The following is a 45629-nucleotide window of genomic DNA, read 5'->3' on the forward strand; positions in this document are numbered from 1 at the left end:
CCTCGAAAACCCGCAACAGTGGAGTTGACGCCAATGAGTCTGACTTTTATTACTACTACAGGTTCTCTCGGGAACTTTGCGAGGATAACGGTGTTCCTATCGAAGAGCTCAACATACTCGGTTGCTGAAGCAACCAAGTGCCCCTAGGTGAAATCTCTTCAACACTTCCTGTCCTGCCAGCTCCCTCCTGGTGAGGAGCTCCAGATCCTTTGTTCTTCTGCATAGGGTATACCTTCCAAGGGACTCTCAGCGGCATTTGCCGAGAGAAGTCTCTATTCTGAGGCAAAGGCAAGACCCTCGACCTCCGTGTACCGTGGAAAGGTACCCACTGAAGAGTTGTGAGATAATTCAGCTATAATAATGTTATGTGATTAATTGCTCGAATCCATCTTTGATTATGTCGTCATTTGTTCGTTGCTGCGGTTTAGCAAACAATATTATTCAAACTCGCGTAGTAAAATCTGATTGAACAAGATGCGGACCAGCGTGAATGAAAGAATCGAATACATGAAATCGAGGAATGCCAAGTACCTCATTGGCGACTCGACTATCAGAGAATCAAGAATTTCTCCTGTTGTTGATGATAGATTCTCTTCAACAAGCACGGAAAATGGTTGTTCACAAGATTCAGAACTTCGGGTACCGCTTTCGTATCGTATCTGGTCTTGGCTGAAAACACATCTTCACCCTATACTATTGGATGAATAGGCCCTCCATCATCTTCCCGAATTGAGACTCTTCCAATATGGGATTGATGGAATTGTTAATTAGTATCCCGACTAACAGATTTTCAAGGAGCCTGCTAGAAGATGCCTCACGAATACGAGCTTGATGTCGTGCATGCCGATGCGTTTACGGATGTACCGTATGGTGGTAATCCAGCAACAGTCATTCTGGGTGCTGATAAACTGAGTCGGGACACGATGCATAAGATATCAACTGAGTTCAACGTGCGGGAGACTGTATTTGTATCAGACTCTGATGTTGCAGACTATCGTTTCAGATACATGACACCAGACCGGGAAATCAATTTCTCAGGGCACGCTACGGTGGCTGCCTTTCATGCACTGCTGAGTGAAGGTGTCGCGGAGACAACCAATCAAATCACTATGTTCACGCTTGAGACAAATACAGGCGTGTTTGAGGTAGAAGCCGTACGGGATGAACGCTCTCAAGTATACGAAATCCAGATTACACATCAACCACCGCAGTTCCTGACCACCTATGATCCAAAGGATTACGCTAATGCACTCGGTCTGACTCTGGCCGATATCATGGCTCCAAAACCAGTTCAAACCGTCTCTACGGGAACACCGCACCTGATGATTCCTGTCAGCACATATAGATCTCTTGAACGAATTCGCCCAGATTGGAATGCTCTTGAGGAAATGCGAAGAGATTCCGACTATGTATCTATCCAAGTCTTCAGTCGTGATACACGGGAGGAAACCTCTGATGCCCATGCTCGGCATTTTGCGCCTGGCTTGGGAGTTCCTGAAGACCCAGTAAGTGGTTCCGCAGCAGGCGGCATGGCCTCGTACATGGTACGGTATGGGATGATGGATTCATCAAACCCCGTCACAAGCATAGTTATCGAACAAGGTGACTTCTTGGGCCGTCCTGGAAAAATCTATGTAGAAATCAGAGGAAACGAAGACAAAATCGAACAGGTCAAGGTAAGTGGTAAGGCTGTAACCGTCTTACGGGGCAAACTGTATATCTAGTTGCATGGCTTAGGGCTTGCTGGCGTCTAACTAGCTCATTCTAATCTAACTACTCGCTACGCCCACGGAATTTGAGGAGACCTAACTGATTAGCGATCACAACTATTCCAATGAGAGTTACTACTGCTACTGCTCCGGGAATCAAAGGCGAAATAGCTGGCGAGGTTGGTATCGGTGACTCATAGAAGCTATAATCATACGCCTCTGTCTTGATGCATTCTCCACTTCTATCGGTGAGAGCAAATCTCACTTGCATGGATTCATTCTCTCCGGTTCCCGGCGCGGGAATCTTGGTTACAGCAGTAAATGACCCCATAGCACTTTCCTCCATAGCTACTTCATGCCAATCTGTGGGATCATTTCGCCAAAGCAAGTGGCAATTTTCGACGAATTCAGCATTCTCAATATTGGCTATCAGTTCTAGCCCGTCATCTGTATGAGTTATGTTAATCTCTTCAAGGGATGGCTTGTCAAGTGTAGATATATTGACTGTTTCGGAGGCACAGATGATATCTTCGTATGAATCATACGAATTGGTCTCTCCGCCTACAAATGCACTGGCAGTTACTGTGATATTATCAAATGCACTTTGATTCTCTTGAGTTACACTCCACTGAGCTGAGGCAATCCCGTGCTGATCAAATTCAATGGACACCTCCTTTGTTCCTGAAGTTAGTTCCCATCCATTTGGGAGACTTAATTTGGTTGAGCAGTCCCGAAGAATTGATTGGGCTTGTCTCAGGTCATTGTCAATTCCAGTCGTGATTGTGGTATTAACCGCATACTGGGACGGATTCAACGCACTCTCTTCCACATCTATACTGATTTCCCAGTCTGATACCACTTGCAGCCAGTATCCGCTGTAAGACCACCATTCGTTGATGAAATCATCATAAGGAAGTGTCCAGTTCACTCCGAGAGTAGCATTGTAACCCATGGGGTCTGCGAAATAAAGTGTCTCCGATACATCATCATATCCCCGTAGAACTCTATAATGCCCGTAACTATGTGCAACAGTATACCACATCAGCAATATGGGAGTTTGGTCCTGAATCAGTAAACATCTGAGCAAATCCATTTCATCTTCTTCGTATTGGCGCGTACCAACTGAATCGCTCCCACAAGGCTTGAGCGAATAGCCCTGAAGACTTGCGTTATCAAGCGCTGTGCTCATATTGCTGAAGTGCGCTGCTCTGACCATGTCTCCTGTCCATGTGCCACCATGTGATGCTTTCATATTTGCTGCCTGCTGAATCTCTCTCTCATCGATTGTCCATCCATGCTTTGCAAAAACCATTTTTAGGCAAGCAGGTCCGCATGATAGGCTGTGTTCTTGATGAAACCAGGGCACCTCAACTGCATAATAGTCTGGTATATGACAACTGGGATCGATTTTCTCTAGTTTGAACTCTCCAGTAGATTCTGTTGGAACAGAGGAAATACTAGGTGTTAGGACAACGAGAATCACTACTGCCAATAGAAATAGGGAGGAATTCCTTCTCATACTAGGTTATGGTTGCCTAAACAGCAAAATAAACCTAATCTTGAATACTTGTTCGTTGGTATTAATCAGGTTTCGACGACTCTAATCTCTGAAAGGGGACTAAGCTTAGTGTTGTAATGTAGTTCGACAGATTGAGAAATGCTAAAAAGGAGGAGTTATCAGAACCCAGAGTAGCAAGTCCGGAGGAGTGACCTTGACAGGATATCAAGAAATTGTGGATGCCGAATATGAACTGGTTAACGAAGCCCTTGAAGAGTATCTAGACTCACGAATCGAAGAGGTTAGTAGGCTTGGTGACGTTCACCGGAAGTACTACGGTCACGTGAAGGAATACATGATGCGGGGCGGTAAGCGGCTACGACCAATTCTAGTTTCTACCGGTTACAAGGCGATCAAGGAACGAAACGAGGTAGAGAATCTCTACCTTGCGGCCTGCTCTGTAGAGTTTCTACACAACGGTTCCCTTCTCCATGATGATCTCATCGATAATGACGAAACTCGGCGAGGCGGTCCCACCTTTCATTCCCTCTATCGTGATTGGTACAAGAACAAGGTAAAGGATATCGAGAAGAAGGCTCAGCATTTTGGTATGACAATGGCAATAATAGGTGGTGATTCCCTGCTCAACATAGGCGCCCAGACAATAACCGCAGCGAATCTCCCTTCTGAAGTAAGTACGAAATGTTTGCATTATTATCAGACAGCGTATCAAGGATTGGTTGATGGGGTACTTCTGGAAATGCATATGGTCGGAAGTCATAATCCTTCACCCGAAACGTATCTTGAAATGATTCGTCTGAAGACTGCCATTCTTTTCGAGAATTCCCTTCTTATAGGTGCAGCAATTGCAGGAGCCACGGATTCACAGATGAACGCCCTTAGTGAATTTGGGGTGAGGGTTGGCCAAGCTTTTCAAATTCAAGATGATATCTTGGGTTCGTTTGGAGATGAAGAAGTAACAGGCAAACCAACAGAAGGCGATATACGTGAAGGTAAGCGGACCATGCTCGTGCTAGAGGCGTTTCGAAGAGCAGAACCAGATACAAGAGAACGTTTAGAGGAGCTTCTAGGAACACCCGACATGTCTTCAGAAGAAGTTCAGGAAGTCAAAGACATATTCGTTGATACCGGCGCTCTGGAAGCAGCAAAAGTACGAATGAATGAGCTTCTGGATTCAGGACAGGATGCGCTTGATAGTGCGACTCCAGCTTTTGATAAAGACTACAAGAATTTCTTTATCGAGCTATCAGAGTTTCTGGTTCAACGAAGATACTAGCCACTTACCTCTCAGCCAACATACATTCGGCTATTCGAAAAGCTGGTAGCATGACGTCCTCTCCTTTCGACATAAGTAACTCCTTCATTGGTTCATAGAGCGTCGGCAAATGAATTCTCACATAATCAAGAAAAGCCCTGGGTGAGTTGGCAAGCGCCCGACGCATTTTCTCCGTCTCTTGCCGCAATGTGGTTTTCTTGTCAAGTCGAAATTTACCCCCCGAACTAAGCTTCTCTTGTAGCTGGGACAGTATCTGGTCGGCAATTTCGCGTGATTCACTGACAACCTTTTCCTCCCCGCTAGGTGTAGTCCTTGCTTTTGATTGATAGCTCTTACCCCTAGAAATCGTCTCTCTAACTTCTCTCGGGGTTAAATCTTGCTGAATTTCGTCAAGTACGACCATTTTCCTCCAACATTTTCTACCGTGAAAAATTACCGGTTTGACATATCCTTTGGCATGCATTTCCTGAAGATGTTTTCTGAACATATCCATGGTCATGAGGGACTGCTTTCCTGATATGAGCAGAACTTTCTGGAACAACGTTTCTTCGAATTCAATAATGGCTGAGCCAAACGACAATATGATAGCTTCTTCGATTTCGCCATTATGAAGTTCGGAATGACCACTCACTGACAAGTAAGGCACCCTGTCCAACTATATCTCATATATACTCCTCCGGAAAGCATATGAACATTTGGAGAGGGGTAAAAAATTGAAAAAAGCGCTAGATGTATCGGTTTTTACGTAGATCTAGCGCTTTCTTTTGTCAATGCACTACCTTACTTCTTGTAGATGACAAATGCTACGCCAACGATTACAACAACAGCCAAAATCCCCAAGTAAACGTAGGTTGGAATGCCAACCTCTGGCGCATCTGGTTGAGGGACATCTAACCATTCTATTGTGAAACCAGTTCTAATGGCTCGATTATCTGCCATGTCATAGGCCATTATAGTAACGGTAACATTACCTTGGTTTGGCGCAGAAATCGTGGTAGAGTATTCATTGCCATCTGCGGTGACCGATAATGACTCACCGTCAATTACGAGCGAGACGTTCTCTATACCGCTTGGATCAGATACAGTGAAGCTGAATGTTACGTTCTCATCATCTTGGGGGGACTCAGGTGACCATGATATATCACTAATTCTTGGTCCGATTTCATCTTCATTCGAAATCTCTCCGGCTGCCTCTCCTATTCCCCAAGACAGGAAGTTCTCAAGCAACTGGATATTGCTAAACAAAGCCGTTTTTCCGTAATCAAAGTCACTGAAGAATGTAGTACCTGCCACTAGTAGCTTTGATGAACCGATTTCTTCCACTGCTGCTAACGGAATCTGATTTCCGTTTTCACCATCTTGTGTCATATCATACGCAACAGAGATACTGGGAGGATGCTGGTTTGTCTGATATGCTGTAGAATCAGCATATACTATGGGGAGTGGAGGCCCATCTTCAAGGAAGTACAGACTTGCAGGAGAAAACATCGTAATGGCGCCAACAGAGCGAGTTAGATTGGCCGTTTCGCTTGGTGGTGGGATGTCATAGATATCATTGTACCATGCTTGATACGTTCCTTCCATGTAGACATTGTCGTCGTTGATTCTGATAGATGATCCAATGGCTTCCAAGATTTGATTGGGTCTGGCATTGTCAACATCCTCGTCGAAATCACCTCTGCCAGTCAACAGAATTGACTTATTTCCAGTTTCTGTCCAGTTGGAAATCGCCGAAAGCTCTTCGCTTGTATAGGCATCAAGACCGCATGTGGCTATGAGCAAATCTACGTCTGCCAAGGCACTTGTTGTGAATGCATCTTCTTGAATTCTCATTTCGAATCCGTTTCGCGCTAGGGTTTGATTCACAGATGTGAGCTCGGATTCATCACCAGCTCCAGTGTAGTCGTTTGAATGCGCGAAGTCAATCATAGCTACATGTTCGAGAGTATATGTTACTTCAGGTGCATCACAATACATGCTAAGTGTGTAGAACAGTGAAAGACACCCATTTATGGCCATAGACAAACATTCCTCTGTCAAGCTCTTGATTTCGGGGTTATCAAGAGCCCTCGAATCATTATTGTCATAAGCATCTCGGATGGTATCGTAGTACTGATGCGAGAACGTAGCGCAGTCGACAACTAGCTGAGAAACGTTCGAGATTTCATATTCTCCAGGTTGTTCAATCTCAAGATCTCCGAGGTTCTCATTGATATCTCGTTCGTAACCAACATGCCCTGGCCAATATTCATCGGTATGCACAGGAATACAGGGGTCACTGAAGTAGTGAGTCATAACTCCAACGGCGAAGAAACCGTCCTCCCAATTGCCTGAAGTGAAATTGTTCTTGGCAAATTCGAACCATGTTTGGGCAGCTTCTGGGGCATCGTATTCGCCTGTTTCTGGATAGTATAGATGATTGTCCCAGTCTTGCCAAGCTTGATCTGGGGTTGTAGAACCAGACAGAACTTCCGGTGCATAGTATTCGTATGCCTCGGCCCAGCTATCGTTACTGATTCCGTTCATTGCTTCTGAGACCATGAACATGTGTGTTGTTATTCCCCATGCATCAGCCTTCTTTGGTGGTGTGAAAGTCATGACTGATAACATCGGTAACATCAATATGATTAGTAGAGCAACACCCTTTCGCATAACTGTACGAGTAAGTCTTGGCTATTAAAAACTACTCAAAATCATTATGCGGTGCTTGAAATAACAAAGCTCCACATACGAATGTTGATGAAACTGCAAAAAAAATTAGTACAAGAAGCAGCATTGGCAAAGCCAAAGCTACCTCTTGATTATTGTTCTATCTTCTCTTCATTACGACGGCAATGATGATTACGACAACTGCAACGACACCAATAATACCGCCAATCAGAAGCCAGTCCATTTGTGCTGGAGGCGTCCAACCGATGGCATTTAGGATGAGATTGTATCCGTCCATGGTGATGTCGTAGTACTCTGCAGTGTACATTGGCTGATAGTCGCCGTACATTGATGCCCCACTTACTATGAGGATTCCGTTACCGGCTTCACCTGCATTGACTTCCAATGCTGTGGCAACAAGGGGACCTTCGTCACCGTTTTCGTGGCCATAAGGTGCAATCAAGTCAGCATCGGTTATGTAGGCTGCATCTCCGTAGTAGCTAAGTGGATAGACGTTCTCTATGTCGGTCTCTTCAAGTGCAACTGCATCTTCGCCCGCTGTAGCTGAGGTGCTTCCATAAAGGCAGGTAGGACCATGCATCATTACCTTTGAGACACCATCTACGATGTCAGCAACATAGGGATCATCGCTGGTCTCGTTGGCAACAACACGATAGGAAGCTTCACAGTTGGATTCAGGATCTTCAACTGAAGTTGGCTCTGGATAGATGTGAGAGCCGACAGCCTCAAGCATCGCGCTCATGTTGGCGTTGATGTAGCTAGCACCACCGTAGTCTGAGTCTGATCCAACCCAAAGGAACTTGTTGCCAGCGTTGAACCAATCTGCAACCGCATTAATCTCTGACTGAGCGAATCCTTCTTGCTCACCGTAAATGCCGGCTACCATAAGGGCATCCGCATCAGATAAGACTGAATCATTCAGTCCTCCGAAGGCCCAGACGACTTCCCAGCCCATGTCGGTCAGATTGTTCCGAAGGTGCCAATCTTGACCCGGGTGGGTTTCATTTCCAGCTATGTAGTCACTGTACTGTCCATGACTATAGTCAAAGACGATTTTGCCAGCATCCTGTGCTTTCACTTTTGCAGGCATGAAACCTACAGCAAGATAAGGCACAAAAATGGCGGCGATGAACAATACCGTAACCATCTTTCTAGTATTCTGTCCAAGTATCATACTTGTGTTCTCCTCCTTCTGTACTTCAATTACTGTTGAAGCTCAGAACGGGCATATCGTTTCTTGCCCGTCCATGTATTTAGGCTTTTAGTAGCTTTGCCTAATATTCAGGTAATATCGTATTTCCCTCCAATATATATTCTATCCCCATTCAATTGTTCTCCTTGCCAAAGACTTAATATCCTCATTCAGTGACTTGAAGCTAGAAGCATACTCAGTAGAGCTTCTCATGCATGAATGATAGAGAGAAGCCAAAAAATGCTCAATGGTGAATTCCGATGGCCTCTGGAGCAGAACTAGAAAAAGGACGGAACATGAAGACGATTGCGCTCGCGGTTATTGTGATTGCTATCGTAGGGGCAGGAGCGGTGTTCTTTATCTTAAATCAAGGAGCACCTGAAGAACAAGGTATAGCTCTTACGATACTTACACGACATGATACAGCAATACATACCGCTTATGAAGAAGCCTTTCTTGCTTCTGACATTGCCGAAGAATATGGTATCACCGATTTGAAGTGGAAAACACAAGCACCTCAATTTTGGGACGATGTGGTAGAAGCAGGTGGTGTTGATGTGTTATGGGGCGGTGGACCTACACTCTTCGATCAAATGCAGAGAGACGAGTATCTCAAGCCGCTTACAAGTGACTACATGCAGGAAGTACTTGACAGAGTTCCTGACACTATTGCTGGCGCTGCGATGAAGCGGAAAAACGATGAAAATGAAACAATTTGGGTTGCAGCAGCGATTTCCTCATTTGGGTTCACAGTAAATCATAATTTCCTAGATGAGTACGAGTTGCCCACACCAAACAACTGGACTCACCTTTCCAAGCCTATATGGGGGAGTCTTCTTCCCACCGCTACAATCGCAATGGGTAACGCACCAAAGACCACATCCAATACCAGGATCTACGAGATTATCACTCAAGGTATGGGTTGGGATGAGGGTTGGACTACTATGGCTCGAATGGCAGGTAGCGCTAGGCTCTATCAAGGATCTGTAGAGACTCAGGCCGCCGCTGAAAACGGAGATGTTGGTGTATCCATGTCTATCGACTTCTATGGTTATACAACACAGGCCAACAACCCCGACTGTGAGTACATCCTCCCTGAAGGCGAATCGATTGTGAACGGTGACCCAATTGCTATATCGCACAATACCGAGCATCTGAATGCCTCTCGAGCATTCTTGGATTACGTTCTCTCAGCAGAAGGACAATCACTCTGGTTGAGTGAAGGAATCCGGAGAATGCCTGTACTTGAGTCAGCTTTTCAAACCGAGCTCGGGCAAGAAAACACCGGCTTGTACACGTTATTCAATCAGACCCTAGAAAATGAAGGCATTGAGTTCAACGAGACTCTGTCGGTCAATATAAACACGGCTTTCACCGCCTATTTCGAGGCCGTATTCAACGACCCTCATGACGAGCTTGTGGACACATGGAAAGCGATTGTTGATGCCTACTACGCTGAGGATATCACTCTAGAACAGCTCAATCAACTGGCAGCTCAGATGGGTGAGCCGGTTACGGTGAACGTAGATGGCGATGACCACAAGTTCACTACCGATTACGCCGAAGAGATAAACGAACAGATGATCTACGATTCTGAGTTCTACGACTCTATGCAACAGTTGTGGAGAGACGCAGCAATAGACCAGTATTCACAGGTCCTGTCCGATTTGAACTCTATGATTGGTTCCTAGAAACAAGTATCAAGCATGAAGGAAGTGAACGAGTGACAGAAACGGATGAGATACAGAGAGAAGCTGATGTGTCTGAGCTAAAGGAACCACGACATCCACTCGTTAACTTCCTTTACTCATTTTTTGGGGGGATAGCAGGATTTTTTGTTTCAATAGGTACCAGAATCAAGGGCTTCTTTGTTTCCCTTCGAAATGGAATTGTTCGAATTGGTCGATTTCTAAAGAATCCACGCGAAAATGCAAGCTCTTTGAAAGAAGGGCTTTCAGAGACAATTAGTAGTGGCTGGAGTAGATTCCGAAGAGAGATGGATCCACTTTCGATAGTCCAGCTCGTTGCTATTGTAGCTGTATTTGGTATTTTTCTCGTGGCACCTCTGCTGAGTGTTGTCTGGGGTACATTCTTCACTGAGGATGGTTTCACACTCGATATAATCCTCAATTTGTTTACAAATGCCTCATTTGTCCCTCAATGGCGACCAGAGGATTTCAACATCATTCAATACAATCCCGAAGCTGGTATTCGGTATATCTACGGGATTGAAATGGGCGTCATTTTGAATTCTGTATACTCCGCCGTTATAGTCACTGGAATAGCTGTTATTCTAGGGACTGGTTTTGCGTTCCTTGTGGCACGCTACGATTTCACAGGCAAGGGCATCCTTCGAACTATCCTCCTATTTCCAATGCTTTCAACCCCCTTTATTGGCGCTATAGGAATCAAGTGGTTCCTTGGAGCAAATGGTGTTCTCAACAATACGGCATATCAACTGTTCTCTTTCTTTGGGCTGACTTGGACCAGACTCGAATTCAGAGGAATAGCCGCCATTATTATTGTACAGGGGCTCTCATTCTTTTCGCTTGTTTATCTCAATGCATATTCCTCTTTCATGGGGATTGATCCATCCCTTGAGGAACAGGCTGAGAATCTGGGGGCATCAGGTTTTCAACTCTTTAGAACAGTAACTCTTCCTTTAGCAATGCCCGGTATTCAGGCTGGAGCCATACTTACCTTCATCCTCAGCATCGAAGACTTAGGAACCCCCATTGTATATGCGGAAGATCCTCAAGCTCAAAGAGTTTTAGCCTATCAAGTTTTTGACAGTATAGCCGCTGAATCGGGATCTATCAATCCCCTCGGCCCCGCTATTGGCATGTTACTCCTAGTTTTTGCTTTGGTTGGTTTCCTAGCGATTCGGAAATATGCTAGTCTGCGCAGCTATACCTCTGCAAGCAAGGGTGGTCAGTGGAATCCTCGAACACGAACTTTGAGCAAGAAGACTACCGCCTTATTGTACATAATTCTAATACCCGTTCTCTTCTATGCGTTGATTCCACAAATCAGTGTCATACTTCTTTCCGTATCCAAGTATCAATCAGCCTCTATCATTCCTGTTTTCACATTGTCTCACTATAACGTCTTGGGGGATCCAAGTATTCAAAATGCAATACTTAGGACTCTTGGATACGCCGGTCTTGCGACAATCTTTATCGTATTACTTGGTGTTTCTGCGGCCTATATCATCTCCAGACGGGATATTCCTGGGCGTACCGCACTAGATTTATTGGTTACCTCACCAATTGCTTTACCAGGTATTGTTATTGCGACTGGCTACTTCACGTTGTTCTACAACACTCCCATTTTCCCCATGGACTATCCCATGATTCTGATTATTATTGCGTATACTGTTCGGAAATTTCCGTTTACAGTACGAGCTGCATATGCTGGGTTACAACAGACTCCAGAACGACTGGAAGAAGCTTCCATGAGTGTGGGAGCAAACAAAAACCAAACCTTTGCAAAAATCGTCATTCCTCTAATCGGCGTGAGTGTACTGGCTGGTTCATTGTTATCCTTCGTATATTCGGTTAGTGAAGTAAGTACAAGTATTCTTCTAGGTTCAGCAAATTACTATCAGGCACCTTTGACATATTGGGTCAAAGATGTTAGGGCCGGTTTACCTCCCTTATATGGTCGAGGGCCGGCTGCTGTGTTAGGTGTACTTATGATGGCACTACAAATGGCAGTAATAGCTATTACCAACGCGGTTCTCAAGACAAGAGCATCCGCAATGACAGGCATCTAGGTGTAACAAGATGGTATCAATCAGACTCGACAATCTTCGCAAAACCTTTGGAAACGTTATTGCGACTGATGACGTGAATATTACGCTTGAAGACGGGAAACTTTCTACTCTCTTAGGTCCATCTGGCTGTGGAAAGACCACTCTACTTCGACTCATCGCTGGCTTTCTAGAGCCTGACCGAGGAGAAATCTACTTCGATAACGAAGAAATGACAGATATCCCTCCGTATGAGCGCAAAACCGGCATGGTTTTCCAGAACTACGCGCTTTGGCCCCATATGTCAGTTTTTGATAACATTGCATATGGCCTCAAAATGAAGCGGATTGATGGAATGCGATACACAAAGGATGCGATAAAGGATCGAGTAGAAGCAGCCTTGGAGCTTGTACATATGGAAGGCCTAGGTGATAGAAACCCTCACCAACTCAGTGGAGGTCAACAGCAACGAGTAGCTCTGGCACGAGCATTGGTTATAGAACCTGACGTACTTCTTCTTGATGAGCCACTATCAAATCTTGATGCAAAATTGAGAAATGAGATGCGACAAGAGATTATTAGAATCCAGCGAGAGCTTGGCATAACAACGGTTTACGTAACCCATGATCAGGTAGAAGCGTTGAGCATCTCAGATATGGTGGCCGTCATTAGCGAAGGGTATATCCAGCAATACGGAACACCTCGTGAAATCTACCATCATCCCCAGACCGTATTTGTTGCCGACTTTATTGGCAAGTGTACCTTCCTTGATGGAACGATTGAATCAATGAACGAGTACATACGGGTTAAACTTCCTGATGGCCAAATTGTATCCGGCGAAACAACAATCCCTGAGTATCCGTTTGAAATCGGTGAGAAGGTTAGATGTGCGGTTCGACCTGAGGATCTTATTCTCGAACAATCTGATCCCCGGGATAACAAGGTAGAAGGGAAAGTAAGTGAAGTCATATACATTGGCAGCGATGTCGAGGTGCATTTCGAAGTTGGAGATATATCGGCTGTTGCCTTGCTACCCCCCGAAACAAGCCGAGACCGTGGAGAACGCATAACACTCTATGCTCCTCGACCGGATGTGATGGTTCTGCCATTGGGTGGAGTTGAGGCTTTGAGAAAGGTTCCTGATCATCCACTCATTGCACGTCATCAGAGTGCTGAAGCGAGTGCCTGATATCTACAGCAACCCCTCTGCTAAAATCAAGCATTCCCTTTCCTGTAAGATTGGATTTTCCAGTTCCAACCAGCCTTCCAGATGTATTTGTTACTACAACTTCTTCACCAGCTCCTAGTTTATCATTCGCATTCTCAACGAACTTCGCTAGAGCTGAACGACCCTTTGCCACAAATTCCGCAGCTTCATCCTCCATTACAACAATGTACTTCTCATCTAACCCATGTTCAAGGAGCCATTTCCCCCCCTCGAATGTGGGAGCCAGTAGTCCAGTTGTTGGAACCACGGTAAACATAATCGTATTCGATTTGTAAGCGTGTCTGATTTTTCCTGTGCTTCCTGAGAAGGAGAAATGCCAATCTTTTCCTTCTATTAGGAAATCAAATCCAATATTCCATTGGAACTTTGATAGGGCGTTTAATTTTCGTTTGGCCCAATCTGTATCCTTCTGTTTTTCTCGGAGGATTTCTACAGCTTCGGCAATATTTTCGATTATCCGAATTGATTCTTGATGTGGTATCGCTTCCTTGAGATTGGATGTAGGTGCGTCTCGATCTAACCAGAATACATTCCTCCTCTTGATTTGTCCCAAAAAGTGTGTGAGCCTTATTCTGGCTGCTGAAAGAACAGTGTCGATTTCTTTTGTCGGAAATACGCTCTGTTGAGCTGGGTAGACATGTTCAAGCTCCCAAGGAATGACTCCAATCGGAGTCACAAATGCGAGAATTGAGGCCGTAGGTAGTGCCTCCTTGATTGCTTCAGTTAAATCTGGAAATGATTCTGAAAATGGTCTCTCCCCAAGAGATGGGACCAACATAAGAGAATCAGTATTGCGATACGGATAGGAGGAAACAAGCTGATTATGGAACTTCACGAATGCAGGATGGCGAGCAGATTCAGCCCCTGTGAAGAACACGGAGCTTGAGGCACCAAGAGGATAATGAGGAAGGAATTGACTCTGATAATCTAACATAATCTGAAGTCCTTGATACAATTCTGGATGCCCCCGCGCGCGAATAGCTGCAAGTTCGAAAAGTTTTCCATCAGCTATGGCCTGTCGAACCCTTCGCATCTCAGCTGCAGCGACATAGAGATTGTGTTTTGAAAGCATAATCTCTCTCTCTTCATCTGGTAGGGATTCAAGTTCCTGCTGTGTGGTTTGAGAACAAATAGGACACGAACAGGGCAGTTCTCTAAGTTGATGAAGATGTACCGTTCCTGTGGGAAGCATCATTCTATCTGACTGGGCGAATTTCGCGTAAGAAGCGGAGTCAAATAGGTCACACCCCAATAATGCCGCAAGAGCAAAGAACATCGGGTGTCCACATCCAAAAAGATGCACGGGTCTATTAAGAGGGAGAACACTCTTTGCTGCCAAGGTGGCTCTAACTATATCCGCATACCGGTATGATTCCATAAGTGGAACAACACCACCAACCGGGTGAATATCTAGGTCTAGTGAGCCCATCTGCTTAGCGGACCGTTTCCTAAGGTCGCTATAGATACCCCCTTGTATTGTGCCCGCCAGTAGCATGTCTCCCTTCTCTCCAACTGATTTCTTAGCTCTTTCAAAGGATATCTCTGCGTTCTTTTCGACTTTTGATTTACCTACATCGGGCTCTGAAAACACATCGAGTATGGTTCCCATGTCGGCACCAATGTCTCTTTGAAATCTGACAATTTCGAGCGGTTCTATATGGTCTTCAGGTAACTTATGGAAATACATCTGAAAAGTACCTGAATCAGTCATGATTGGGCCATCGAAGTCCAGCAGCGAATGTACGCCATCTCGTAGAGCGCCCTCGCGAAGATTATCCTTGGAATGAATGATAAACGAATTAGTGATTACCATTTGGAATCCATATTTGTCGACAAGATCCTGAACAGGAATCGCTTTCCGGTCTGGGTGAACTACTGGCATTAGCAGGGGTGTTCTCACATCACCATGTTCTGTACTAAGTACACCAAGCCTTGCAAGACCTTCTTTTGATCTGACTTCAAATATGTTCATGACTCTTCTTGTCTTCTGAGCGTTTGTTCCCCATGAAGGTTTTGTTTGAACGAATATGGGAGCTTGCGTGATGAAACTGTTTAAGAAATCAAACTGAACCTGAACACATAATGAAACCCCTTTCAGCACTACTCGTCCAACGCCGAGAATATGGTGAACCTAGTCTCTTAGATGAATTTGAATCAATAGCCACATCTGCAGGTTATGACGTAGTTGGAGAATTTGACATAATTGGTGCTGAACATGGTAGATTTGGTATTAGCATAGGAAAAGCAGACGAGATAGACGAATGGATTCGAGTTCACGAACCAGCTTTCGTGCTATTTTCACCCCATCTCAAATCAACTCAGATGTTTCGTCTCATGGAAAAATGGGATGTTGAAGTACGAGATCGTCCACAGGTCATTTTAGAGATATTTTCAAGACATGCTCAGACAAGACAAGCAAAGCTCCAGATTGAACAGGCCCGACTGGAATACGAACTCCCTTTCATGAAGCACCAAGCACGAATGCGTCTTCAACGTGAACACACAGGAGATAGACCTACGGCGCAACAAATTGGTGCTGGGGAGGATATTCTGAATCTGAGGTTGAATCAGATACAGAATCGTTTGGCGAAAATACGCGAGAAACTCGATAAGATTTCTGATGTCCAAAAACTCAAGAAAAAACGGAGAAATGACTTGGGCTTTGCAGAGGTGACCTTGGCAGGCTACACTAATGCTGGCAAGAGCACATTGCATGCCAAGCTAACGGATTCTAATGCGGAAATTGCTGATGAACTTTTCACTACGCTTTCCACGAAAGCATCAAGAATCTCTATACCTGGCAGAGATGTTGTCCTGACAGATTCAGTCGGTTTCATAAGTGACCTTCCCCCCAAGTTGTTTCAGGCATTCGATACTACACTCATGGAAATAACGGATGCTGATGTGATTGTGCTTGTGGTCGATGCTTCAGATTCGCTTGCTGAGATGGAAAGAAAAATTCGAACCTGCATGGAAACCTTTGGCAGGATTGGAGTAAATTCGATACCTATTGTGGCGGCGCTCAATAAGATTGACTTGGTTCCCGATAAAATACGCAATCATAGGAAGGCAGTCCTTGAATCAAGTTTTGAGCAAGTCATCCCAATATCTGCTAAGAACGAGAAACATCTTGATGTTCTACTGAGGGCAGTTCAAAATGCATTGCCTGAACTGCACAAGTATAGCCTTTCTGTTCCAAATAACGACAAATCTATGTCATTTATCAGTTGGCTCCACGATGTTGGCGAAGTCGAGAACCAATCATTTGAGGGTGACACCATAAGACTACAGGCAAGCATTACACCGAAGAATGCAAAACAGATGATGAACAACCTCCCCGGTGGCAAGGCTGAACGTCTCAACTAGTTTTGTGTTATGCATCCAAGGTCATCTTTTTAGCATCAGATTATTCATGGAGATTATTCTTGGACTTGGTAGAATGATAGTAATGGAGCTCAAAAGCAAAGAAGACATCCTCGAGATGCTCGAGGGGTATGAAAAGATAGTCCTCTTTGGCGATTCTGGCTGTGCGCAGATGTGTGATGTGGGTGGTATACTACAGCTGGAGGACATGACTGATTTTCTTGCGGATCATGGGAAAGACGTGCTTGGATATGTGTTTGTAGAAGGTGGTCTTTGTGACGAGTTCGCAACCAAGCAAGAACTTGAAAAACACAAGAACATGCTGGAAGAAGCCGACGCTTTTCTTGTTCAGGCCTGCGGCGTCGCAACTCAGAATTTGACAGAGATGGTGCCTGAGAAAATATCGTTGCCTGCTGTTGATTCTGATTTCTTAGGAACTATGCCTGAACGATTCCATCACGATGAGCGGTGCTCGATGTGTGGTGAGTGCGTTCTTGATCTTACTGGCGGAATCTGTCCAATTACTCGCTGTGCAAAAGGGCTCCTCAATGGTCCCTGTGGCGGCTCAATGGATGGTATGTGTGAGCGCGATGAAGATACTGAATGTGCGTGGCAGTTGATTTATGATAGACTTAGAGAGATAGATAAACTCGACAACATTAAGCGGATTTGGGAAATGAAGGATTGGTCCAAGAAACATGGTCCTAAAACCATTGTTCATGAAGCCAAGGACGCTCTATTCCAGTAATCCCTTTTTTTCGAGACAACCAAAGCAAATATCTATCTCCCTTGTTCGTTTGCCTTACACCTGTACAGAGGAGATTCAAATTCTAGTGCAAACGCATCTCAGTAGATTGCTTGAAGACAATAGGTTTGTCGTCACAGCTGAAGTTGGACCACCGCATGGTGCAGATGAACAGCTTTTGATAGACCGGGTGCTACACGTGAAAGACTACTGTGATGCCCTGAATCTTACTGACAATGTTCGCGGTATTCCAACCATGAGCAGTATGGTGTGCAGTCATTTCGTTCGAGATTGTGGCATTGAGCCTGTTATGCAGATGTCAGCACGAGATAGAAATCGCATTCTCTTTGAGAGTGAACTTTATGGTGCATATGCCCTTGGCATTAGAAATGTCTGCTTCATGACCGGTGATCATTCTTTGCTTGGATCTCATCCTGAAGCCAAGATGGTTTATGATTTAGATTCAATTCAGGCACTACAGCTAGCGAGTCATCTCATGAGCGGAAACGACCTTGCCGGTGATACACTAGAGGGCACACCTCATTTCTATCTTGGTGCAACTTTCAATCCTTATGCTGATCCTATCGAATTACAATCTTGGCGGGTCAATAAGAAGCATAAAGCAGGAGCTCGTTTCTTCCAGACACAAGCCATATACGGTGTATCTCGTTTTGAGAGATTCATGAACAGATTGGATGTTGATGCCATTAAGACACTTGCAGGGATTATTCCGTTGAAGGGCCCAAGGATGGCCCGATTCATGAATCGTAAGATACCAGGTATCAAAATTCCTGAAACCATGATTCGGCGACTGGTTGATGCTGGGGATGGGTTAAGCGGAAACGAAAAACGAGGGGTGGTCAGATCAGAAGGTATCAGAATCGCACTAGAGACCATAGAGAAGGTTCGAGCTATCGATGGTGTTGATGGTATTCATATCATGGGTGTGGGATGGGAAGAAAGCATACCTACCCTAGTAAAAGAAGCTGGTCTCTATCCGAGGCCAAAGAAAGGTGAGTAACCATGTTTGTTTTCAAAAAGGAGCAGAAGGCATTCGATTTCGGAGGAATTCACATTGGTGGTAATCCCGGCGAGAATCCAACGGTCGCAATTGGTGGCCTTTTCTTTCGAGGTCAGAGAGTTGTAAAGAGTAGCAAAAAGGGCCGTTTCGATGAGGTTCTGGCGAAAGAATGGATTGAGAGAGCCAAGGATATGGAGCAGAAGACCGGTCATCCATTTCTGATTCAGATTTACGGGCGAACTGCTACTGCCATGGAGAATCATCTTTCATGGCTTGTTGAGAACTACGATGGTCCTTTCATGTTCGAGTCAACCAGTTCTAAGGCACGAAAGCGAGGGATTGAATATTGTGATGGACAGGACCTTGAGAATCGAGCGATTTACAATAGCATCAATCTCTCAATGAAGGATGATGAAAAGAAACTACTAGAAGATAGTTCTCTCCATATGGCCGTTGTTTTGGGTTGGTCCCCCCGAGCAACCACCTTGAAAGAACGAATGGAAGTCATTGAAACGATGCTTGATGAAGCAACTGACATGGGCATCGATAAAATGGTGGTGGATCCCGCAACGATGCCGGTAGGTGCTGGGTACGGTCTCGATTACAGAACCATAATTGCAATCAAATCAGAGTTAGGTTTGCCTACCTGTCTTGGCCCCCACAATGCACCTTCAGCATGGAAATTCCTTCGACGTCCAGAGCTGGACAACCCGGAAACTCACCTTGCAGCAATAGTCGCTTCAACAACCGCAGCTCAGGTGTTAGCAACGGACTGTATCATGTATGGTTCAATGGCTCGAACAGAAGCGGTCTATACGGCTTTTGCACTTATCGGTAATGCAATTGCATCTGCTGCCGCTGAATCACATCGTGCTCTTGGCCTAGATTCTGATATTTTCGAACCAACTTCATTTGAATAGGTTGTGAAAACTGTGCCTGATGAAAAACAAAACAAATCTTGGCCTCCTATTCCAGGCGATTACACTGTTGACAATCCCGATTTGTCTGTGGCTATTTGTACACTTGGCAAGAAAATTGCGGTACCGCCGCCCTACGCGATAGCTGGAACATGCAAGACAGAGAATATCGGAATCGAACGCATGATTGCAAATGTAGTTTCGAATCCCAATATTCGCTTTTTCATTATGGTTGGGCCGGAGGTTCCAGGACACCGTACCGGCTCTACCCTTCGTTGTCTGTGCGAGAATGGCCTGGATGAGACTACGCACAAAATTCTGGGAGCCCCAGGTGCTATTCCCTATATTGAGAATGTACCCTCGGAAGCTGTTGAGCGTTTCAGGAATCAGGTAGAGCTTATTGATATGATGGGAAACTCGAATGTCAACGATATTGCTACCAAGATCCAGAACCTGTTATCACAATCCCACGAATCCTATCAGGCGGAACCGCTGTGGATTGATTTTGAAGTGCGTGATAGTGGTACGAAAGCAATAGGTCCAACTGCATCAGTTGGAGTTCTACCGGAGTTTGGAGTATCTCTAGATCCTTCGACTTCTCTTGTTACTCATCAACATTCCCAAGCCAAGATTTCGTTACACCCGATTGAAGTCAGCATTGAAATTCAAGATAGTGATACTGGAACTGTTCTCGTTGGAAAGGAGATTGAGTGAAAATGTTCATTTTTGAAAAAGAGCAATACGTCTATGACATCGCAAATGTCCGCATCGGTGGGATGCCAGGTGAGAACCCCACGGTTCTGGCTGGAACAATCTTCTACAGTGGGGACCAGATTGTTGAGAATCCACACAAGGGGATCTTCGATCGATCAGAGGCGGAAACTCGCATCAAGACACAAGAAGAAATGTCTGACAAAACTGGGAATCCAGCCCTAGTGCATATCTTTTCGGAATCTTCCGATGCGGCAGAGGAATACATCGATTTTGTATCCTCCGTTACAGATTCTCCATTTCTCATAGATTCTACAGAATCAGATGTGCGCATACGAGGTCTTCGCCATGCGCAGGAAGTCGGGTTACTGGACAAAGTGGTCTATAATTCACTCAATATCTCTGTAACAAGTGAGGAAATCGAATCTCTCAAGAAAATTGGCCCTGACTCCGCTATCATACTTGCTTTCAATCCACAGGATTCTTCAATTGCTGGGCGTCGAGCCGTCTTGGAGGAGGGAGCAGGAGACTTGGAGAACGGATTACTTACCTTGAGCCGGGAAATTGGCATTGACAAACCTCTTATCGATACTGCAACTACCACCATGGGTTCTGGGGCGGGTTCAGCTGCTGCTTTTACTTTTGTCTCCAAAGCAACTTTCGGTCACCCTACTGGCTCCGGAATGCATAATGCTCCATCATCATGGCACTGGATAAAGGAACAGGATGAGGAGATTTACAGAACATGTGATGCTGCATCCAATCTAATCGGCCAAATCCTAGGTGCTGATTATCTGCTATATGGACCAATCGAGAATGCTGAAAGCGTGTTTCCAGTGGTTGCAATGGGTGATATTTTCGCAGCTGAAGCTTTGAGTAATGAATTTGGAATAGAAGCTACTGAAAACCACCCGTTCAGGAAGCTACTGTGATTAGAAGGTACTTGTGATGTCCGGTAAGTTCCGACGAGTTACACCGCGATCTCTTACTGTTTCTTCCATCCGCATGGGCGACTTCTATACCGTAGCATCCGTAGAACTCGGAAATACCACCTCCAAGTGCATATTAGTGAGCACAAACTTGAACACCGCTGAAATATTTGAAATCGAAAAGGAAGTTGCATTCACGCGTACCGTTCGTTCTCCCCAAGATGATGAAGAGACCTTTGGGCGAACGCTTGTAGGTGTGGACTTGACTCATGAATCTGTTAAGGAATTCATCTCCGATTTGCTTAAGGGAGTCATCAAAAAAGCCAGAATCAGACTTCAAGAGGACCTACATTTCGTCGTTCGTTCTACTGGGGTAACTGCTGGTTTTGCAAAACCTGAAGACGTCGGGAAAATGGTCAAGGCACTTGCGGAGGGGTGTATTGAAGCCGGTGTTCCAACCAATAGAATGACTGCTGCACTCTCTCCTGACAACCTTCCGCCTGGGATACGTGATTTCACATGGTTGAAGAAGGTCTATTTTGATGGTGCTGTTGCAAGCTGTCTTCCACCTGCGGAAGCATCTATCGTGGCAAATGAGATGGAAGGGGAGCTCGTAACAGCCGGTCTCAAAGGTGCAGCAAAGAGTACCGATGTTGATTTTAGGAATCCTGTGTTGACGCTAGATTTCGGAACAACCTTGGCAGGAAGAGCGACGGATGACCGATATCCATATGCAAGAACCATTGGTTCTTTCGCTGGTCTAGCCGGAGCCATTCCCGATGCCTTGGCAAGAACTGTCCCATCTGTTGATTCTCTGAGTGGTTGTGTCCTCGATTTGCCTGTAGTTAGATCTGAGAATTATGGTACTATACATGACCATGTAGAAGAAGCTCACAAGCTAATCAAAGTTGAACGTGTGCCCGAAGGTGTCAAACGATATGGTACTGTTCCTGTGAATCCAGCTGCAGCCAAAGATGGAGACGTGATCCTCATAGGGGTTGATGTGGGTGTGAATGCGTCACAACTACACAAGCTTAGCGGCATTGGTCAAGAAGCCTTCCAAGAGAATGGAGTCTCAGGGCTCTTAGCGCTGATTGATGCTGTCCAAGTTCATTTGGTTCAACGACTCCTGACTGTAGCAGAAACCAAAGGTCTGATTCTGCCGTCGACCTCATTGGGCCTGACTGGAAGAGCTGTTGTTACAGGAAGAAAACCGGAGATTCTTGCAGAGAACCTGAAGCTGGCAGATGGTACACTTTGGACCGAAAATCACGATCTACTCGTTGTGGATGACGGACTTGCTCTTGGAGCTGCTGTCGCAGCGAGATGCATGAATTCAATGGGTACACGAAGCAATCCTATGGGTGGTAGAAAAGGAGATGCTTGTATAATGGGTGCCAGAATGAAATTACAGAGTAACAACAAGAACTCACACGAGAATCCTACAAAGGATAGCGAATAGGTCTGCTTTCAGCAGACTTTATTTTGTTCATTCTCACCTCGCTTAAATGGTGGCTCTCTTGCTGGTACTCCCAATACGAACGAAAATTATCTCTGAAGATGATCATCTTCTTGATGTGCTGCTGGATGGCCTAGAAAAACAAGGTCTGGAATTAAGGGATAATGACATTCTCGGCATAGCAGAAACACCCTTGGGAACCACTGAAGGGCAGGTGGTCTCTTTGGAAGATATCGATGTTTCTCAGCAGGCACAAGAGTTGGCTGGTCGTCACAACATCGTGCCAGAAGTGGCAGAGCTTGTTGTTAGAGAAGCCGATGAAATACTTGGCGGTATTCCTCATGTTCTGTTGACTATCAAGAACAACACACTCATGGCAAACGCTGGGGTTGACAAATCAAATGTACCTGACGGATATGCATCTCTGCTTCCTGCAAATCCTCGCCATAGCTCCGAGCTTCTCAGGAACGAGATTCGAAAGCGGTTTGGTGTTACAGTTGGGGTCATGGTAATTGACAGCAGAACACAGCCCCTACGTCTAGGCAACATAGGTATGGCCTTGGCAGTTGCAGGGTTTGAACCAGTTGCTGATGATAGGGGACGACAAGATTTGTTTGGAAATGTATTGAGAATCACACGTAGAGGTGTAGCAGATAACCTTGCTTCTGCTTGCACTGCAGTTATGGGAGAATCTGACGAGTCAACGCCGGCCGCTCTTATCCGCGATGCACCTGTTACCTTTGTAGACAGATCATTTGACTCATCAGAAATGTGGATTTCGCCAAAGGAGTGCATGTACATGGCGATTTTCGAGCAATGGCGGGCCAGAAGCGATACTGACTCCTAAGGTAGATTAAGGAGCTATACTGACTGCTTCTATGTTGTCCTAGAAGCTTATTTAAGAGAGACAGAACCATTACGTCAATTGTGCTTCCCGCGAAGCTCCTAATCTAAAGAGCCAAAAGGTAATCCACATGCATGCCACACAAACAGATTCAGGGGCTCGGAGGCTAGAACAAGATGGCAAAGAGAGACGTTCTATTTGACGGTGCAACCGCTGGCGCATCTGGTGATATGATACTATCCGCTCTTATTGATTTACTGGGGGATAAACAAGCACTTGATCCAGTTGCAGCGGGACTTCTGATTTACGATCCAACTCTCCGCGTTACTTTCAACGAACGGCAATTTGAAGATGCATCCGGGTTGGAAATGGATGTATTGCTGGATGAGGACATGACATTAGAGCCACAGGCCCTGAGAAACGTACTAGCAACTATGTCCAGAGAGGTCGAGCTTTCAGACAAAGCTGCAGAACTGGCTCGAAACTCCTTAGAGGCTCTTTTCAGAGCGGAAAGTCGGGCACATGATGAAGACATCTCGGATATACATCTACATGAGCTTGGATCTGTTGATACTATTCTTGATATTGTAGGTACAGCCTATCTTTTGGACAAGGCCGACCTTCTTGAGGATTCGAGACTACTGGTAACGAATTTAGCAGTTGGTTCTGGAACAATCACCACTGCTCATGGGGAACTCGACGTACCTGTTCCAGCAGTTTCAGAAATAATCGAGGAATTTGACATACCCTTCCACGCTGGACCTGCCAAAACTGAAGTTTTGACTCCAACAGCCGCCGCCATCTTGGGCACGATTGCTGACCAATTTGTTGAATCTGCGCAAGGTTTTGAGGTTGAGGAGGAGGCATTTGGTTTTGGCTCCCGGGATCTGGGTGAGATACCCAATGTTTTGCGGGTTGCAGTTGGAAATGCCTCAGGAATAGAGCCAGAAGTGAAAAAAGAAGAGCCTGCGGAACCCGAAGAAGTCGCTGAAGCAGAGCCTGTTGAAGAAGTTGTGACACCTGCACCAAAACCGGAAGCTCAACCAACTAAGGAAGAAGTGGATTTGGATGTAGATGAGGGCTGGGGGCGTGACGAAGTGATTGTTATAGAGACTAATGTAGATGACACCGATGGGGAATCTATAGGAACGCTTTTCGAGTTTCTTTTAGATGAGAATCTTGCCTATGACGCGGTCATAATTCCTGCTTATGGTAAGAAAAACCGACCATGTTTTGTTGTCAAGGTGATTACAACTCAGGAAAACATGAAAGAGGCTGCACGAGTCATAATACGTCACCTAGGAACTCTGGGCATTCGCTACACTTCATGGAATAGAATCAAGGCAGCCCGTGAGACTATTGTTTGTCAACTACAAATCGAGGACAAAGAATACATGGTTCGTGTTAAGGTATCGCGTGCAGCAAATGGAACTGTAGTCAATATCAAACCTGAAGCCGATGATGTGTTGAAGGTTTCGAGAGAAACAGGTATCCCGATTCGAGAGCTAAAACCCAGAATAGCCATGCAAGCTCATGCCATTACTGAATGATGGCATGTTTCTTTGAAAACAAACGATCCTCGGGCACCTGCTCACTTGAATTGATGTATTTGGCAGGAATGAGGCTTTCGAATGACCTTAGGCAAAGTTTGGCATACGCATCGGAATCATATTGCATGGAATCATCAATAAGCTCTACCGCCTTAACCCGTCTCAGGGGATTTTTTGTATCAGATTCTATCAGTACGTATCTTACCTTTTGCCCGGCATGCAAATCCTTTCCCATTTCTACTAACTGTTTTGCTGCTACTGCTGCTCTTGATGTTGTTTGATATTCATCTGGTTCGCGGCTCAGGCGAGAATTGAGCACCAAATCGCGCATGTCTACATCTCCTGCTTTTAGTTCTGTAATGTAATCTTGGCAAACCCCAAAAGCTTCAGGAATCAATTCTAGAAACTCGTTCTTGTTCTGTGCTTGTGCGAGAACTCGAATCATTGCATTCTGACAGTCTCCTACATAGAGACAGGTGTCACGACGTCTTACTTCGATTCCTCTTGTTTTGATACTCCCATTTCTGAAAAGGCCATAATACCGATTCAATGGGGCGATGGATGGGTTTACGTGTGAAGATGGAATAACAAACCACCTGTAAACCCCCTTCGGTGACATGGAGATATCCACAGTATCTGTCACCCCTTTACAGAATTCTTGGATTTTTTCGAATTCCATCTCCTTTTCTGAAGTGAGCCAGAGTGAGTCAACAATTCCATGGATTATTTCGAAATCATATGCCTCCCCAATCTCCTGTGTCCTCAGCAACAACTCTCGTGCGAAAGCTGTAACAGCAGTATGAGCCTCCACTCTTCCGAAGCGAGCATTCTTGAAACCAAGGTATCCAAAACAGGACACAAGTATACCTTTCAATGTGTTCTGCATTAGTCTGTATTTGTTTGCTTCTTCCCCCTCTTTGATGAGCTTCTTGAACGCATTTCGTTTTTGAATAACAAGTTCCAGAGACTCTGCTACCAAACCTCTTCTTCGTTCACATATACGGAAACTTACCCCTGGTATATCTAAGCAGTATTTCTGATTGTATGGGCATTCGTTTCGCATACATATAGTCTCGGGACTGATATTTCGAGTAACCATAAGTGTCGGGTACATCGATGAAAAATCACACTCAGCTACGTTTTCATAGATACCCGGTTTGGGTTGGAACACCAATCCCCCTCGATCAATAGCTGCTAGGTCATTAACCGATTTAAGAAACTCAGGATTCTTCTTTATGGGTGGTATCAGTAGCCCCCTCTTATAGGCGTTATAATATTGGACGGCTGCATTCACACTCCCAATTGACATTCGTGCAACCCTCTGAGGTCGTGCAAAGGCCAGCCTACACCCCTCAGCAACTCCTTCTATTCCGGTTGGTGAGTAGTACATGCTTTCGTTCCGGTCGATGTGGATTCTACCATTGAACATCACTGGCCTTCCGGACCTGTAGACGACTCTGTTGTATTGCCAAAACGATTCCGGATTCCGCTCCTTCACTCTCAAAGGGGTTCCGTCTCTTGAAAAAACAAGTTCCACATCGTGAATTCGCGCCCTGAGACTCAAGTATCTGAAGAGATCCTCATCGCCCCCTCTTGTGATAATCACATCGGGATTTATTTCATCGATTGTTCGTTGCAGCTCCAGCAGTGCTTCTTTTTCATTTGTCCCTTCAATCACCTTGGAATTTCCTTGGTTCATGATTTTGATGTGATGGATAGGGTCTTCCATTCGTGGAAAAAGGCGCTTCGTACTAACAGATACTTCGATTCCAATTTCCTCTAGTTCAGGAGTATGGTAGTGAATTGCTTCTCGGTCGTCCCTGTTCTTCAGTTCGATAATTTCGCCGTTCTTGAGTTCATACCCTACTCGTCCAAACGGAAACACTTCCCGGGCGATGAAACACTGCTGAACTGGATCGATATCAGCATGGAATACGGTAGCTCCTGGAAGCTTCTCCAAGTCATTTGCCACCTTCCAGTGTGAACCCGGCTTGGTAAATACTTGCACTACTTCTTCTTTCGTCTCATCGTACACGCTGAGGCACCGTTTGACGAGCTTCGTGTCTACTACTTCTGGATGCTCAGCTGTTGCTTGGAGAACTTCACAATCTTCCCACTCATGATTTTCTAGCAAATCTGTATCGACAAATAATGATGACTTGAAACTGGGATACGGATACCCTCGTGTTTCTCCATTGGACTTGATCCAGAGGACAAGCTCCTTGCTTTCCCTGTCAATGCTACCATCGAGAAGCCACCCCAGCTCCATTATGCCCTCTCCTATCCATCTTTCAGTGCTTGGATTTTATCACGGAGTGTATCAATTTCTTTCATAGCTTCCATCATGGTCGCCATGAACACAACTTCAGTGACCCTAGGAACTGGAACCATTGTTCCCGCATCTGCGTATTCCCTGGCATAGTTGAATATACGATCTAGATACTCCCTATGCGCCGGCTTGAGGGTGCGTCTGAAATTCTTCCATCTTGCTTGTTCAGAATCCACAGCGTCTCGAAAGGTCTTGACCGTTCTGCCACACATAATGATCTTCTCAATCTATCAGCTTGATTACAGCAAGTGGTACCGCGGAGCCTAAACTGGGTGCCGTAGAAACTTTATGATCCGGACATTGTGGTGTTTGTGGAACCTATTGTTCCGTTATTTCGGATACCCGATGGGTGGACTGGTTCCCGAAAGTAAAACCCGCTTTCATCAACACAAAGATCACCCAGTATCCCTTTTGACTGATACCAACAAAAATAGCGCTGCGGGACTGACGGAAAAACTAAATGCTTGTTTCCGATGATACGTCTGTGATTGGAACATGACTTTTGCTGGAGATAGAACCAATAATGAAGAGGAGATGCTACATAATCTGAGAAAAATCAGTAATCACCTAGAAAACATCGAGCGAGGTATCTTCTTGTTTTTCTCGGTCAATCTGATTGGGTTTACTCTCGTTCTCATTGGACTCCTCCGGCTTTTCTGACATATTTATTCGGGTTACACTAAAATAGCCGAAGGTTATGAGAGCATATAGCAAAACAACCGATTATGCCCCAGATAATTCCTCAGAAGGCGGTGTTCAAGTATATGGTCAAAGCGGTATTCAAAGTTGTTTTAATGGGTGATGGCTCAGTGGGCAAGACAAGTCTCCGGCGCACCTACATGGGAGAAGGCTTCAAAGCAAACTACAATATAACCATAGGTGCAGACTTCGCGGTAAAGAAGATGCAACTCGAGGGTGGCCATGATGTGCGTATACAAATATGGGATCTTGCTGGGCAGGAGCACTTCAGAAATGTCCGTTCAACATTCTATCGAGGAGCCATGGGGGCACTTGCAGTCTATTCGGTTGTAGAACGGCTATCCTTCGATCATATTCCTGAATGGGTGGACGAATGCTTCGAGAACGCCGGCAAGAAGATTCCTATCGTGCTTATTGGTAACAAGATTGACCTGCGAGAGAAATTTGAGGGGAACCCCTCCATGCAGGAAGCCATGGTCACGACTGATGAAGGTGAATCACTTGCTGAGAGAATTTCAGACAACAATGGTATTCATACATCTTTCATAGAGACATCCGCGAAGACGGGTGCCAATGTAGATGCTGCTTTTCTTGAGCTTGCAATCAAAATTCTTGAAAGCGGCGATATGATGTAATTCAACAGGAATCTTGCTGTTACGAAGCGGATTCAACTTGTTGATGTACCGCTTCGTAGATTCTACTGGCTGCGATGTGGAGGAGTTCCTCCTCGTCAGAGTGCACTTCTATTCTCACTTTGGTCTTTGACTCATCTGTTTTCCCAACTAGTGTTAAGTGAATGACTACTCGTGTTTGATTGAAGATGCTCTCCGCTGCTCCAATCAACAATGCTCTCATCATACCGTCTCTCTCTGAAGATTCTTCCCTAACTAGATGTAGATTCTTCTCTTTGAATATCCGTTTTAGTAATCTGAAGAGACTTCTTGGATTGAACCTAAGGACATGTTCTCTGCTCCATGGTTTCATCTCCATTCTGGCGACGCTGAATTCCCTTGAGGTCAAATCCAAGGGTTTCATCTGGGAATAGAGCGATCTGACAAGGCAATTTCCCGACTTGGCGGACACCTCCTGACCGAGATGGTTTTTCATGACAACGGCGATTACCATTTCCCCTTCTACGTAGTTCGCCACCTTCTTGAAATCGAATCTGATTCTAGCTTCTTCTGAAGGGGATAAGTCTCCTACTTGAGCCGCCCTATCGCTTTCGAGTTTGAGACCATCTGATGGATATGTCAGGAGTGAAACGTTCGTATCCTCTACTCTTTGTTTCCCCTCGTTCGTAAGCCTGACAAGGAGAGATATTCCCTCATCCTCTTCTTGGCATTTGCTTTGAACATCAATATAGCTGACCGTCCTAACTGGCAACTCATTTGTGAATAGGTCCGGTCTCCTTGCTGCCGCATAGAGTACATCTTGTGTCTCTTTCTCTCCGCTTACGGTTTCGGCTTGATTCACGTATTCTAGTATTGACTTGACCCTTTCATCCGTTAGTTTCTCTTCGGGTATTTCGCTCCGTGAGACTTCTACCCCGATAGCATGTAACATTCCTACAGCTGCCGTACAAACAACTGGTGTGATATCATACAATGCAATCTCTAGTGCTTCTTGTGCTTCTTGACCAAACTCGGCAAGTTTACAAACCGACAGCAATCTGAGTTCATCATCGCCCACAAGAGCTGCATCCTTACAAGCTTGTAGTGTTTGAAGCTCTGCAAGCGCATTGTTCAATTCCTCTCCTCTGGGCCGGAGGAATCTCTTGACATTGTCCTTCACATACCGGAGAGCCTCTATTCCTTTCAGCTTTTGCAGCAATGACTCCCCTTCTTGACTCTCCATGGTATAGTCCCCATAGTAAAGAATGTGATGCATTCGATTTAACGCTTACTGATTTCCTATGATACTGATGTGAAAGCTAGGAAATATGCGAATATACCTTGGCTTGGTTTTGGCTGGCTTCAGAACACTTTAGTACACCTCTAATGCATTCCCGTAATGTCTCCTCAATGAGGTGAATACACTGCCCCGGGACAAAAAGCCACTTTTCCTTCAACAGCAGACCCTGAAACCAAGAGCTGAAGAATCTTCTGAAATAACTCGACGGTTTGCAATGAATGATGTTGGACGGTTGCTTGCTGCTGGAATGCAAGATCGCACCATACGAATTATGTCTGCTGATGATTGTGAAGAGGTTCAATGTCTGCAAGACGACTACCTATGTACTTCTCTTGCTTTCAGTCCGCGAGGTGATATCATTGCTTCTGGATCGGTTGAACGTATCGTTAAAATCTGGGATATCAAGACAGGGGAGTGTCTAAAGACATTCGAAGGTCACGAGTATCCTGTGCTTTCTCTTTCATTCTCGCCGAGTGGAGATCGGCTTGTTTCGAGCAGTGGCGATACAACGCTTATCATATGGGATATTGATAACCGCGAGAAAATTCATCAGATGGAAGGTCATACTCTCTACGTGCTTTCATGTGATTGGGATCCTGGTGGCAACAGAATCGCCTCGGGAAGTGTTGATGCACTCATATGCTTATGGGATGCAAACAGTGGTAAGAAAATCCAGACGATTGAACAACATAGGACTGCAGTGCATAAAGTTCGTTTCTCACCTAGTGGGGAAACTCTGGCTTCTGGTAGTTCCGATTTAACAATCAAGCTTTGGAACGGGAATCCCAAAATAGAGCTTGATGAAACTCTTCGAGGGCATTCGGCTGAAGTTCGAGCTTTAGCGTTCAGCTCGGACGGTGAGTATCTGGCTTCTGGTTCAAGCGATAAGGAAATTGTTGTTTGGTCTATGGACGATCGTACTATCAAAGGTAATACTTCAACCGACGGAGAAATTGACGGGCTTGAGTGGTATCCAAATGAGAAGACCTTTGTGAGTTCAGATGGTACCGGGGCTATTATTCGATGGAATCTCAAATTGCTACGCGCGGTTATTAGTCCCTTTGAGGAGTTGCTAGAAGAAATCAAGGCCGATGAGGATGGAAGTAGAAGGGATGAACTGATTGAGAAGTTTCGGAATCTACAGTCCCGCTATGATGAAGAAACATTGAAGGCTAAGCGTGTTTTCTACGCTGTTTGGAAATGTAAGAGAGCTCTGGGTCTCTTAAAAGGGAAACCCCGGAAACGCTGAGAATGAGCCCGTCCTATACTACATCACTTCGTCGTCTTTCTTCCTCACACTGTCAATCATAAGCCTGCAAAGTTCAGTATAGGCCTTTTCCACATTCTCGCCTGTCAAGGCACTGGATTCAACATACAGAAAGCCTAACTCATCGGCGTATTCTTTCCCTTCCTCAGTACCGACGACTCTGCTTTCTTCAAGATCTACTTTGTTTGCAACAACAATCATCGGTATTGGATTTCCTATAGCCTTGAAGCATTCGTTTTTCCAGTTCTCAATATTCAAGAAAGTACGGCGGCGAGTGACATCATAAACCAATAGGCCTCCTCTCGCCCCTCTATAGAATCCTTCTCGCACGACCGAGTATCGTGGCTGACCAGCCAAATCCCAAATTTGAAGCGTTACATTGCTATCTCTTTCCGGAAGTCTGGTTCTTTTGATAGCGAAATCACTGCCGATGGTGTGCTTATAATCTGATTCAAAGCGTTCCTGGGTGTAACGGATAGTAAGTGCCGTTTTGCCCACCGCACCATCTCCTAGCATGACGGTTTTGAATCTGTATTCTGCAGGCATGTGACTCATTCCCTAGCGTACTCTTAAGAACTACATCAGACCTTAAAATCTATCCTCTTGCTACTCCAGTTACTTGCCGTAATGAATCTTGATATTTTCTGTCTTCTGTACGTCCTTGTTCGAAAATATATATAGGGATGAGTTGCAATCAGAGATTTAGCATGCTGGCTGGTGCAAACTATGGAACGGCCCGATTACTCTGCTCTAGAGGAAATTCTTGAAGACATGAATCGTGAAGGCGGATTTTATGCCAGTATACTGGCCAGAGACGATGGTCTCTTGATCGCCTCCGCAACCGCCCCGAATATCGATAACAATGTAATAGCTGCTATGTCCGGATATGTGGCTTCCACAGTCGAACGCATGCGGAAAGAGCTTTCTCTTGGTGAACTGAACGATATAAACGTGAGATGCTCTGCTGGGAAGGCTGTTTTTAAGAAACTCAACCTTGAGGAACAGGATGACCTCGTTTTAGCGGCTGTTATGCCGCGTACAGTTCGATATCATTTGCGTCCGCTAGGTAAAGGTGGAACAAGAATTAAGAACGTCCTAGAGAAGTGACAACCACAAAAGATTCAATTGGTTCAGCATAAAGAACATCACACCGTCGCTTATATTCAGGAGTGCAGTCGATTGGGCGAACAAGCGAAGAGTGCAAATGATTCAGAAGGAGAACCCTCAACCCCTGTTGAGATTGTCCTATTCAAATCAGATGATTGTGCCTTTTGCCCAAGAGCTGAAGAGGTAGTGCGCGAGGCAATTGCTGATTTCAGCTCAGAATCCTTTGAAATACGGATTATCGACGTGAAAAAGAATCCTGAGGCGGCTGAGGAATACGGAGTGTTTGCCCTGCCAACAATAATGATTGGTGGGACAAGCGTGACTGGAATTCCGGAACCTGAGATCATAATGAAAATGGTGCTGGGGGCTAAGGTCTCTATGAGAGGTGCTAGTAAATGAGTGACTTTGAAATTGAGCGGGTAAAAACAGGCATACCAGGCCTGGATGAATTAATCGAGGGTGGTTTCCCGAAAGGAGATACCATTTTGATTGCTGGTAAAGCTGGAACTGGAAAGACTATCCTAGCAAATCAATTCCTCTACAATGGCGCAACTGAATATGAGGAACCAGGTGTTCTCGTTACGTTGGAAGAAACACCACAGATGATTCGACGGAACATGAAACGCTTCGGCATGGATTTACAAGAATTAGAAGATAATGAGATGTTATCAATCGTTGATTTGTCACCTTCAAAGGAGCGTTCTCCCGTACCAGTGGGAGAATACCCCAGCTTCGATCTCTCAGGATTGGAGGCCATAATACTGAATCACATTGAGAAAGTGAATGCCAAACGCGTTGTGATTGACACCCTCTCCATTATGGCATACAAATTCAAGAGCCGAGACATCCTCCGCGAAGAATTCTTCAAACTATGTGCAGCAATCACCCGCACTGGAGCAACACTTCTTCTTACAAGTGAGATTCCCGCTCATCACGGTGGTTTGGGTGTCTTTGATATTGAGGCATTCTTAGCTTCTGGCGTAATAGTCCTCTACTATGAGAAAGTAAGTGACACCTCAAGATCTCGATCAATAGAAGTACTCAAGCTAAGAGGTTCCAAGCACAGCTCACGCATACACTCAATGCGGATTACAGATGAGGGTATCAGAGTATGGCCTGGTGAAATTGCCGGTCAAGGGTAAGGTGGTAATAGATGAAGAAAGAAGTAATCGACGCTTGTGACACTGAACCAACAACAGTAAAGCCGATGATTGGAGACCTAGTCCGGTTCGGCCAGCTCACACAGGTCTCGTACATGCTTCTTGGCCCTATAGGTTCTGGAAAAACTACTTACGCGGAGGCTTTCTTGGCTCAAGGTTTGAGTTTGGGTTTTCCTGGCGTCTTTGTTACTACAGATGTATCACCACGTGTCATCAGAAATGACATGAGCCGACACGGGTGGCCGGTGGAAGAATGTGAGAACAACGGACAATTGGTCTTCATCGATGGTTATTCAGAAAGAATGGGCGCCCCAAAGACGGGTAGGGCTCATACATTATCCAAGGTAGATGATATCAGCGAACTAGGCATTGTTCTTTCTGAGGTTCTAGATGATTTGGTGTGTGCAAGAGTGATTGTTGACAGCCTCTCAACGCTCATCCTGAACTCATCGGCTACTAAAATGCCCGGCTCTGTGCAGAGGATAAGCGGAAGAGTTACCCAAAATTCGCACAGCATTATGTTCATCTTAGAAGAAGGCGTCCATGACGAGAAAACGTATGCTACTTTCTCGTATCTTGTGGACGCGGTTCTCAGGTTCAGAGTCGATGAATCTGGTGATCGCCCAGTTCATCAAGTCCGCATGGAGAGGATGCGAGGAACGGACACTTCCAGACAATGGCACGACTTCGTTATGGAGAATCCTGAAGAATGATTACTCGAAGAGGCTTCTGTGAAGACTTTTAACAACTTAGTGACCGTTTCGATATGAAATCAGTAGGTAGCACATCATGGAGACCAGATTGGAGGTAACTATCAGGGATATTTTATGCGCTTCAGTTTCCCTAGATGATGGTTTATCCGCAATCCAAAGTCTGTCAATCGACGGCTCGATTGATAAGGAACTTGCTTTTGATATTGCTAGGGCAATTGAAGAAATAATCCTACGAAATCCAGAGGTAGCCAACTCAAAACTGACAGAAATCATTGTTAAATTAGCTTTCGAAGAAAATCGAATGCTACCTCAAATGCTTAGTCTTCTTGATACGAGGTACACCCACAGTGCCAGAAGAGCAGCAATAGAACTGGAACCAGATTTGGAATCGATTCCCGTTCTACTAGATCTTCTCGGTGAGCTATCTCATGGAATTGACCGGGCTCTACGACTGAATCTACGCCCATTGGTTCCGTTCCTGGTAGATGAAATGGTTCAGACAATGGAATCTATTTGGTCCAAGCAACATCGTCCATCCACTCACCTTGCTCTTCATGAAGTACACGAATTGACTACCTATTTGGTTGAAGCTGGCTTCTTTGAAGGTGCAGAAGCTTTACTCAATCGATTAATCGAAATGGCTGATGACATTGATTTGCAGACACTCTATTTCGAAGCCTCACTAGATGAGGCTGGAGTTCTTACGGAACTGGGCCTTTATGATCAATCAAGAGAAATCCTTGCTGAATTAAGACCACGAATTCGTGCTTCTGGCGATTCGGTGCGGCTTGCGGCTCTTACTCTTCAATTGGCTATCAATGAGACCCGTGATGACGAAGTTGCATACAAGAGAGCTCGATCATTGGCTGACAAGGCTGCTGATATGTTCGGTAGTATTCTCGACACCGACGAGGTGAACAAAGATGGGCTTGTTTTGGCTCACCTTGTTATTGGGTCGAGCATTTTGGCTAATGGTTGGAGAGAAGGCATCTCTGATGCTATAGAGCGATTGGAGAAATCCTTGAATCTATTGGAAGGCATTCCTAATCGAACACCGGCTCAATCGAATCTCATGTACCGCTGCTTGTGCAGCCTGGGTTTTGCATATGGTATGATTGATCGCGAAATTCGAGTTTCGGATGGTCTTACATATCTGAATCGTGGAAAAGAGATTCTAGATGAAACCAGCATGACTGCTTCGGAAGCCAAGGCGGAGCGCGCAGCGTGTAACAATGCTATTGGATGGATATGTCTTACTTCAGATTCGGACGAATTCAGAAATACCGGACTAAAAGCGTTTGAAGAGTCCTTGGAGGCTCGTCAGGAGCTTCTTAAAGCTGATAAAACTCCTGATATAACATTGCTTGGTACCCGAATGGGTCTTGCTCTATCAAAGATACGGATACCAAGCAGGAATTCCGAAATTCCCTTAGAGAATATTCGAGAAACACTTCTGGAGTACATACAGCTTTTCCCCGTTGATACAAGAAGCTTTGTTGAGGTCGCTATTTCCGTCTACAACCTTGTGTTGCTCAGCTTCAGACATGATATTGACCTCCCAGAGCGATTGATACGCCTTCTTGATGACATAGACATGATGTTGTCCGACGCGAGAGCAACTAGTGATTCACCGTTCATACATGGCGAGGCCCTTACAGTTCCTTACGCAAGCAAATCATGGACGACTCTATACGACCGGGCAGAGAACATTGCTAATAGAGTTCCGGAGCTAAACAAGGCTGCTAATATGCTCAAAGCGGCTGCTACTGCTAAAATTAACCTCCAAATTCTAAATCGCCAGCGAGTTGTCAAGATTCGTAATCCAATTGAATCTCAAACCATGGAATCGGATGCACTCTTAGCTCAGTATTGGAAAGGGCAGACAGCTCTTGCTAATGCGCTAAAGACATATTTTGAAAACAAAGATTACTCTGAGCTGGCTACAGGTCTCCATAAAGCAGCACGAGAACTGAGTATTGTGGAAACGATTGATCCTGACTATGACGGCTCGGAGTCTTTCATCAAGGGGACAGCTCAATCCTTAGCAGCATTACTAGAGCGGTTCTCTCAGGCACTTGAGAGCGGATACGGGGCTGTGATTAAAGGACCAGCTGGAGGAAGCCTCGATATTAAACAAGGGAAATATGACTTTCTGCTACCTGAAGACTGGATTGGCTTAGTGCGAATCTCCGAGTCCTACCTAGAATTGATTGAGGAAATGGAATCCGTTCACGCACAGCCATATCTTAACGCGGTATTTTCAAACATGTCCCGAGCACTACAGATGATGGATCGAATATCCATGGCTGATAGACGTGTGTTGTCTATGCTCGGAAGGGTGATGAATGAACGCTACTACCTACGGAGCTAGATTCTTCTGTAGTCTCCACTTTCAGCTCCCCACGTAGCCCATCCCGATGTTGCTGTTCTCATTTCATCAGCCAGTCCAAATGATTCTCGTACTGGAATCTCTGCCTCTATTTTGTAGAGATGACGTTCTGATTCCATCTCCAAGATTTCCCCCTTCCGTTTGGCAAGGATTTTGCTTAGTGTGCCTATGTAATCCTCAGGAGCTGTAATCTCAAGATGTAACCATGGCTCAAGCACAACGGGCTCGTCGCTCATTATGCTCTTTCGCAATGCTTGAATCATAGGTTGTGTGATGTCTCTCCAGGAGGTTTCAGGTTTCTCGAATCGAATATCTGCCTCTCTTATCACTACCAAAAGATGTCTCATCCGTTCTCCCTGAACCGGTCCGCTCTGTTTCACTGTACGGAATCCCTCAATCACCCATTCAGCCTCTTCCGTATGTGGTTCAATCTTCTTTGTCTGATCTACTAGATAACACATTGACTGCGGATCAGCATCTAGGATTTCACCCTCGATATCTGGTCGACCACTCTCTTGGAGGAGCTTTGCCTGAACCGTGAAAGAACTAGATTCGGCACCCCCTGCTGATTCAGGCTTCCCGTCTTCAGTTAGCTGTTCCTTGAGTAGAACCATTGGTTGACCTAAGCGAACTTGTACCCCTTTCCGTTCAAGTTTCTCAACACTTATTTCAACGTGCAATTCGCCGGCACCCGAAAGGAGCATCTCGCCTGTCTCAGGATTAACCTGGAATTCAAGCGCGGGGTCAGTTTCGACAAACTCTTTGATTGGCTCTTTGATTTCACTCAACTGAGACAGAATCTTTGGTTCTATGGTATAGGTTACCACAGGCTCCGTGGGATACTGAAGCTCGCTAATTGGCTGGGCATCTTCATAGCCAGGCTCGACCAATGTGTCTCCAATGGAAAGCGGTTCAATGCCTGTCAAAAATGCGAGATTTCCAGCTGGAACTTCATCCAGTCCTACGCGCGTCTTTGACATCAAAAGCCCTGTAAGAAGCGTTTTCTCGGTATCTCCCGTTCGCAAGTTGGTCAATTCCTGTCGATTTCTCAAGATCCCTGAAAAAACTCGTACCACTGCTACAAGACCTGCATGTCTATCTCTCTGAGTATTGCTCACAGCCAGAATGCAGGGTCCATCTCTATTGCAATCATACAGACTCTTGCCATATTCGGTGTCTGATTGTCCCCCCCAGATTCGAGGCATTCTCTCTTTCTGTGCTTCCTTTGGATTTGGTACTATGTGAACAACCGAATCAAGGGTGGTTTCTGCAACTGGATACCTCTTAGATAACTCATCTTCGTTTTCGTTTCTGTAGGCCTCTACAATCTCCTTGAGAAGTTCAAGAAACGCCTCTTCCATGGTTTCCCTGTCTGCTGACTCACCAGCTCGACTTCGTAGGACTTCTATGCCAATACCCCATTTATCTAGGGCAGACCCCACACAAAGAGAGTTTCGAGCAAAAGAAACCTGCCATTTATCCAGCAGATCATCATCGATGTATTTACCAAGCATTCCGTTGAATTCCATGACAACTCGCTTGATTTGTTCAGCTACTTGTTCTGCATTCAGCTTACGCTCGGTAATCAGTCGGTCAATCTTATTGAGGAACAGCATCGGTCGAACTACTTCCTCAATAGCCTGCCTTGTCACAGTCTCCGTTTGAACCATTACTCCCTCGATGACATCAACTACCACAATTGCCCCATCTGTGAGTCTAAGCCCTCTGGTAACATGGCTTGAGAAATCAATGTGACCTGGAGTATCTACTAAATGGATTAGATATTCTTGGTCTTCTCTGTCATGAATGAGCGAGATTCCTGACGACTTAATGGTTATACCCCGCTCCTGTTCAATCATATCATAATCCAATAATTTTGCAGAAGCAGCTACATCTTTGGAGAGAAGGCCAGAAGCGGCAATAAGCGAATCTGTTAGGGTTGTCTTTCCATGGTCAATATGCGCGATTACAGTACAGTTTCTAATATTCTCTATATTATTGACCAGTGGAGAAACTCTTTCCTCGACAAATTTCTTGTACAGATGAGACAATTGCGACTACCTAACCTTCATTTCATAATCAGCTGCCGGAATAATGGTTTCTTGATTGCACTCGGCGCACCGGAAGATGACTTCATCAGCATTCTTCTCTATTTCATCATGGAGCGGCTGACCACAGATACAGACGAATCCAACTAATCGTGCTGGATTCCCCATCACCAATCCATGAGCTGGAATATCCTTCGTAACGACAGAGCCACTCCCGACCATGCAATACTCGCCCAGTATCGTATTGCAGATAATGACAGCATGAGCTCCAATTGAAGCACCCTCCTTGACAAGAGTTTCACAAACTTCCCATGATTCGCTGAATGCACGCGGATACAGATCATTGGTAAATGTCATGTGCGGTCCACAGAACACATCATCTTCTATTTTGACGCCCTTGTAAACAGACACGCCATTCTGAATTTTGACGTTGTCGCCTATCTCAACATCGGCGTCGATGTATACTCCCTTCCCCAGATTACAGGCTTTTCCAAGCTTGGCTGTCCCCCGAACATGAGCGAAGTGCCATATCTTGGTGCCTTCGCCAATTTGCGCTCCATCGTCTACAACCGCTAGTGGGTGTGCATAGTACTCTTCTGTCATGTCGCTCATCTCAGAACTCGAGGATTTCAAGAGTTAACTCTTACTCTTTGTTCTTCGATTGAATCCACAGATTCCCTTTGTAAGCTGATGTCTTAGGGCAGCCAACACATCTATCAATTTTGTATCGTTTACATTCCGGACAATGCCTGCCACAGGGTGATTTGTCTCCATTGTCTCGATTGGGGGCAAGATCGATGGACAAATACTCCGGCACGATTGGAGCATTTCCGAGCCATGTTTCGGTATTTCTAATACCCTCCTCTGTGGCCATACTGCAGGTTCCAACCATGGATTCCATACTCCAGGTATCTTCTGCAATCATTACCGCAAACAGGTTGTATCTTCCAGTCACGGGTGCGAGCATCAACAGCCTGGGACAGTCACCATATTTCTCGGCTATTCCATCAGCAACCTCCATATTTCGGGTTTCCAGACCCATGAAGACGATTTTGATGTCAAGTGATTCTGCCCGGACTCCAGCTGAGATTTGCACCGAATCTTCTTCTCTTAGCTTGTTCAATCTCTTGCCAATGGCGACGTGGGACATCCCCAGCTCTTTGCCTATATCTGTAAGGCTCTTCCGACCATCTTGCTGTAGAATATGAATCAGTTCTCTGTCCTTGTCGTCCATTTTTTCATTCTCCAGTATTCCATTGACGAAGTTACGGGCAAATACTAGCAGGACTACTTATTACTTGATGAAATAGTATTTGAATGAACCTCAACGCCTGCTGTAGGTTTGGTTCTGAAGCGGTCACTAGACTAAATGAGGGATTCAGCACTTTTCCAGTCATGCTTGTAAATATGCGCATTAACTGAGAGCGTTGTTATTCTGCCTGTATCCATATTGACTTGTTCTGCCACGTGCTTGAGTAGCTCTGTCAATGCGTAGAAATTCGCTGGCCAAGCTCCGTACATGTCATTGCTACGAATAGTCACAGAGAGGTCTAGATTTCCATCTCTTCTCATGAACACAAAATGGTTCAGACAAGGCACTTCATCAGCGTTGTCATCTTTTCGAGGATCCCACGTTGTAGCGACTGCCCTCCTGCTATTTGGATTTGCCTGGATTTTCTTTACAATGTAGTCCAGCTGATTGATTTTTTCATCACCCCACGCATTCAATCGCTCTCCATAGGTATATTCGAAATCAAGGCGATCTGGATTGAGAAGCTGTGTAGCATACTTCTCTTGTAACACCTTCTGACTAAATGGATAGTCTGGACTTACTCTCTCAGCAAACGGCTGGAGGATGTGAATCATTACGTTGTCTAACCAGCGGGTTTTCAAATCCCGTTCACCAACACGTGTCAGTCCGTTCTTCATGATTTTCGGGATTATCCTCTTCCAAGCTTCAACAGCTGTTGTAGCCCGTATGTATGTCGCCATAATATTTCACAACTCGGAATCGCAACCAAGATGAGCCACAGAGATTTCTTCCAATTGATTCCCCGCAGCTGCGTGGCTCGGTGATGTGCAATCTTTTCTTTCTTTTCACTTACCCCTTTGTTATTACCTGAGTCATCGATTAGCTTTCCATTCCGCGCGAAATGGTGAATCTTCTTCGTTCCCAAGAGCGGAGATGTTTACTAGAAATCTGTTCAATTGGGTATATCATATGACAACACAAATCGATGATTGTTCGGATGAAATTAGAACAGTCATTCTAGGAGATTAAATTGTTACCGAAAAATAGACGAGTGGAATAACATGTCTTGTCCGAAATACGATAGAATGGCTTTAGAACGCCTCCGGGGATGTGAGAACTCTTTTATTCTTACCACCTCCTTACATCTCAACCACGCTTGAGTGGAGTGTTGAGATGTCGCCGGGAGAGAATACTCGAACTGAGAAGATTTTGTACCTCGTAACCCAGCCGGGTTGCGTCAATTGTCCTGCAGCAAAAGCAGTAGTTGAAGAAGCGTTTGAGGATACAGACATACCAGTGGAGACGATCAATCTCCAAGAAATGGACGATGACCTTGAATTCCGCCTTTTGGAGGAACAAGTGTTCATCGCCTCAACACCAAGCATCATCGTAGACAATGGTGGAGACTTGAAGCTGCTATACAGTGGCGAAGTGCCTACAGTGGATGGCATTCGTAGAGAATTAGGAGTTGCATGAGAGCTTGACTGATATCAATGAAGCAGTAGCAAAAAATATTGAAGAAATAGCGGCACGTGAAGAGAAACTACCGAGCGTTCGTACGACTAGTGGAACGATTGAGGATTTTGATGCTGAGAGAATTATCAATAGTCTTCATCGTGAAGCCGGGTTGACACATGCGGATGCTCAGCTCGTTGCTGTCAAGGTTATGGATAGAATAGCTGCTTCAGGAATCAAGTTTCTTTCTGGCCCTTTGATTCGTGAGATGTGTAACAGTGTGCTGGCAGAATTGGGCTTGGAAGAAGAACGTATCCGGTATACCCGTGTGGGAATCCCGATGTGGGACGTGAATCAGCTCATCCACGATACCGGAGATCACACGTCTAATGCAAACCTGATGAGGAATCCTGAGACCATTGCCAAACTGGTTCACGATAACGTGATGGAGCAGCACACCTTCCTCTCTATACCTCCCCACCTAGCAGATGCTCATCTAAGTGGTGACATCTACATCAAGGATCGGGAGTACTTCTCTACACGTGACTACTGCGCCACGTGGGATCTTCGCCAAGTGCTCAAGCTTGGTATTGCGCCTGATGGGCTTGGCGGGATGCATTCTTCACAAGCGGGTCCCGCCGTCCATCTTCCAGTGGCAATCAATCATTCCGCTATATGGCTTGCAGCAGCCCAAAGTTCCTTTGCTGGCGGTCAAGGGTATTTCTTCTTCAACACTTTCTTGGCACCGTTCTGTCAAGGGAAATCATACAAAGAAATCAAGCAGGCTGCTCAACAACTTATCTTCACACTAACACAGCAGTATGTTGCTCGCGGAGGTCAAGTCATCTTCTCCAGTATCGACCTCACACCAGGCATACCCAAAATCATGAAGGATGTGCCGGCTGTTTTGCCTGGCGGGAGAATTAGCAACTTGGCTTATGGCGATTTCGAAGAAGAAGCCAACCAGTTCTTCAACGCCTTCATGGAAGTCATGATTAAAGGGGATGCAAACGGAAAAGGCTTCAATTTTCCAAAACCAAATATCGTTCTCCGCGAAGAATTCATGAAGCCTGAATATGACGACTCGTGGCGTCTCGTGGGTGAACTTACGGCGAAACACGGAAGTCCCTATTTCGAGAACTATTTGAACTGGAGGAGCGGTATCGAGGCTGGATGCAGCAGCTGTTGCTCTCATCTCTGGACTGCGAGCAGCGATGAGGAGATGGAGGAATTCCTTACAGGCAACATGGTTTTTGGCGCATCACAAATGGTCACGCCAAATATTCCCCGCGCTGCATGGCTCGGCCGGAAGGATGAAGACCGATTCTTTGAGAAACTGGACGAGTTTATTGATCTCTGCAAGGAGGTTATGCTTGAGAAGAAACACTGCATGGACCGGCTTATTGACAGCGGCAGTGTACCATTCTATACCCAACCCAAACCTAATGGTGATCCACTCATCAATATGGAAGATCGCGAATTCCTGTTAGGAACGGTTGGTTTCGAAGAAATGGTCCATATCATGACAGGGCACCATTTGCACGAGCGCGAGGGCACCAAATTCGGTATCAAGGTTCTCAAACACCTCAAGAAACGGGCACGTGAGTTCCAAGAGGATTACGGACTCAGTTTCAATGTTACACGGACTCCCGCGGAGAGTGCAGCTGGTCGATTGGCTCGAAAGGACTATCGGCAGTTCAAGGGAATCCGACCGTATCTCAAGGGCGATCATCCAAGCGTCTACTATACAAACTCAACCACTTTGTATGTTGGAGCCGACATTCCTCTAAGTAAACGAATCAAGAAAGAAGGCATGTTTCATCCATACATGGATGGCGGTGCGCTAACACACGTCTACTTGGGTGAGAAGAACCCTGATCCCGACGCTCTCTGGGCACTCACTCGCAAAATCGCTGAAGAAACACTCAATTCATACTGGTCCTTTACCAAGGATATCCTTGCCTGCCCATCTTGCTTCCACCAGGAAGGCATCGACTGGCGCAACGCTAAGTTCTCCTCTGTTGAGGACCTGAATCGTATCCCCTGTCCAAAGTGTGGATATATCGGGGTGGATATCATCAGCCGGATTACCGGGTATCTACAGTCGTTTTCAAGTTGGAATAACTCCAAGAGACAGGAATTCCTAGATAGGCACCGATATGCCGTATAATCTGATTAAGAGGGTTGTATGGGGTTATAGTTACTTCTCGTGATTCTTGGCGTCACCACCTAAGCAGATCATCTAAGGTGTATCCGATGAAATATGTAGTTGACCCACTGTATGACCGAACAGAAATTCCACAGTGATTCAATCAAGCCCAGAAAAAACTAGAGATTTCCCGTATGCACCATATTCGACAACTAGGATTCTGCATCTACATATGCTCAATCATGGGCTCCTCCTACAGCTGGAAACACTGAAACATACGCTGTGGTTGGCCTTGAAGAAGACGAAACGTATTGGTTTGCTATTATTGCCTACGATGATGTGGGGAACTATGGTGAGGTCTCAAATATCGCCTATGGCACTACTACCATTCCTACTCTGCCAGATACTGGTCTTGTATTGGGTCTCGCTATCGGAGATCTTGCAGGCGCAGGCGGAGCCATAGTTCTGATCGTCTGGTTCATCAGGAAACGACATGGAATTTAGCTTCCAAAAAATTCCAGTGATGGGGAGAGATCCAGCCGGCTGGGGTTTCTCCCTCATTTCGCTTTCCAATCATGCATTTGGGCAGAATGATGCTCTGGACCATTGCGAATATTCTCACTAGAAAGACTAACATAATCTCGTTTCAATCGAAATGCCATATTCACTTATAGATACATGAATTCCGGAGAGGGAATCTTTGGACCGACCGAGTGCAGAAACAGTAGCTAACAACATTTTGGATAACGTAGGCATAGATCAATCAGCGCATGTAGAAAAACACACACCCCGCGCTGGTAAAATGAAACCGTCTCTACAGGTTAACGAAGAGGGGACCATCATTGTCAAAGCAACCCATGAATCGGAGGTTCGACGCCTTGTCGGTAGATATGCAGCCAAAAGCCAATGGCCTTTCTACAAATGGCTTGGTGCAGCTCATCCGTATCTATTGACAGTGATTGCTGTCTTTTCTATGGCTACAATTTTCATCATTCAAGTTCTACTCCTCCAGTCGCTGCCAGCTCTATCTATTCCACTCTTTCTTGTGTCTGATACCATAATAGCTGCATTGGTTGTAGTTTTCTCCTACTTGTCATTATTCCGATTCACAAAATGGAAACGCGAACTGGCTGAATATATGAAGGATATTAACGCTCTAAATGAGTATGATGGTACGTTGTACGACCCCTCTTCCGTTATCTCGAATATAGTATGGAGCGCATTGTGCCTTACTGGTTTTGGAATATTCATCCTGCAATACGGTATTCTCGTTCTAGACATGGATATCTTCCCGCCACTTGTCATTTACTTAGGGATCATTCCTGCAGCTCCTGTGATATTCATCAATGTCTTTCGGAACATCGGAGAGAATCATTGCTTCGATTATATTGAGAGAGAAAATGATGAACTGAGGGATTTCACTGCATTTGAAATTGAAACTGCACAGCAACTGAAAGAACTCCTAATGCAGGAGACAAGCTCTCTGGGGGTTGAAGACTCTTTTCTGGACAATGCGGATTATGGTGAATTCGACCCAGACCTCACTTACAGAGAGATTCCTTTTCCACACTGTAGAATGTTCCATACTTATACTGACGAAACTGGGCTCAATTTTCAAATTTGGGACATGAACGCTGCAGCCGCAAAGCGTCTCATTGTCTCACGTGTACGTAGGGCAGCGACACCTTATTTCCACGAGGTCAGTCTTCGGCGAAGGCTATCAGCACTTGGAAAATTCCTTTTTCTTATATTCCTGTTTCCTATTATGGCCCTGTTGACCATTCCTTTCGGTACTCAGTTTATTCATCCCCTGTTACTCGTTGTGGCTGTCATTCTTGCATGGAGCACATGGAGGGATTATATTTTACATAGTGAGGCTCAACAATCCTATAGAAATCTGCTCACAAAATCCGAATACATGACAGATTATGATACGAGATACTACTACAATGAGCAGTTTCGAATCATGACGCGGGTTGATATTGGGCTCTTCATTGCCTTTCTGATTATGGCCGTTCTTGTAGAGTCCATTCTCTTCCTTGTGATATAAACAAGGCGGCAGCCTAGGTAATACTATTGCTAAGACCCGTCATACTATGGCCTTTGCTTCTCAGAACCCTATCACGAGAGGAACGAGAATGGGTACAAGACCCGTAAGCACAACACCACTCACAAATGCCGGTATCACCAATTCATCTCCAGCAGTTTTCTTGATGATTGGTAGGCCGATATCCATAGTGGTTGCTCCTCCCGGAGCTATGCTTGC

Annotated in this window: 41 protein-coding genes; 27 read left to right on the forward strand and 14 right to left on the reverse strand. The window is 45.4% G+C overall.

Annotated features, from left to right (window positions below; all coding sequences use genetic code 11):
- The first annotated feature begins 486 nt into the window (after window positions 1-486).
- Window positions 487-708: a hypothetical protein gene (locus tag GF309_08660; protein MBD3158843.1), complete on the forward strand. Its 222-nt coding sequence runs from the start codon at window positions 487-489 to the stop codon at window positions 706-708.
- Window positions 709-809: 101 nt separating this feature from the next.
- Window positions 810-1724 carry a PhzF family phenazine biosynthesis isomerase gene (locus GF309_08665; GenBank protein MBD3158844.1) on the forward strand — a complete coding sequence of 305 codons (915 nt, stop codon included), beginning with the start codon at window positions 810-812 and terminating at the stop codon, window positions 1722-1724.
- Between the two features lie 49 nt (window positions 1725-1773).
- Here GF309_08665 and GF309_08670 read toward each other — a convergent pair whose 3' ends face one another.
- Entirely contained in the window at window positions 1774-3228 is a 1455-nt protein-coding gene (locus GF309_08670; GenBank protein MBD3158845.1) for a hypothetical protein, read from the reverse strand.
- Between the two features lie 193 nt (window positions 3229-3421).
- Between GF309_08670 and GF309_08675 the strand changes: the two genes are divergently transcribed.
- A complete protein-coding gene (locus tag GF309_08675; GenBank protein ID MBD3158846.1) occupies window positions 3422-4504 on the forward strand; it encodes a hypothetical protein in 1083 nt (360 codons plus the stop codon).
- A gap of 4 nt (window positions 4505-4508) precedes the next feature.
- Here GF309_08675 and GF309_08680 read toward each other — a convergent pair whose 3' ends face one another.
- From GF309_08680 to GF309_08690, 3 genes are all read right to left on the reverse strand, one after another.
- Complete coding sequence (locus GF309_08680; GenBank protein MBD3158847.1) at window positions 4509-5159, reverse strand: hypothetical protein; 651 nt, start codon at window positions 5157-5159, stop codon at window positions 4509-4511.
- 125 nt (window positions 5160-5284) lie between these two features.
- Complete coding sequence (locus GF309_08685) at window positions 5285-7156, reverse strand: hypothetical protein (GenBank protein ID MBD3158848.1); 1872 nt, start codon at window positions 7154-7156, stop codon at window positions 5285-5287.
- Window positions 7157-7313: 157 nt separating this feature from the next.
- Window positions 7314-8348, reverse strand: coding sequence for a hypothetical protein (locus GF309_08690; protein ID MBD3158849.1), 1035 nt, complete (start codon window positions 8346-8348; stop codon window positions 7314-7316).
- Between the two features lie 278 nt (window positions 8349-8626).
- Between GF309_08690 and GF309_08695 the strand changes: the two genes are divergently transcribed.
- From GF309_08695 to GF309_08705, 3 genes are read left to right on the forward strand one after another with little or no spacing between them, the layout of a single operon-like run.
- A complete protein-coding gene (locus tag GF309_08695; GenBank protein MBD3158850.1) occupies window positions 8627-10057 on the forward strand; it encodes an extracellular solute-binding protein in 1431 nt (476 codons plus the stop codon).
- Window positions 9988-12141, forward strand: a complete 2154-nt coding sequence (locus GF309_08700; protein ID MBD3158851.1) for an ABC transporter permease subunit — start codon at window positions 9988-9990, stop codon at window positions 12139-12141. The genes GF309_08695 and GF309_08700 overlap by 70 nt, the downstream gene beginning before the upstream one ends.
- Window positions 12142-12151: 10 nt before the next feature.
- The gene (locus GF309_08705) at window positions 12152-13306 is read left to right on the forward strand and encodes an ATP-binding cassette domain-containing protein (protein MBD3158852.1); all 1155 of its coding nucleotides are present in this window, start codon (window positions 12152-12154) and stop codon (window positions 13304-13306) included.
- On the opposite strand, the gene tgtA is transcribed toward GF309_08705, so the two are convergent.
- Window positions 13269-15317, reverse strand: coding sequence for a tRNA guanosine(15) transglycosylase TgtA (tgtA, locus tag GF309_08710; protein ID MBD3158853.1), 2049 nt, complete (start codon window positions 15315-15317; stop codon window positions 13269-13271). The two genes, GF309_08705 and tgtA, sit on opposite strands and share 38 nt — an antisense overlap.
- A 110-nt stretch (window positions 15318-15427) precedes the next feature.
- Here tgtA and hflX point away from each other — a divergent pair, with 110 nt between their 5' ends.
- The 9 genes from hflX to larC all read left to right on the forward strand — a co-directional run bounded on the left by hflX (window position 15428) and on the right by larC (window position 24884).
- Window positions 15428-16711, forward strand: a complete 1284-nt coding sequence (gene hflX / locus GF309_08715; protein MBD3158854.1) for a GTPase HflX — start codon at window positions 15428-15430, stop codon at window positions 16709-16711.
- The gene (locus GF309_08720) at window positions 16686-17456 is read left to right on the forward strand and encodes a 5,10-methylenetetrahydrofolate reductase (GenBank protein MBD3158855.1); all 771 of its coding nucleotides are present in this window, start codon (window positions 16686-16688) and stop codon (window positions 17454-17456) included. Before hflX ends, GF309_08720 begins: the two co-directional genes overlap by 26 nt.
- Complete coding sequence (locus GF309_08725; GenBank protein MBD3158856.1) at window positions 17407-18474, forward strand: methylenetetrahydrofolate reductase; 1068 nt, start codon at window positions 17407-17409, stop codon at window positions 18472-18474. The genes GF309_08720 and GF309_08725 overlap by 50 nt, the downstream gene beginning before the upstream one ends.
- A 2-nt stretch (window positions 18475-18476) precedes the next feature.
- Complete coding sequence (locus tag GF309_08730; GenBank protein ID MBD3158857.1) at window positions 18477-19394, forward strand: hypothetical protein; 918 nt, start codon at window positions 18477-18479, stop codon at window positions 19392-19394.
- Window positions 19395-19397: 3 nt separating this feature from the next.
- Window positions 19398-20105, forward strand: a complete 708-nt coding sequence (locus GF309_08735) for a tetrahydromethanopterin S-methyltransferase subunit A (GenBank protein MBD3158858.1) — start codon at window positions 19398-19400, stop codon at window positions 20103-20105.
- Between the two features lie 2 nt (window positions 20106-20107).
- Window positions 20108-21034, forward strand: a complete 927-nt coding sequence (gene mtrH, locus GF309_08740; protein ID MBD3158859.1) for a tetrahydromethanopterin S-methyltransferase subunit H — start codon at window positions 20108-20110, stop codon at window positions 21032-21034.
- Between the two features lie 16 nt (window positions 21035-21050).
- The gene (locus tag GF309_08745; GenBank protein MBD3158860.1) at window positions 21051-22493 is read left to right on the forward strand and encodes a methanogenesis marker 14 protein; all 1443 of its coding nucleotides are present in this window, start codon (window positions 21051-21053) and stop codon (window positions 22491-22493) included.
- Window positions 22494-22539: 46 nt separating this feature from the next.
- Window positions 22540-23337 (forward strand): coenzyme F420-0:L-glutamate ligase, encoded by a 798-nt coding sequence (cofE, locus tag GF309_08750; GenBank protein MBD3158861.1) that lies wholly within the window; start codon window positions 22540-22542, stop codon window positions 23335-23337.
- A gap of 173 nt (window positions 23338-23510) precedes the next feature.
- The gene (larC, locus tag GF309_08755; protein ID MBD3158862.1) at window positions 23511-24884 is read left to right on the forward strand and encodes a nickel pincer cofactor biosynthesis protein LarC; all 1374 of its coding nucleotides are present in this window, start codon (window positions 23511-23513) and stop codon (window positions 24882-24884) included.
- Here the strand turns inward: larC and GF309_08760 are convergent.
- Window positions 24874-27153 carry a hypothetical protein gene (locus GF309_08760; protein ID MBD3158863.1) on the reverse strand — a complete coding sequence of 760 codons (2280 nt, stop codon included), beginning with the start codon at window positions 27151-27153 and terminating at the stop codon, window positions 24874-24876. The two genes, larC and GF309_08760, sit on opposite strands and share 11 nt — an antisense overlap.
- An 11-nt stretch (window positions 27154-27164) precedes the next feature.
- Window positions 27165-27425: a hypothetical protein gene (locus GF309_08765; protein MBD3158864.1), complete on the reverse strand. Its 261-nt coding sequence runs from the start codon at window positions 27423-27425 to the stop codon at window positions 27165-27167.
- 283 nt (window positions 27426-27708) lie between these two features.
- Between GF309_08765 and GF309_08770 the strand changes: the two genes are divergently transcribed.
- Window positions 27709-27873, forward strand: coding sequence for a hypothetical protein (locus GF309_08770; GenBank protein ID MBD3158865.1), 165 nt, complete (start codon window positions 27709-27711; stop codon window positions 27871-27873).
- A 65-nt stretch (window positions 27874-27938) separates the two neighbouring features.
- Window positions 27939-28547 carry a GTP-binding protein gene (locus tag GF309_08775; protein ID MBD3158866.1) on the forward strand — a complete coding sequence of 203 codons (609 nt, stop codon included), beginning with the start codon at window positions 27939-27941 and terminating at the stop codon, window positions 28545-28547.
- A 19-nt stretch (window positions 28548-28566) separates the two neighbouring features.
- Here the strand turns inward: GF309_08775 and GF309_08780 are convergent, their stop codons facing one another.
- Window positions 28567-29766: a hypothetical protein gene (locus tag GF309_08780; protein MBD3158867.1), complete on the reverse strand. Its 1200-nt coding sequence runs from the start codon at window positions 29764-29766 to the stop codon at window positions 28567-28569.
- A gap of 271 nt (window positions 29767-30037) precedes the next feature.
- On the opposite strand from GF309_08780, the gene GF309_08785 reads away from it, so the two are divergent.
- Window positions 30038-31072, forward strand: a complete 1035-nt coding sequence (locus tag GF309_08785; protein MBD3158868.1) for a hypothetical protein — start codon at window positions 30038-30040, stop codon at window positions 31070-31072.
- 18 nt (window positions 31073-31090) lie between these two features.
- On the opposite strand, the gene GF309_08790 is transcribed toward GF309_08785, so the two are convergent.
- Window positions 31091-31645: a GTP-binding protein gene (locus GF309_08790; GenBank protein ID MBD3158869.1), complete on the reverse strand. Its 555-nt coding sequence runs from the start codon at window positions 31643-31645 to the stop codon at window positions 31091-31093.
- A 171-nt stretch (window positions 31646-31816) separates the two neighbouring features.
- Here GF309_08790 and GF309_08795 point away from each other — a divergent pair, with 171 nt between their 5' ends.
- The 5 genes from GF309_08795 (at window position 31817) to GF309_08815 (ending at window position 36441) form a co-directional block, all read left to right on the forward strand.
- Entirely contained in the window at window positions 31817-32197 is a 381-nt protein-coding gene (locus tag GF309_08795) for a hypothetical protein (GenBank protein MBD3158870.1), read from the forward strand.
- 12 nt (window positions 32198-32209) lie between these two features.
- The gene (locus GF309_08800) at window positions 32210-32596 is read left to right on the forward strand and encodes a hypothetical protein (protein ID MBD3158871.1); all 387 of its coding nucleotides are present in this window, start codon (window positions 32210-32212) and stop codon (window positions 32594-32596) included.
- Window positions 32593-33339, forward strand: a complete 747-nt coding sequence (locus GF309_08805; protein MBD3158872.1) for an AAA family ATPase — start codon at window positions 32593-32595, stop codon at window positions 33337-33339. Before GF309_08800 ends, GF309_08805 begins: the two co-directional genes overlap by 4 nt.
- Before the next feature lie 11 nt (window positions 33340-33350).
- Entirely contained in the window at window positions 33351-34070 is a 720-nt protein-coding gene (locus tag GF309_08810; GenBank protein ID MBD3158873.1) for a hypothetical protein, read from the forward strand.
- 76 nt (window positions 34071-34146) lie between these two features.
- The gene (locus tag GF309_08815; protein ID MBD3158874.1) at window positions 34147-36441 is read left to right on the forward strand and encodes a hypothetical protein; all 2295 of its coding nucleotides are present in this window, start codon (window positions 34147-34149) and stop codon (window positions 36439-36441) included.
- Here GF309_08815 and GF309_08820 read toward each other — a convergent pair.
- The 4 genes from GF309_08820 to GF309_08835 form a co-directional block, all read right to left on the reverse strand.
- Entirely contained in the window at window positions 36438-38510 is a 2073-nt protein-coding gene (locus GF309_08820; GenBank protein MBD3158875.1) for a GTP-binding protein, read from the reverse strand. The genes GF309_08815 and GF309_08820 overlap by 4 nt on opposite strands.
- Before the next feature lie 6 nt (window positions 38511-38516).
- Window positions 38517-39119 (reverse strand): N-acetyltransferase, encoded by a 603-nt coding sequence (locus GF309_08825; protein MBD3158876.1) that lies wholly within the window; start codon window positions 39117-39119, stop codon window positions 38517-38519.
- A gap of 31 nt (window positions 39120-39150) precedes the next feature.
- On the reverse strand, window positions 39151-39741 hold the full coding sequence (locus GF309_08830) for an AsnC family transcriptional regulator (GenBank protein ID MBD3158877.1): 591 nt from the start codon (window positions 39739-39741) through the stop codon (window positions 39151-39153).
- Window positions 39742-39872: 131 nt separating this feature from the next.
- Window positions 39873-40499 carry a thymidylate synthase gene (locus GF309_08835; protein ID MBD3158878.1) on the reverse strand — a complete coding sequence of 209 codons (627 nt, stop codon included), beginning with the start codon at window positions 40497-40499 and terminating at the stop codon, window positions 39873-39875.
- A gap of 433 nt (window positions 40500-40932) precedes the next feature.
- On the opposite strand from GF309_08835, the gene GF309_08840 reads away from it, so the two are divergent.
- The 4 genes from GF309_08840 to GF309_08855 all read left to right on the forward strand — a co-directional run bounded on the left by GF309_08840 (window position 40933) and on the right by GF309_08855 (window position 45413).
- On the forward strand, window positions 40933-41235 hold the full coding sequence (locus tag GF309_08840) for a hypothetical protein (GenBank protein ID MBD3158879.1): 303 nt from the start codon (window positions 40933-40935) through the stop codon (window positions 41233-41235).
- Between the two features lie 4 nt (window positions 41236-41239).
- Window positions 41240-43384, forward strand: a complete 2145-nt coding sequence (gene nrdD / locus GF309_08845) for an anaerobic ribonucleoside-triphosphate reductase (protein MBD3158880.1) — start codon at window positions 41240-41242, stop codon at window positions 43382-43384.
- 261 nt (window positions 43385-43645) lie between these two features.
- Complete coding sequence (locus GF309_08850) at window positions 43646-43867, forward strand: hypothetical protein (protein MBD3158881.1); 222 nt, start codon at window positions 43646-43648, stop codon at window positions 43865-43867.
- A 196-nt stretch (window positions 43868-44063) separates the two neighbouring features.
- A complete protein-coding gene (locus tag GF309_08855; protein MBD3158882.1) occupies window positions 44064-45413 on the forward strand; it encodes a hypothetical protein in 1350 nt (449 codons plus the stop codon).
- 60 nt (window positions 45414-45473) lie between these two features.
- On the opposite strand, the gene GF309_08860 is transcribed toward GF309_08855, so the two are convergent.
- On the reverse strand, window positions 45474-45629 hold a 156-nt coding region (locus GF309_08860; protein MBD3158883.1), incomplete at its 5' end, for a DUF340 domain-containing protein.

The organism is Candidatus Lokiarchaeota archaeon (assembly GCA_014730275.1).
In the GTDB taxonomy this organism is placed as follows: Archaea; Asgardarchaeota; Thorarchaeia; order Thorarchaeales; family Thorarchaeaceae; genus WJIL01.

What these genes read in the sequence shown, in the direction of transcription:
- GF309_08665 (MBD3158844.1), top strand. Translation starts at nt 810, where the DNA reads ATGCCTCACGAATACGAGCTTGATGTCGTGCATGCCGATGCGTTTACG.
- GF309_08670 (MBD3158845.1), bottom strand. Translation starts at nt 3,228, where the DNA reads ATGAGAAGGAATTCCTCCCTATTTCTATTGGCAGTAGTGATTCTCGTT.
- GF309_08685 (MBD3158848.1), bottom strand. Translation starts at nt 7,156, where the DNA reads ATGCGAAAGGGTGTTGCTCTACTAATCATATTGATGTTACCGATGTTA.
- GF309_08690 (MBD3158849.1), bottom strand. Translation starts at nt 8,348, where the DNA reads ATGATACTTGGACAGAATACTAGAAAGATGGTTACGGTATTGTTCATC.
- GF309_08695 (MBD3158850.1), top strand. Translation starts at nt 8,627, where the DNA reads ATGGCCTCTGGAGCAGAACTAGAAAAAGGACGGAACATGAAGACGATT.
- GF309_08705 (MBD3158852.1), top strand. Translation starts at nt 12,152, where the DNA reads ATGGTATCAATCAGACTCGACAATCTTCGCAAAACCTTTGGAAACGTT.
- tgtA (MBD3158853.1), bottom strand. Translation starts at nt 15,317, where the DNA reads ATGAACATATTTGAAGTCAGATCAAAAGAAGGTCTTGCAAGGCTTGGT.
- hflX (MBD3158854.1), top strand. Translation starts at nt 15,428, where the DNA reads ATGAAACCCCTTTCAGCACTACTCGTCCAACGCCGAGAATATGGTGAA.
- GF309_08725 (MBD3158856.1), top strand. Translation starts at nt 17,407, where the DNA reads ATGGTCCTAAAACCATTGTTCATGAAGCCAAGGACGCTCTATTCCAGT.
- GF309_08730 (MBD3158857.1), top strand. Translation starts at nt 18,477, where the DNA reads ATGTTTGTTTTCAAAAAGGAGCAGAAGGCATTCGATTTCGGAGGAATT.
- mtrH (MBD3158859.1), top strand. Translation starts at nt 20,108, where the DNA reads ATGTTCATTTTTGAAAAAGAGCAATACGTCTATGACATCGCAAATGTC.
- GF309_08745 (MBD3158860.1), top strand. Translation starts at nt 21,051, where the DNA reads ATGTCCGGTAAGTTCCGACGAGTTACACCGCGATCTCTTACTGTTTCT.
- cofE (MBD3158861.1), top strand. Translation starts at nt 22,540, where the DNA reads ATGGTGGCTCTCTTGCTGGTACTCCCAATACGAACGAAAATTATCTCT.
- larC (MBD3158862.1), top strand. Translation starts at nt 23,511, where the DNA reads ATGGCAAAGAGAGACGTTCTATTTGACGGTGCAACCGCTGGCGCATCT.
- GF309_08760 (MBD3158863.1), bottom strand. Translation starts at nt 27,153, where the DNA reads ATGGAGCTGGGGTGGCTTCTCGATGGTAGCATTGACAGGGAAAGCAAG.
- GF309_08765 (MBD3158864.1), bottom strand. Translation starts at nt 27,425, where the DNA reads ATGTGTGGCAGAACGGTCAAGACCTTTCGAGACGCTGTGGATTCTGAA.
- GF309_08770 (MBD3158865.1), top strand. Translation starts at nt 27,709, where the DNA reads ATGACTTTTGCTGGAGATAGAACCAATAATGAAGAGGAGATGCTACAT.
- GF309_08775 (MBD3158866.1), top strand. Translation starts at nt 27,939, where the DNA reads ATGCCCCAGATAATTCCTCAGAAGGCGGTGTTCAAGTATATGGTCAAA.
- GF309_08780 (MBD3158867.1), bottom strand. Translation starts at nt 29,766, where the DNA reads ATGGAGAGTCAAGAAGGGGAGTCATTGCTGCAAAAGCTGAAAGGAATA.
- GF309_08785 (MBD3158868.1), top strand. Translation starts at nt 30,038, where the DNA reads ATGAATGATGTTGGACGGTTGCTTGCTGCTGGAATGCAAGATCGCACC.
- GF309_08790 (MBD3158869.1), bottom strand. Translation starts at nt 31,645, where the DNA reads ATGAGTCACATGCCTGCAGAATACAGATTCAAAACCGTCATGCTAGGA.
- GF309_08795 (MBD3158870.1), top strand. Translation starts at nt 31,817, where the DNA reads ATGGAACGGCCCGATTACTCTGCTCTAGAGGAAATTCTTGAAGACATG.
- GF309_08805 (MBD3158872.1), top strand. Translation starts at nt 32,593, where the DNA reads ATGAGTGACTTTGAAATTGAGCGGGTAAAAACAGGCATACCAGGCCTG.
- GF309_08810 (MBD3158873.1), top strand. Translation starts at nt 33,351, where the DNA reads ATGAAGAAAGAAGTAATCGACGCTTGTGACACTGAACCAACAACAGTA.
- GF309_08815 (MBD3158874.1), top strand. Translation starts at nt 34,147, where the DNA reads ATGGAGACCAGATTGGAGGTAACTATCAGGGATATTTTATGCGCTTCA.
- GF309_08825 (MBD3158876.1), bottom strand. Translation starts at nt 39,119, where the DNA reads ATGAGCGACATGACAGAAGAGTACTATGCACACCCACTAGCGGTTGTA.
- GF309_08830 (MBD3158877.1), bottom strand. Translation starts at nt 39,741, where the DNA reads ATGGACGACAAGGACAGAGAACTGATTCATATTCTACAGCAAGATGGT.
- GF309_08835 (MBD3158878.1), bottom strand. Translation starts at nt 40,499, where the DNA reads ATGGCGACATACATACGGGCTACAACAGCTGTTGAAGCTTGGAAGAGG.
- GF309_08840 (MBD3158879.1), top strand. Translation starts at nt 40,933, where the DNA reads ATGTCGCCGGGAGAGAATACTCGAACTGAGAAGATTTTGTACCTCGTA.